48 protein-coding genes, 1 other RNA gene and 1 pseudogene (2 of these 50 cut by a window edge) are annotated in these 57,671 nt (G+C 63.6%); 38 read left to right on the forward strand and 12 right to left on the reverse strand.

Annotated elements, in window-relative coordinates; genetic code table 11:
* Positions 1-286, forward strand: partial view of an acetyl-CoA hydrolase/transferase family protein gene (locus tag GGR23_RS03520; RefSeq protein WP_183364703.1) — the 3' end only. Its footprint begins 1,007 nt before the window's first position; only the last 286 of its 1,293 coding nucleotides appear in the window; its start codon lies beyond the left edge, outside the window; the stop codon is at positions 284-286.
* Here the strand turns inward: GGR23_RS03520 and GGR23_RS03525 are convergent.
* Positions 276-1,249, reverse strand: a pseudogene (locus tag GGR23_RS03525) (DMT family transporter). The gene GGR23_RS03520 and the pseudogene GGR23_RS03525 sit on opposite strands and share 11 nt — an antisense overlap.
* Positions 1,250-1,287: 38 nt before the next feature.
* Positions 1,288-2,214: an alpha/beta fold hydrolase gene (locus GGR23_RS03530; protein WP_183364704.1), complete on the reverse strand. Its 927-nt coding sequence runs from the start codon at positions 2,212-2,214 to the stop codon at positions 1,288-1,290.
* A gap of 207 nt (positions 2,215-2,421) precedes the next feature.
* Between GGR23_RS03530 and ettA the strand changes: the two genes are divergently transcribed.
* From ettA to metF, 4 genes are all read left to right on the forward strand, one after another.
* Positions 2,422-4,071 (forward strand): energy-dependent translational throttle protein EttA, encoded by a 1,650-nt coding sequence (gene ettA, locus GGR23_RS03535; protein ID WP_183364705.1) that lies wholly within the window; start codon positions 2,422-2,424, stop codon positions 4,069-4,071.
* Positions 4,072-4,423: 352 nt separating this feature from the next.
* A complete protein-coding gene (locus GGR23_RS23075; protein ID WP_210296822.1) occupies positions 4,424-4,615 on the forward strand; it encodes a hypothetical protein in 192 nt (63 codons plus the stop codon).
* A gap of 33 nt (positions 4,616-4,648) precedes the next feature.
* Complete coding sequence (locus GGR23_RS03540; RefSeq protein ID WP_183364706.1) at positions 4,649-5,674, forward strand: ArsR/SmtB family transcription factor; 1,026 nt, start codon at positions 4,649-4,651, stop codon at positions 5,672-5,674.
* Position 5,675: 1 nt separating this feature from the next.
* Positions 5,676-6,584 carry a methylenetetrahydrofolate reductase [NAD(P)H] gene (metF, locus tag GGR23_RS03545; protein WP_183364707.1) on the forward strand — a complete coding sequence of 303 codons (909 nt, stop codon included), beginning with the start codon at positions 5,676-5,678 and terminating at the stop codon, positions 6,582-6,584.
* A 462-nt stretch (positions 6,585-7,046) separates the two neighbouring features.
* Here the strand turns inward: metF and GGR23_RS03550 are convergent, their stop codons facing one another.
* The 3 genes from GGR23_RS03550 to GGR23_RS03560 all read right to left on the reverse strand — a co-directional run bounded on the left by GGR23_RS03550 (position 7,047) and on the right by GGR23_RS03560 (position 10,339).
* Entirely contained in the window at positions 7,047-7,985 is a 939-nt protein-coding gene (locus GGR23_RS03550) for a DMT family transporter (protein WP_183364708.1), read from the reverse strand.
* A gap of 228 nt (positions 7,986-8,213) precedes the next feature.
* A complete protein-coding gene (locus GGR23_RS03555; protein ID WP_246364878.1) occupies positions 8,214-9,419 on the reverse strand; it encodes a lytic murein transglycosylase in 1,206 nt (401 codons plus the stop codon).
* Between the two features lie 137 nt (positions 9,420-9,556).
* Positions 9,557-10,339: a glycoside hydrolase family 25 protein gene (locus GGR23_RS03560; RefSeq protein WP_183364710.1), complete on the reverse strand. Its 783-nt coding sequence runs from the start codon at positions 10,337-10,339 to the stop codon at positions 9,557-9,559.
* Positions 10,340-10,661: 322 nt separating this feature from the next.
* On the opposite strand from GGR23_RS03560, the gene GGR23_RS03565 reads away from it, so the two are divergent.
* Both GGR23_RS03565 and GGR23_RS03570 read left to right on the forward strand, forming a co-directional pair.
* A complete protein-coding gene (locus GGR23_RS03565; protein WP_183364711.1) occupies positions 10,662-12,245 on the forward strand; it encodes a putative bifunctional diguanylate cyclase/phosphodiesterase in 1,584 nt (527 codons plus the stop codon).
* 92 nt (positions 12,246-12,337) lie between these two features.
* Complete coding sequence (locus GGR23_RS03570; protein ID WP_210296823.1) at positions 12,338-13,711, forward strand: serine hydrolase domain-containing protein; 1,374 nt, start codon at positions 12,338-12,340, stop codon at positions 13,709-13,711.
* A 59-nt stretch (positions 13,712-13,770) separates the two neighbouring features.
* Here GGR23_RS03570 and GGR23_RS03575 read toward each other — a convergent pair whose 3' ends face one another.
* The 3 genes from GGR23_RS03575 to GGR23_RS03585 form a co-directional block, all read right to left on the reverse strand.
* Positions 13,771-14,898: a lytic transglycosylase domain-containing protein gene (locus GGR23_RS03575; RefSeq protein WP_246364881.1), complete on the reverse strand. Its 1,128-nt coding sequence runs from the start codon at positions 14,896-14,898 to the stop codon at positions 13,771-13,773.
* A 114-nt stretch (positions 14,899-15,012) separates the two neighbouring features.
* Positions 15,013-15,645 carry a hypothetical protein gene (locus GGR23_RS03580; RefSeq protein ID WP_183364713.1) on the reverse strand — a complete coding sequence of 211 codons (633 nt, stop codon included), beginning with the start codon at positions 15,643-15,645 and terminating at the stop codon, positions 15,013-15,015.
* A 75-nt stretch (positions 15,646-15,720) separates the two neighbouring features.
* The gene (locus GGR23_RS03585; RefSeq protein WP_183364714.1) at positions 15,721-16,932 is read right to left on the reverse strand and encodes a pyrophosphate--fructose-6-phosphate 1-phosphotransferase; all 1,212 of its coding nucleotides are present in this window, start codon (positions 16,930-16,932) and stop codon (positions 15,721-15,723) included.
* Positions 16,933-17,322: 390 nt separating this feature from the next.
* On the opposite strand from GGR23_RS03585, the gene GGR23_RS03590 reads away from it, so the two are divergent.
* The 16 genes from GGR23_RS03590 (at position 17,323) to murB (ending at position 34,455) form a co-directional block, all read left to right on the forward strand.
* Entirely contained in the window at positions 17,323-18,033 is a 711-nt protein-coding gene (locus tag GGR23_RS03590) for a J domain-containing protein (protein WP_183364715.1), read from the forward strand.
* On the forward strand, positions 18,030-18,797 hold the full coding sequence (locus GGR23_RS03595; RefSeq protein WP_183364716.1) for an N-acetylmuramoyl-L-alanine amidase: 768 nt from the start codon (positions 18,030-18,032) through the stop codon (positions 18,795-18,797). The genes GGR23_RS03590 and GGR23_RS03595 overlap by 4 nt, the downstream gene beginning before the upstream one ends.
* A 283-nt stretch (positions 18,798-19,080) precedes the next feature.
* Complete coding sequence (locus GGR23_RS03600; protein WP_183364717.1) at positions 19,081-19,635, forward strand: lytic transglycosylase domain-containing protein; 555 nt, start codon at positions 19,081-19,083, stop codon at positions 19,633-19,635.
* A 53-nt stretch (positions 19,636-19,688) separates the two neighbouring features.
* Positions 19,689-20,114, forward strand: an RNA gene (gene rnpB, locus GGR23_RS03605) — RNase P RNA component class A.
* A 422-nt stretch (positions 20,115-20,536) separates the two neighbouring features.
* Positions 20,537-20,977 (forward strand): division/cell wall cluster transcriptional repressor MraZ, encoded by a 441-nt coding sequence (gene mraZ, locus GGR23_RS03610; RefSeq protein ID WP_183364718.1) that lies wholly within the window; start codon positions 20,537-20,539, stop codon positions 20,975-20,977.
* A gap of 14 nt (positions 20,978-20,991) precedes the next feature.
* Positions 20,992-22,017 (forward strand): 16S rRNA (cytosine(1402)-N(4))-methyltransferase RsmH, encoded by a 1,026-nt coding sequence (rsmH, locus tag GGR23_RS03615; protein WP_183364719.1) that lies wholly within the window; start codon positions 20,992-20,994, stop codon positions 22,015-22,017.
* Between the two features lie 2 nt (positions 22,018-22,019).
* The gene (ftsL, locus tag GGR23_RS03620) at positions 22,020-22,562 is read left to right on the forward strand and encodes a cell division protein FtsL (RefSeq protein ID WP_183364720.1); all 543 of its coding nucleotides are present in this window, start codon (positions 22,020-22,022) and stop codon (positions 22,560-22,562) included.
* Positions 22,562-24,295 (forward strand): peptidoglycan D,D-transpeptidase FtsI family protein, encoded by a 1,734-nt coding sequence (locus GGR23_RS03625; protein ID WP_183364721.1) that lies wholly within the window; start codon positions 22,562-22,564, stop codon positions 24,293-24,295. The genes ftsL and GGR23_RS03625 overlap by 1 nt, the downstream gene beginning before the upstream one ends.
* Positions 24,296-24,372: 77 nt before the next feature.
* Positions 24,373-25,833: a UDP-N-acetylmuramoyl-L-alanyl-D-glutamate--2,6-diaminopimelate ligase gene (locus GGR23_RS03630; protein ID WP_183364722.1), complete on the forward strand. Its 1,461-nt coding sequence runs from the start codon at positions 24,373-24,375 to the stop codon at positions 25,831-25,833.
* A complete protein-coding gene (locus GGR23_RS03635; RefSeq protein WP_183364723.1) occupies positions 25,830-27,263 on the forward strand; it encodes a UDP-N-acetylmuramoylalanyl-D-glutamyl-2,6-diaminopimelate--D-alanyl-D-alanine ligase in 1,434 nt (477 codons plus the stop codon). The genes GGR23_RS03630 and GGR23_RS03635 overlap by 4 nt, the downstream gene beginning before the upstream one ends.
* Positions 27,264-27,277: 14 nt before the next feature.
* On the forward strand, positions 27,278-28,378 hold the full coding sequence (gene mraY, locus GGR23_RS03640; RefSeq protein WP_183364724.1) for a phospho-N-acetylmuramoyl-pentapeptide-transferase: 1,101 nt from the start codon (positions 27,278-27,280) through the stop codon (positions 28,376-28,378).
* Positions 28,379-28,382: 4 nt separating this feature from the next.
* On the forward strand, positions 28,383-29,777 hold the full coding sequence (murD, locus tag GGR23_RS03645) for a UDP-N-acetylmuramoyl-L-alanine--D-glutamate ligase (protein ID WP_183364725.1): 1,395 nt from the start codon (positions 28,383-28,385) through the stop codon (positions 29,775-29,777).
* Positions 29,778-29,792: 15 nt separating this feature from the next.
* Positions 29,793-30,947, forward strand: coding sequence for a putative lipid II flippase FtsW (ftsW, locus tag GGR23_RS03650; protein ID WP_183364726.1), 1,155 nt, complete (start codon positions 29,793-29,795; stop codon positions 30,945-30,947).
* Between the two features lie 12 nt (positions 30,948-30,959).
* Positions 30,960-32,084, forward strand: coding sequence for an undecaprenyldiphospho-muramoylpentapeptide beta-N-acetylglucosaminyltransferase (gene murG, locus GGR23_RS03655; RefSeq protein WP_183364727.1), 1,125 nt, complete (start codon positions 30,960-30,962; stop codon positions 32,082-32,084).
* A complete protein-coding gene (gene murC, locus GGR23_RS03660; RefSeq protein WP_183364728.1) occupies positions 32,081-33,496 on the forward strand; it encodes a UDP-N-acetylmuramate--L-alanine ligase in 1,416 nt (471 codons plus the stop codon). The genes murG and murC overlap by 4 nt, the downstream gene beginning before the upstream one ends.
* Complete coding sequence (gene murB, locus GGR23_RS03665; RefSeq protein WP_183364729.1) at positions 33,493-34,455, forward strand: UDP-N-acetylmuramate dehydrogenase; 963 nt, start codon at positions 33,493-33,495, stop codon at positions 34,453-34,455. The genes murC and murB overlap by 4 nt, the downstream gene beginning before the upstream one ends.
* A 204-nt stretch (positions 34,456-34,659) precedes the next feature.
* Here murB and GGR23_RS23390 read toward each other — a convergent pair whose 3' ends face one another.
* Entirely contained in the window at positions 34,660-35,556 is an 897-nt protein-coding gene (locus GGR23_RS23390) for a calcium-binding protein (RefSeq protein WP_183364730.1), read from the reverse strand.
* Between the two features lie 222 nt (positions 35,557-35,778).
* On the opposite strand from GGR23_RS23390, the gene GGR23_RS03675 reads away from it, so the two are divergent.
* The 11 genes from GGR23_RS03675 (at position 35,779) to GGR23_RS03725 (ending at position 50,634) form a co-directional block, all read left to right on the forward strand.
* Positions 35,779-37,428: a M10 family metallopeptidase gene (locus GGR23_RS03675; protein WP_183364731.1), complete on the forward strand. Its 1,650-nt coding sequence runs from the start codon at positions 35,779-35,781 to the stop codon at positions 37,426-37,428.
* Between the two features lie 412 nt (positions 37,429-37,840).
* Positions 37,841-38,767 carry a D-alanine--D-alanine ligase gene (locus GGR23_RS03680; protein WP_183364732.1) on the forward strand — a complete coding sequence of 309 codons (927 nt, stop codon included), beginning with the start codon at positions 37,841-37,843 and terminating at the stop codon, positions 38,765-38,767.
* Entirely contained in the window at positions 38,755-39,693 is a 939-nt protein-coding gene (locus tag GGR23_RS03685; protein WP_183364733.1) for a cell division protein FtsQ/DivIB, read from the forward strand. The genes GGR23_RS03680 and GGR23_RS03685 overlap by 13 nt, the downstream gene beginning before the upstream one ends.
* Positions 39,690-41,021: a cell division protein FtsA gene (gene ftsA / locus GGR23_RS03690; protein ID WP_183364734.1), complete on the forward strand. Its 1,332-nt coding sequence runs from the start codon at positions 39,690-39,692 to the stop codon at positions 41,019-41,021. Before GGR23_RS03685 ends, ftsA begins: the two co-directional genes overlap by 4 nt.
* Before the next feature lie 56 nt (positions 41,022-41,077).
* Positions 41,078-42,892 carry a cell division protein FtsZ gene (ftsZ, locus tag GGR23_RS03695; protein ID WP_183364735.1) on the forward strand — a complete coding sequence of 605 codons (1,815 nt, stop codon included), beginning with the start codon at positions 41,078-41,080 and terminating at the stop codon, positions 42,890-42,892.
* A 281-nt stretch (positions 42,893-43,173) separates the two neighbouring features.
* Positions 43,174-44,130: a UDP-3-O-acyl-N-acetylglucosamine deacetylase gene (lpxC, locus tag GGR23_RS03700; protein WP_183364736.1), complete on the forward strand. Its 957-nt coding sequence runs from the start codon at positions 43,174-43,176 to the stop codon at positions 44,128-44,130.
* 226 nt (positions 44,131-44,356) lie between these two features.
* Positions 44,357-45,202: an outer membrane protein assembly factor BamD gene (locus tag GGR23_RS03705; protein ID WP_183364737.1), complete on the forward strand. Its 846-nt coding sequence runs from the start codon at positions 44,357-44,359 to the stop codon at positions 45,200-45,202.
* Positions 45,203-45,214: 12 nt separating this feature from the next.
* Positions 45,215-46,888 (forward strand): DNA repair protein RecN, encoded by a 1,674-nt coding sequence (gene recN / locus GGR23_RS03710; protein ID WP_183364738.1) that lies wholly within the window; start codon positions 45,215-45,217, stop codon positions 46,886-46,888.
* Between the two features lie 407 nt (positions 46,889-47,295).
* Positions 47,296-49,461 (forward strand): NAD-dependent DNA ligase LigA, encoded by a 2,166-nt coding sequence (ligA, locus tag GGR23_RS03715; RefSeq protein WP_183364739.1) that lies wholly within the window; start codon positions 47,296-47,298, stop codon positions 49,459-49,461.
* 3 nt (positions 49,462-49,464) lie between these two features.
* A complete protein-coding gene (locus GGR23_RS03720; protein ID WP_183364740.1) occupies positions 49,465-50,055 on the forward strand; it encodes a 3'-5' exonuclease in 591 nt (196 codons plus the stop codon).
* A gap of 84 nt (positions 50,056-50,139) precedes the next feature.
* Positions 50,140-50,634, forward strand: a complete 495-nt coding sequence (locus GGR23_RS03725; protein WP_183364742.1) for a CreA family protein — start codon at positions 50,140-50,142, stop codon at positions 50,632-50,634.
* A 362-nt stretch (positions 50,635-50,996) separates the two neighbouring features.
* On the opposite strand, the gene GGR23_RS03730 is transcribed toward GGR23_RS03725, so the two are convergent.
* The 3 genes from GGR23_RS03730 to GGR23_RS03740 form a co-directional block, all read right to left on the reverse strand.
* Positions 50,997-51,461: a chemotaxis protein CheW gene (locus GGR23_RS03730; protein ID WP_183364743.1), complete on the reverse strand. Its 465-nt coding sequence runs from the start codon at positions 51,459-51,461 to the stop codon at positions 50,997-50,999.
* Between the two features lie 2 nt (positions 51,462-51,463).
* Entirely contained in the window at positions 51,464-53,431 is a 1,968-nt protein-coding gene (locus GGR23_RS03735) for a methyl-accepting chemotaxis protein (protein WP_183364744.1), read from the reverse strand.
* 251 nt (positions 53,432-53,682) lie between these two features.
* Positions 53,683-54,477, reverse strand: coding sequence for a DUF2189 domain-containing protein (locus tag GGR23_RS03740; protein WP_183364745.1), 795 nt, complete (start codon positions 54,475-54,477; stop codon positions 53,683-53,685).
* A gap of 145 nt (positions 54,478-54,622) precedes the next feature.
* On the opposite strand from GGR23_RS03740, the gene GGR23_RS03745 reads away from it, so the two are divergent.
* The 4 genes from GGR23_RS03745 to GGR23_RS03760 form a co-directional block, all read left to right on the forward strand.
* Entirely contained in the window at positions 54,623-54,772 is a 150-nt protein-coding gene (locus GGR23_RS03745; protein ID WP_183364746.1) for a hypothetical protein, read from the forward strand.
* A gap of 123 nt (positions 54,773-54,895) precedes the next feature.
* Positions 54,896-55,501, forward strand: a complete 606-nt coding sequence (locus GGR23_RS03750; RefSeq protein WP_183364747.1) for an SCO family protein — start codon at positions 54,896-54,898, stop codon at positions 55,499-55,501.
* Between the two features lie 29 nt (positions 55,502-55,530).
* Positions 55,531-56,415 (forward strand): 50S ribosomal protein L11 methyltransferase, encoded by an 885-nt coding sequence (locus tag GGR23_RS03755; protein WP_183364748.1) that lies wholly within the window; start codon positions 55,531-55,533, stop codon positions 56,413-56,415.
* 445 nt (positions 56,416-56,860) lie between these two features.
* A protein-coding gene (locus GGR23_RS03760; RefSeq protein WP_183364749.1) for an aminopeptidase P family protein crosses the window boundary here: on the forward strand, positions 56,861-57,671 show its start. The gene runs 1,025 nt beyond the window's last position; the window shows 811 of its 1,836 coding nt (coding positions 1-811); it begins with the start codon at positions 56,861-56,863; its stop codon lies beyond the right edge, outside the window.

Here is a 57,671-nt window from a genome sequence, read left to right on the forward strand (position 1 = left end):
CATCTCGGGGACCGGAGGCCAGTTGCAGTTCGTCCGTGGAGCCTATGCGTCTTCGGGCGGGAAGAGCTTCATCTGCCTCTCCTCCACCTACGACAAGAAGGGTCTTCCTTCCGGTGCGGGAGTGCCCGAAGCACTCATCCGCCTTGCCGACATGTGCCGCTCCCATAGCGTCTCGCGCTTCTCCGGCATATGTCAAACGTCAATAAACTCCGCGACTTATCGCCCATCTTTCGATTTTTCCCGCAGCGATTTCAAGCATCGATTCAAGCGCCTTTTCAGGGATTGACAAGCGGTTCCTCGACGGCGCGCCGACGGGCGACCTGTCTTTCGCGCCAGAGAATGAAGAGGCCCGAGGCGATGATGATCGCGATGCCGGTCCAGGTCAGCGCATCGGGGAACTCGCCGAAGATGAACCAGCCGAAGAAGGTCGCGCAGACGATTTCGAAATACTGCAGCGGGGCCAGCGTGGACGCCGGCGCGTCCCGGTAGGCATAGACGGCAAACATTCCCGATACGCTGGCGGCGATGCCGACACCGAGCGTCATCGCAAATCCCCTTGTGTCCGGCCAGACGGGATCGATCAGGTCGGAACCCGTGCCATTGCCGAAGAACAGAAGGATCCCGCAGACCACCGCGCCCCAGAATGCGGTCTGCAACTGCATGGCCCAGGGATCTTCCCGGTGGGCGAGCACCCGCGTCATCAGCGCGAAGACGGCAACGCCGAAGGCGCAGACAACAGGCAGAAGGGCCACGGCGCCCAGATGCTCGAAGCTCGGCCGGATGATCAGCATCGCGCCGGCAAAGCCGACGGCACAGGCCGTGTAGCGCCGCCAGCCGATGGTTTCCTTGAGGAAGATGCCGCCGAGAATCGTCAGGATGATGGTTCCACGAAGAAGATGGCGATGGCATCGGCCAGGGCCATGGCGCGCAGCGCCGTCACGAAGCTGATCATGCTGACGGCGAGAATGATGCCCCGCATCATGTGCATGGCGGTGTTGCGCCAGTTCATCTCGCGCAGCGTACCCCGCCAGAGCACGAGCGGCAGCATCAGCAGCGTCTGGTAGACGAAGCGCAGCGCAGAGACTTCCGCCGGCGGGATGGTCGCGGCAGACAGCTTGGAGAACACGTCGATCAGCGGGGCGATGAATACGGAGATGATCATCAGGATCATTCCCAGACGCACGTTGTCGCTCCGGACCGACCCGCGGCTCTTGGTGGTCAGATGTCTGGCATCGTCGGCAGCGTCCATGGTCCGGCCTCGTTCCTGTTGCCTGCGCCTGCCGGCGGTCAGGTGGTTATCCGTCCGCACCAGGAAATGAAGTTGCGGAGAGCGACCTGTGCGCCGATGTCGTTCAGCGTCTCGTGCCGCGCATCCTGATATATCTCACGGGTGATACGGGAAAACCCCGATTTTTTCAAATGATTTGCAAGCCAGTCTATCGCCTTGCCGCCGTTGGTGGCCGGATCCTGCCCGCCGCCCACGAGATTGAACGGCATGGTGCGGGGCAGCCGGGTGATCCAGCGTTTCTGCGGAGCGCGGAAGGTGAGGGCGAAGATGTCCTGCCACAGGGAGACGCTGGCATCGAAGCCGCAGAGCGGATCGGCCATATAGGCGTCCACTTCCGCGGGGATGTTGCTCAGCCAGTCGAAGAGTGTCCTGTGCCCGGCAATGGCCTTGCCCCAGGCCTGAAAGGTGAGTTTCGGCAAGAGCGCGCTCGGCACGTCCGAGCCCAGCAGCATCTTTTCCGCCGCAAGCACCACCTGCGCGGCGCGGCCCGCCAGCCCGACGTTGAAGTTGCTGTTCCAGACCGCGACGCCCGCGAAGCTCTCCGGATGGGTCACGGCGGTGTTGAGGCTGATCAGCCCGCCCATGGAGTGGCCGAAGAGGATCAGGGGCAGCCCCGGATGCCGTTCCTCCGCCAGGGCGCGCATGGCCATGACGTCCTCGATGACGGCCGTGACACCCTCCTGCCGGGCGAAGCGCCCGAGAGGAGCATCCGGAGCGGTCGTTTCGCCATGGCCGCGATGGTCATGGGCATAGGCATGATAGCCCGCAGCCGAAAGGGCGGCAGCGAAGCGCCGGTAGCGTTTCGAATGTTCGGCAAGTCCGTGACACACCAGAACGATACCTCGCGCGGTGCCTGCCGCCGGCTCGTGGTGATAGGCGAGGCGGGCACCGGTCGGGCTTTTCAGGAAGCGGGTCTCGGCAAACATCTCAGTGGCTCCGGATTGGCTTTGCGGTCAAAGGAAGCGGATTCGCGTGCCGACTGCAATCACCCTTGCCGAAAGCGCCCGGAATGCCGGCTTCCGCACCCGAAAAGCAGCGTATGGACGGGTGCCGCGCCATTGCTCCGGCGGAGCATTTCGCCTACATAGCGCGCAACGTCTTTTCCCTTACATGCGCACGGAGCACATAGGTCTATGGCACGTCAGTTCATTTATCACATGTCCGGCCTCAACAAGGCCTATGGCAACAAGAAGGTGCTGGAGAACATCCACCTGTCCTTCTATCCCGATGCCAAGATCGGCATTCTCGGCCCGAACGGCGCGGGTAAGTCCACCGTGCTGCGCATCATGGCCGGCCTCGACAAGGAGTATACCGGCGAAGCCTGGCTAGCCGAAGGCGCGACCATGGGCTACCTGCCGCAGGAGCCGCAGCTCGACCCGACCAAGAACGTGCTCGAGAACGTCATGGAAGGCGTTGCCGCCAAGCGCGCCATCCTCGACCGCTACAACGAACTGATGATGAACTATTCCGACGAGACCGCGGAAGAGGGCGCCAAGCTTCAGGACATCATCGACAGCCAGAACCTCTGGGATCTCGAAAGCCAGGTGGAGATGGCCATGGACGCGCTGCGCTGCCCGCCGGGCGATGCCAGCGTCGACAATCTCTCGGGCGGTGAAAAGCGCCGCGTGGCGCTCTGCAAGCTTCTGCTTGCCCAGCCCGATCTCCTGCTGCTCGACGAACCGACCAACCATCTGGACGCCGAAACCATCGCCTGGCTCGAAAAGCACCTGCGCGAATATCCCGGCTCCGTGCTGATGATCACCCACGACCGCTACTTCCTCGACAACGTCACAGGCTGGATCCTCGAGCTCGACCGCGGTCGCGGCATTCCCTACGAGGGCAATTATTCCGCCTATCTGCAGGCCAAGGCCAAGCGCATGGAGCAGGAAGGCCGCGAAGAGGCCGCCCGCCAGAAGGCGCTCTCGCGCGAACAGGAGTGGATGGCCTCCAGCCCGAAGGCCCGCCAGGCGAAGTCCAAGGCCCGTATCCGCGCCTATGACGAGCTGGTTCAGGCCGCTGCCGACCGGCGTCCGGGCGATGCCCAGATCGTCATTCCGGTCGGCGAACGCCTTGGCCAGGTGGTCATCGAGGCAGACAACATCTCCAAGTCCTATGGCGACCGGGTTCTGTTCGAGAACCTCACCTTCAAGCTGCCGCCCGGCGGTATCGTCGGCGTCATCGGTCCGAACGGCGCCGGCAAGTCGACGCTCTTCCGCCTGATTACCGGCCAGGAGCAGCCCGACAGCGGCACCATCACCATCGGCGAGACCGTGCATCTCTCCTATGTCGACCAGAGCCGCGATGCGCTCGACGGCAACAAGACCGTCTGGGAGGAAATCTCCGGCGGCAACGACGTGCTCAAGCTCGGCAAGCATGAAGTGAATTCGCGCGCCTATTGCGGCGCCTTCAACTTCAAGGGCGGCGATCAGCAGCAGAAGGTCGGCACGCTCTCCGGCGGCCAGCGCAACCGCGTGCACCTCGCCAAGATGCTGAAGTCCGGCGGCAATGTGCTGCTGCTCGACGAACCGACCAACGACCTCGATACCGAAACGCTGGCCGCGCTGGAAGATGCGCTGGAAAACTTCGCCGGCTGCGCCGTCATCATCTCGCACGACCGCATGTTCCTCGACCGCCTGGCCACCCACATGCTCGCCTTCGAGGGCGACAGCCATGTGGAATGGTTCGAGGGCAACTTCGAGGACTACGAAAAGGACAAGATCCGCCGCCTTGGCGCAGATGCCGTCAACCCGAAGCGCGTCACCTACAAGCGCCTGACGCGCTGACATCCTGCTTTTCTGCTGGAACGGAACACCCGCCGGATCGAGAGGTCCGGCGGGTTTTTTGTGGCTTGCGGGACGTTTGCCGGGCTGCGCGCCTTTTCGACTTCGCTTGGCGTGGAGTTGGCGGATGTGCACCTCCCTCTGTCCTGCACGGGCGTGGAGTTTGCCGTGCTGCACCCCCCTCTGTCCCTGCCGGGACATCTCCCCCTCAAGGGGGGAGATCGGGATGGGGTTTATGATGGCAGTCCCCAGCAGACGTTTCTGCGGATGATACGTTTGTTGTCTGGGGAAATCAAAAACCCCGAAGTCGATCTCCCCCCTTGAGGGGGAGATGTCCCGGCAGGGACAGAGGGGGGTGCAGTACGGCAAACTCGAGGCCGTGCAGGGGCAGAGGGGGGTGCAGCACGGCAAACGCAACGCCGCGCAGGGCAAAAGGCGTTGTCTTGCAGCAAACGCGGCGTTGCCGGGCAAAGTACCAAACGCGACCGCGATCACCGCAAACGCGACATCCGATTTTCCGCTTGCGCCGAAATCCAAAATCACATAAAGATATCTTTATATCTTGATTGGGTGATTGCGCATGGCGGACTTGGTGAAATTCGGGTTGGACGATCTGGTGGACATTCTGAAGGCGGCGGGGGAGCCCACGCGCCTTCGGCTGCTGGCGCTGCTGTCGGCGGGGGATCTCACCGTGACCGATCTAACCGAAATCCTCGGCCAATCCCAGCCCCGCATCAGCCGCCATCTGAAGCTGCTGGGCGAGGTATCCCTGATCGACCGGTACCAGGAAGGGGCATGGGCCTATTTCCGCCTGAAGCAGGAGGGGCGCACTGCGGCGCTGGTGCGGCAGCTGCTCCGTGCGGCTTCGGAGAACGATCCGGTGCTGCTGCGCGACGGTGAGCGGCTGGCGGCGGTGAAGCAGTCGCGGGCGGAGCGGGCGCAGGCCTATTTCAGCCGCAACGCCGCTGCCTGGGACGAGCTGCGCCGCCTGCATGTGTCCGATGCCGCCGTGGAAGCGGCGCTGCAGAAGCTGGTCGGGCCCGACCAGATCGAGGCGCTGCTCGACCTCGGCACCGGCACGGGCCGCATTCTCGAGCTTTTCCAGAACCAGTACCGCCGCGCGATCGGGGTCGATGCAAGCCGGGACATGCTGGCGGTGGCGCGCGCGAACCTCGACCGCGCCGGCGTGCATCATGCGACGGTCCGGCTTGGCGACATCTTCAACCTGCCGCTCGAAGGCCAGGAGTTCGACCTCGTCATCATCCACCAGGTGCTGCACTTCCTCGACCAGCCGGAGCTTGCCATTGCCGAAGCGGCGCGAATGCTGAAGCCCGGCGGCCGCCTCGCCATCGTCGATCTGGCGCCGCACGGGCTCGAATATCTCCGTGACGAACATGCCCATGTGCGTCTCGGCTTTGCCCACCACACCATGGACGACTGGCTCGCCCGCAGCGGGCTGGAGGTCGAGGATACGGTGGACCTGAAATCCGACAGGAAAGACAGCCAGGCGTTGACGGTGACGCTGTGGCTGGCACGCGACACGCGGTCCATTCCGTCCGAGGGGCGGGAAGGGCACACCTCCCACAGCCTTGCCAGGAGCCGATGACATGACCAACGTCACTCTCGACCCAGCCACCCGTGGCCGCCTTCGCTTCTCCTTCGAATTCTTCCCGCCGAAATCCCCCGATGCGGAAGACCAGCTCTGGACCACCGTTTCGGAACTCGCCAGCTGGAACCCGGATTTCGTGTCCGTCACCTACGGTGCCGGCGGCACCACACAGGCGCCGACGCTGTCCACCGTCACCCGCCTGATCGAGGAAACGCCCCTGCGGACCGCGAGCCACCTGACCTGCGTCGGGGCAACGCGGGAAGAGGTGAATGCCGTCGTCGAACGTTTTCGCGTGTCGGGCTGCCGCCGTTTCGTCGCCCTCAGGGGCGATCCGCCCTCCGGCGTCGGCTCGGCCTACCGGCCCCATCCCGGCGGCTACGAGAATGCGGCCGATCTGGTTGCCGGCCTGAAGGCCATCGATCCGGATTTCGACATCTCCGTCTCCGCCTATCCGGAAAAGCATCCCGAAAGCCGCGATCAGGATGCCGATATCGACATGCTGGCGCTGAAGGCGGCCAATGGCGCCGACCGTGCACTGACCCAGTTCTTCTTCGACAACGATCTTTTCTGCCGCTACCTCGATCGTGTGCGTGCCCGGGGCGTTTCCATCCCCGTCGTGCCCGGCATCATGCTGATCCAGAACATCACGCAGCTGAAGCGCTTTGCCGGCCTGTGCGGCGCAAGCGTGCCTGCCTGGCTCGAGGCAAGGTTCGAGGGTACGGAGAACAATCCCGCCCTTCGCGATGCGACGGCCTGCGATCTGGCCGCCCAGCAGATCGCGGAGCTCGCGCGCAGGGGCGTGCAGGAGTTTCACCTCTACACCATGAACAAGGCCAACCTGGTCAACGGCACGCTGGAGCGGCTCGGCTACCGCCGCATCCTGCCCATGCATCTCTGCGCGGCTTGAGGAGAGACCGCTGCGGATGAAGAAGGGGCGCCGGATGATCTCCGGCGCCCCGTTCGTCGTTCTGAAATCTGTGGCCTCTTCAGGTCTGAGGCCGATATAACCTGTCTTCTCCGCAGTAACGGCCTCTTCACACGAAAAGCATGGCGGCAACGAAGACAAACGCAGCACCGACCAGTAGCGCATTCAACGAATTCGCGAGTCCCATCATGGTGGCCTCCCTGGCTGTTGACCGTTAAATGATATGACCGAAATGTGTCGGCCGCAAAGCACTTTCAATGGTGCGCTGCGAAGCGGTACCTGCAAAAAGCCTTTCCGGCGATTGCAACCTTTTGAATCTGTTCGGGGAAAAATTTACCGGAACCGGCCTTTGATTGTGCGGCGCAACAAAACGCCGAAAAGTGTCGGGAATGCGACATCTTGCGAGAGGGCGCCTTCACCAATTGTTAAAGGATATTAATGGGTTCAGCCCGATGCCTGACGCGGCCGCTGCGACAGGAGCTGCCGCCACCGGCCGTCGAGGACGATCAGTCCGGCGGCGATCAGCACCATGCCGAATACCGCATTCGACGTCAGCCTTTCCCCGAGGAAAATCGCGCCGAGGAGGATGGCACTCGGCGGAACGAGGAGCGTGACCACCGATACGTTGGTCGCGCCGGCAATGGCTATGATGCGGAAGAAGAGGATGTAGCCGAAGGCGGTACAGACAAGGGCGAGGCCCAGCACGGCGCCGATGGTGGGTAGCGGCGGTACCGGCAGCGTCCACGGATGGTCCACCGAAAGGGAGACGGGCAGCATGACGAGCGTGGAGGCGGTCAGCTGTCCCGCGGCGGTCACCGGTGAGGGCAGGTGGCGGAAGCGGCGTCCGAAGACTGCGGCGAAACCATAGGATATCGAGGCGCCGATCGGGAACAGAAGGGCCCAGAAGGGAATGTCCGTCCTGGCAAGTGCTGCCGGCCCCAGAAGGACGGCAGTGCCGGCAAGGCCGGTGAGGCATCCGGCAATCTTGCGCCCGGTCAGGCGCTCGTCTGCGGTCATCGCATTGGCGATGAGAACCGTCCAGATCGGCGTCGTTGCATTCAGGATGGAGGCAAGGCCGGCGGAAAGGTGGATCTGTCCGATGAACAGCAGGGAATGGGGCAGGGCGTTGTTGACGATCCCGAGCAGCAGGAAGGGCTTCCAGTTTTCACGCAGCGCCTCATAGATGCCCATGCGCCCGGCGACATAGAGATGAAGCGCGACCGCCGCCAGCGAAAGCCGGAGAAAGACCAGCGTGAAGGGCGGCACGTGCTGGACGGCTATGCGGGCGAAAAAGAAGGATCCGCCCCAGATCAGCCCGAGCAGCAGAAGAAGCGCCCAGGCACGAGGTGTCATTGTCGGCTGCGGCAGCGGGTTCGTGGCCATGGTTCTCCTCCGAAAGCCCTGCCTTATGTCCTCCAAAGGCTGGCCTCCACCCGAAACATGTCCCCGATGACAAGTTTCGTCCCAGACTAGAGGCTGCTGCCTCGCGCTGTAAATCGCGTTTGCCTGATGAGGGGATCAGCCTTTCGAATGGATGCATCCCGCCATGACCGGAAACGAAAACGCCTCCCGGGAGGGGAGGCGTTGCCGGACCGGTATCGCTTTCGTGGATCAGAGCGCATCGAGGAGCGCGCGGGTAGCCCAGCCATCGGCCGGCATGCCGAGGGCCAGCTGCTCCTTCTGGATCGCCACGCGGGTGCCGGAGCCCAGGATGCCGTCGATCTTGCCGACATCGTGGCCCTTGGCCTGCAGCTTTTCCTGCAGCTGCTTCATCTCGTCGTTGGACAGGCCCTGTTCTGGATTCCCCTTCTGGTAGGGTTCTGCCCCCATCAGCCGCGTGGCGAAATAGGCCGCCGAGGTTGTGTAGATGAAGGACTGGTTCCACTCGAGATAGATGCCGAAGTTGGGGTAGGTGATGAAGGCAGGGCCCTTGCGTCCCTGCGGCAGGACGAGGGCCGCCTTGAGGTTGCCGAATCCGGTGTTGCCGTCGCGCGGCGTGACGCCGAGCGCAAACCATTCGGCGGCCGTCATGGTGCCGCCGAGGCCGGATTTTTCCCAGGGCAGGTTTTCGGGAACGCTGACTTCCTGGATCCAGGGCTCGCCGCGCTTGAAGCCGAGGCTCTGGATGAAGCGGGCGGCGGTCATGATCACGTCGGGCGCGCTCTCCTTCAGCCGCACATGTCCGTCGCCATCGCCATCCACGCCATAGGCGATGATATCCTTGGGCAGCATCTGCACCTGGCCGATCTCGCCCGCCCAGGCACCCGTGTTGGTATCGGGATCGAAATCCCCATGTTCCGTCATCTTGATCAGCGCCAGCAGTTCCGGGCGGAAAAGTTCGGGGCGGCGGCAGTCATGGGCGAGGGTGGCCAGGGCATTGCGCGTGTTGAAATTGCCCTGCACCGCGCCGAAATCCGTCTCCATGGCCCAGAAGGCGGTGATCACGCCCGAGGGAACGCCGAATTCCTGCTCCGCCTTGGCGAAGACATCGGCAAACTGCTTCATCTTCTGGCGGCCGATATCGAGGCGCGCCTGGCTGACGGTACGCTTGGAAAATTCCAGGAAGGTCTGCTTGAACACACCCTGGGCGCGATCCATCGAGAGCACCTTCTGGTCGATGCGGGCATTGCCGAGCACCTTCGCAATCGCCGCATCGGACGAGCCTGCGGCCTTTGCCTCCGCGGCCACCCCGTCGAGAAACGCCTTGAAGTCGCCGCCGCATTCGGCTGCCGCTGCCGGCGTCGCGACCATGGCGAGCAGTCCGAGCGTGGCCAATCCACGGGCAAGGCGGGGAAGACGGGGCAAGGCAGCGGTCATCATGGGTTCCTTCGGTCTGATCTCTGGTTGCGACAGCAATATCGCGCTCTGCGGGAGCTTTTCCAGAAGATTTTGACGGAAGAAAGATCGCTTCGCCAGTCGGGAAGGAAGGAGGCGGGGCGATGCCCGCCGCCGGGTCAGTTCTTGTTCATCTGGGCCACCCAGGCCTGCCAGGCCTTGGGGCTTCCTGCGAAGGCATTGATGTCGGTCAGACCCTTGATGCCGGGCACGACCCCGGTCGAGGTATACTGCCAGAAGGCATAGCGGCGCTGATCGTAGGTCTTGCTCGGATGCGCGGCGACGGAGCGCAGCCAGAAATGGTAATGCCGGAAGTGCCCGACGAGGTTGTCGCGGTGGAAATCCACGGATGTGTAGATGATCGGCCGCTTGCCGTAATGGATCTCCAGCCGGTCCATGAAGCGCTGCATTTCGGCACGCACGGTTTCCGGGTCCGGACGGGTACGGCAGGTCTTGGATTCGCCGTTCCACTCCACGTCCAGCACGGGCGGCAGATCCATGGAGGCACGCGGCACGTTGGCAATGAACCAGTCCGCCTGCTGATCCGCCGTGGAGCAGAAATAGTAGAAGTGGTAGGGCGCATGCGGAATGCCAACGGCGTTTGCCTGGCGCCAGTATTCCTGGAAACGGGGGTCGGCGCTGTCCTTGCCCTCGGTTGCCTTGATGAAGGCGAAGGAGACGCCCGATTGTTTCACCTTGGCCCAGTCGATGTCGCCGTTCCACTTGGAGATGTCGATGCCGTGCACGGGGTGCACCTGCGGCTTGAGATCGCCGAAGTCCTGCGGATCGGTATCCTTGAACTTGGGCGAGATCGATGCGGTCTGGACAAAATCATAGGATGCCGACGTGCAACCGCCGATCAGAAGGAACAGTGGCAAAATGCCGGGGATCAGGCGTCGCATGTCCATCCCGTCAAAGACTCGTGAAAACTCGATCCGTACGGGCCAATACATGTGGGGCACGGAAGATACTCACCCGACTTTCATCACATCATCGTAAATATTGGGTTATTGCACAAGCGGTAGTCTTCGCGCCCCCATGGAAAAGCGTTGTTTTTCCAGCGCAATGACGGGTGTAACCTGCGGTGGCATGCCGTGCCCGCCCTCTGTTCCCGCCACCCGTGCAGGGGCTTGCCGCGCCGAATGGCTCGCTGCGCTGTCCCCCACATAAGACAAGTTTAATAAAATTGAGCTTCCCTGTGGCTCGACAGCAGGAGCGATTAACATGACGTTAAAAGCGTTTCTGCCGGGCAGGCCCGCCGGTTATGCGCTGGGATGTTCGGCATTGGCCATGACGGTCCCGGCATTGACCTATGGCAGCGGAATCTTTGGCGAATCTGCACCGGCAGCCTGTGCTCAGGCGCCGATGCTGGCGCTTGGCGTCGTCGCGGCAGCGGCGGGCGGCCTGGGGTTTGCCCTCGGAAAGACGCGGGAACATCTGCAACATGCGCTTCGCCAGATGGAGGCGCGGGAGCAGGCCCTGGTCCACGAGGCGCGGCATGACAGCCTGACGGGCTTGCGCAACCGTCTTGCCCTCAAATCGGATGTGGCGGCCATTCTCGCCTCGTCGCTGCTGCCCCGGCAAGCCCTGCTCCTTCTCGATCTGGATCGCTTCAAGTTCGTCAACGACACGCTCGGCCATGATGCCGGTGACGAGCTGCTGCAGAACCTCACCCGCCGCCTGCAATCGCTGGTCACGCCTGCGGACGGGCTCTACCGTCTGGGCGGCGACGAATTCGTCATCCTCCTCGACGATCCCGACAGCCTTGGCAGCGTCGAGGCCTTCTGCCGCCGCCTGGAGCAGGCGATAGAGGAGCCGCACGACCTCGCCAAGGGGCGGGTGGCAACGGGCGTCAGCATCGGCATTTCCTTCCTGCGCACCACCGATGCGGATCTGTCGGCGGCGCTGAAGCGGGCAGACCTCGCGCTCTACAAGGCAAAGGAGGTGCCGGGTTCGGCCCACGTGTTCTACAACGACGCGCTGGCGGAACAATCCACCCTGCGGGTCGAGCTCGAGCGCGATCTCAGCCGCGCCCTGGCCGATGGCGAGTTCTATCTGGAATACCAGCCCATCGTGGGCGTCGAAACGGGCGCGGTCCGCTCCTTCGAGGCGCTGCTGCGGTGGGACCATCCCGATCGGGGTGTCCTCCCGCCGCCGTTGTTCGTGCCGCTGGCCGAGCGCACGGGGCTTATCGTGCCGCTCGGCCGCTGGGTGATGCGCCAGGCCTGCCTCGAGGCAGCGAAGTGGCCCTCGCCGACCGGTGTTGCGGTCAATGTGGCCGGCGACCAGTTCAAGGATCGCACCTTTGTCAGCCATGTGCTCTCCTGCCTGCGGGAGGCGAGGCTGGCGCCGGGGCGCCTGACGATCGAGATCACCGAATCGATCTTCACCATCGACATCGAAGCGCTTTCCGAAAGTCTTGCCGAACTGCGCTCCTACGGCGTGCGGATCGCCCTCGACGATTTCGGCACCGGCTTTTCCTCGATCAACAATCTCAAGAGTTTTCCGCTCGACCAGCTCAAGATCGACCGATCCTTCGCGCGGGAGATGCTGGCCGACAGCCGCGACGCGGAACTCGTCGAACTCATCCGCAGGCTCGGCGACACGTTCCGGGTCTCTACCACCATCGAAGGGATCGAGACGGAGGGGCAGCTGGAATTCATCCGTGCCCTTGGCGTGGCAGAGGCGCAGGGCTTCCTCATCTCCCGGCCGATCCCTGCCGATCAGGTGGGCGAATTCTGCCAGCAATGGCGGTCCGCCCATGGAGAAACGGGAGAGCCCGTCCGGGCCGAAAGCGCTTCCGGCTGAAATGGTGGATTTTGCAACCGGGTGCCTTCCGCGCGACCCGGTTTCCTGATTGACTTCGCCCCGTCTGGTTCGAACGCGGGGAGAAGGTGCTGATGTTGGGCAAGATGGTGCGCGGGCTTTTCCTGGCGATGCTGGCAGTCTTTGCCGGGCTTCTGGCATGGCTTTACGTGGCGCCGCCGGAGCTGCTCCTCGTCGGTGACAGCTACAGCGCCAAGATCGTCTGCTCGAACCGCTTCATCGCCGGGCGCGATCCGGCCGAGGTGATGGCGGTCGACGTGCAGGCGCCCGGGCATCCGCTCCTCAAGTTCGTTAGCGCCGTCGTGGACGAGGAGCGCAAGACCGTCACGACACGGATTTTTGGCTTCTTCGCGGAATCGAAGGCCGCCTATCGGGACGGGCTCGGCTGCACCAATCTGCCGCGCGGCTATGATCTCAGCGCCCTGTCGGGCCTGCCGCAGGGGCCTCAGGCCCTGCCGAAGCCGTCCGATATCGCCTGGCCCGCCGGCGACGCCCCGCTTGCCGATGGCGATGCCCGGCCCGAGCTTGCCGCACCGCTCGCGGACGGCAAACTGCTTGGTCCCGGGATCCGCGCCGTGGTCGTGATCAAGGACGGCAAGCTGGTCGGCGAGCATTATGCTCCCGGCTTCACCAAGGAAACGCCGCTCCTCGGCTGGTCGATGACGAAATCGGTGAACGCAGCCATCGCCGGGCGCCTGATGGCGGAGGGGCGCCTCTCCTTCGATGATGCCAACCTGCTTCCGGAATGGGCCGGCGACGAGCGGAAGGACATTCGCCTGCGCGATCTGATGGGCATGGAGAGCGGGCTGCGATTCAACGAAGACTATGGCGACGTCAGCGACGTGACCCGGATGCTGTATCTCGAACCGGACATGGCGGGCTTTGCCGCCGGTCAGCCATCGGAAGCGAAGCCCGGCACCACCTTCCGCTATTCGACCGGAACGAGCGTGCTGATCGCGCGGATCTGGATGAACCGGATCGGCGATTTCGGCGAGGCGACGGCCTATCCGCAGAAGGCGCTCTTCGCGCCGCTCGGCATGACCAGCGCCGTCCTCGAAACGGATGTGACCGGAACACTGGTTGGCGGATCCTATCTTTATGCCACGGCAAGAGACTGGGCCCGTTTTGGCCAGTTCCTCCTTCAGGACGGCGTGTGGAACGGCACCCGCCTTCTGTCGGAGGAATACATGCAGGCCGTGCGCACGCCCTCCAGGGCATCCGGCGGGCTCTATTCCGGTGCCCAGACGTGGATCGCCGGCCCGGACGACAAGCCCAGCTCCGCCTATGGACTGCCGGAAGATACCATCTGGCTGCAGGGCCATGACGGGCAGACGGTCGCCATCATCCCCTCGCAGCGGCTTGTCGTGGTGCGCATGGGCCTCACTCCGAGCAAGCTTGGCTGGGTGCCTCAGCCGCTGGTCAAGGCGATCGCCGACGCCCTCGATTGAGGCGCACATGAAAAGGGCCCCGGAAGGGGCCCTTGATGTCATCATGTCGCCGTCGCGGCTTACTGGACCTGTGCCAGCAGCCCCTTGCGCTTGGCGTCGTAGTAGTAGCCGCGGGCATAGAGCCGCACCGCATTGTCGTGATTGTTGTCTGCAACCATGAAAGCGCCGCGCAGATACTTGACCGCGTATTTCAGATTGGTCTCGGCGTCGAAGAGGCCCGAGGGGCTGCCGGTATAGCCGAGCGACTTGGCGGTGTTGTAGCGGATCTGCATCAGACCGTAATTGCCGCGGCTGTAGGCATTGGGATTGTACATGCTCTCGCGGCGTACCACGCGGTGCACGAGGGCTTCGGGAACCTGATAGAGCTCGGCATATTTCTTGATGAGCGCCTGGAGCTTGCCGCTCGGCGCAAGGCCGGTTTCCTTGGCGATCTCCTTCGGCGCGCTGGTGTCGAAGGCGTCGAGAGCCATCATCTCCGGCGTGCTGGCATAGGCTTCGAGGCCCATGGGCTTCATGTCGGGCCGCGGCGTGGGAACCGCGACGCCCGCGAGGAGCGGATTGGGATTGCCGGGTGCAGGATCTGCGCTGGCAAGACGCTGCTGCAGAAGCTCGGCGTCCTTCTGGGCGCTGCTCTGCGGCTGGGTCAGCGGCTGCGTGACCTGCGGATCATCGGGACCGCCTGCGGTCGGGATGGAGTTGGCCGCCGCAATGATATCGGGACGGGGCTGCGGAACAGCCACCACGGTCGGCGTGGCGTAAGCCAGTTCCATGCCCGGGGTCGTCTGTGCCTGAGCCAGGGGATTGGTGCCGGCCGTATCGGCCATCGCGACCTGTTGCAGCTGCGGCTGGCCCGGGAGGACAGCGGCTGCGGCCTGGACCGGCGCCGGCTGCATCAGGGCAGCCATCTGCGGATTGGACGGATTGGGGGTCGGAAGGGGAATGCCTGCGGCCTGTTCGGCGGCAACGACGGTCGGACCTTCGGACAATGTCTGGGTGGAAACGGCGCCCGGCTGGCCGGGGGCGGCATAGGCGGTCTCGGCTGCCTGCGTCGGCATGGGAACCACCTTCTTGGACTTGCCGTCGGCGAGCTTGTTATACTCGACGCTGGCGCAGCCGCTCAAGGTGGCTGAGATTGCGGTCGCGAGCAGAAGAGCGCTCTTCAGACCGGCATATCGGGTCACTGCCATGCAGCTTTTTTCCTCGAATGGGGGCAGTGCCATGCTTAACAGATCGCAATTGCCCGTTTCAAAAGATGCCCTGTGTTAACCGATTTGCGGCATGGCCGCAAGCTGGAAGCCCCCTCAGGCCGCCTTCCGGCGGTAGCTGATGCGGGTCTGGCCGTGCTGATGGAGCGCGCCCATGCTGGTTTTCAGGGCCTTCCGGCGGGCAGGAAGAAGATTGAGAAAGGCATGCGCCCGCGCCGGGAAAAGGCCGAAAAAGACGGCCGAAAGCAGGGTAACGCCTGTAAATACCGCGCCTGCGATCAGGAACTGCGGCATGATCGCGCGGTCGGGGTCGATGAACTGCGGAACGACGGCGGCAACCAGCAGCGCCGTTTTCCAGTCGTAGCCCCGGAATGCGGATTCGACCGCGATGCGCAGGGCGCCGCGCACGGGCAGATTGTCGTTAGCGGCCATGGGCCGGTAGGCGAGGGAGGGCGCGAGCGCCCCGGCGGTGGCCAGCCAGAACAGCACCGCCAGCCCGCCCCAGCGCCACAGGATGATCAGTCCCGGCGAAACGTTCATGATGCCGAAGGCGGCTGCGAGCGGCAGTGCCGCGAGCGCAATGCTGGAGGCGATCCAGCCGAACAGGGCGGCTGCGGCGGTGCCCAGATCGGTTCTGGCGAATTCCGTCAGCTGCCGTGCCCTTTCGCTCGGCCAGCCGAGGACGAGAAGCGCAAAGAGGGAAAGCATCAGTCCGGTTGCAGCGGTCATTATGTCCTTTCTCCTCCTTGCATCGCCTGTCATGGCGGGTGGCCGTGCCTATGGAGACATCGGCCAGCCGTTTCGTCAACCGGCCTTGAAGGCCTGTCCGACATGATCCATCAGCTCCCCGAACCACCGCGTCGACAGATCGAAGTGCTTGCCGCCCTTGATCCGCGGGAACTCGATGGTCCGAAGCTTGCCGTTCTGTGCTTCGTCGTGACCGGTCACGCCGGAAACCTTGTTGAGGGCGCTTTCGACCGCAAGGTCCACCATGCTCTGGATCAGCCTGAGGTCGTCGGCATTCGCCGGCGCAGAACGGGCATAATAGCCCGATTTCTGGACCATTGCACGCTCGGCGCCGATCAGGGTGCCAAACTGCTTCGAGAACCAGTTGCCGACATTGATGGTATCGATCTTCACGTGGCCGAAGGCATCGCGCTTGATGGTTTCGCCGGCGGCTTCGCGCTCGGCCACGATGGCGTCCAGGCAGGCGCCTTCCGAGACGAAGACGGTCACGAAACCGGCGTCGTCCATGATCTTCTTCAGGCGCTCGGACTCTTCCTGCAGGTTGAAGGCCATCTCCGGCAGGTAGATGCCGTCGATGTTCTTCATCTGGGTGTTCATCATCAGGCCGTCGATATACTCGTTGTGGCGGGTTCGCTCGACATAGGCCCTTGCGGTCGCGGCGGTGAGCCAGCCGCAATGGCGGCCCATGACCTCATGCACGACGAGCGTGCGCGGCGCGGCGCTCTGCTCGTTGCTGACGTGATCGAAGAAACCGGCGCCGACTTCGGCTGCCGTCCATGCGCCGAGCGACTGGCGGATCGGAACCACGTCGTTGTCGACGGTCTTCGGCAGGCCCACCACGGTGAGGTCATAGCCATTGGCGCCGAGATAGGCCGCAAGGTCCGCAGCCGTCGTGTTGGTGTCGTCTCCGCCGATGGTGTGCAGGATGGTGATGCCATCGGCAGCGAGCTGTTCGGCGGCGGCCTTCAGCGGGTTGACGCCTTCCTTGACGAGGCCGCGCTTGGCGCAATCGGCGGCATTCGTCAGCTTGACGCGGCTGTTGCCGATCGGCGAGCCGCCATAGCGGTGCAACAGATGCGCCTTTTCCCGCATGTCCTTCGTGATTTCGATGCGGTCGCCGAGCAGAAGACCCTGATAACCGGAGCGGTAGGCTACCAGCTCGATCTCGGGAGCCACATCGCTGTAGCGCTCGATCAGTCCGCCAACGGCGGAGGAAAGGCAGGGAGCAAGCCCCCCGGCGGTCAGCATTGCGACTTTCTGTTTGGCCATTCGTCCTCCTTCACGCCGTCATGCCTCAGGCGGCGCCTTCATCAAATTCGTGCCCGATGGATGCGTCACCCTGCCGGAACTGTAAAGGGCGTATCGCGTTCCGTGCAGCCTTTTCGACTGGTCTTTCCCGGTCTGCAAGAAGGGTTTTGGATATAATCGGTTGAAACTCCCCGGCGGCCCGGATGCGTGTGGATAAGCGCCGGTCGCGGCCGGGGTTGCAGGTTGGCTTCGGCTGAACCGTCTATCAGCAAAATACGATGGCGCAGGATAGCGGGCGTCTGTTAAGGAGAACATGAAACTTCAGCAGGGGGTGCGACGTCATTTTACTTGCCAATGTGCGGGTAAATCGGTCAACCTTGAACAGAGATGTCTTCGGGAACGAAAGCGCATATGACCTTCTGGGAAAAATTGCTGGGCGCCGTCGCTGATACTGCCAGCAATGCCTTGTCAGCCGTGGTGGAAGCCATACGCACCGTTTTCGAGGGCGATCCGGAAACGCGCCGGAAGGTTGCGTTTTCCGTCGCCATCATCGCGCTTTCCGCCAAGATGGCAAAGGCAGATGGCATCGTGTCGGAAGCGGAGGTTGCCGCCTTCCGTCGGATTTTCGAGTTTCCGCCCGAAGAGGCGAAGAACGTGGCCCGCCTCTACAACCTCGCCCGTCAGGACGTGGCGGGATTCGAGGCCTATGCGGAGCGCCTTGCCGGCCTTTGCGCCACCTGCGAAAGCAATTGCCCGGTGCTGGAGGACGTCATCGACGGACTGTTCCACATCGCCAAGGCGGACGGGCTGATCCACGAATCGGAATATGCCTTCCTGACCCGCGTTGCCGAGATTTTCGGCATCGGCGACGAGCATTTCGCGCGCATCACGGCCCGCCATGTCTATGTCGAAGGGAAGGATCCCTACCGCGTTCTGGGCGTGTCGCCGAGCGACGATTTTGCCTCCATCCGCAAGCATTATCGCGGCCTTGTCTCCGAACATCATCCCGACCGGCTGATCGCGCGGGGCGTGCCCGCCGAATTCCATGCCATTGCCAACGACCGGATGGCGCAGCTGAATGCGGCCTATCGCGCCATCGAGCGGGAACGCCGCGCCGCATGAGCCATTTTTCTCCCGATTACGCCCATGCGACGGTTTGCCCGTCGCCCAATCACGGTCCGCGCGTCGGCAAGGGCGAGGCCGGCCCCGACATGATCATCCTGCATTATACCGGCATGCCGAGCGAGGACGGCGCCATCGACTGGCTTTGCCGCCCGGAGAGCGAGGTTTCGAGCCATTACGTCGTCCGCGAGAATGGCGAGGTGTTGCAGCTTGTGCCCGAGGCGCGGCGTGCCTGGCATGCGGGCAGGAGCTTCTGGGCCGGCGAAACGGACATCAATTCCCGCTCGATCGGCATCGAAATCGCCAATGCCGGGCATCCGGGAGGGCTTCCGCCATTCCCGGACGTGCAGATCGCGGCGTTGATCGAACTCTGTCGGGATTGTGTCCGTCGTTGGGCAATAGCGCCGGAAAGGGTGCTTGCCCATTCGGATGTTGCCCCGGTGCGCAAGGTCGATCCGGGCGAGCGGTTTCCCTGGGGCACGCTCCATGCGGCCGGCATCGGTCACTGGGTGGAGCCGGCTGAAATCAGCGGCGGTCGGTTCTTCCAGCGGGGCGATTGCGGTCCCCCGGTCGAGGCGCTCCAGTCCATGCTGTCGCTCTATGGTTACAGAACTGAAATAACGGGCGAATTCTCCGATGCGACGGCGGGCGACGTCGAGGCTTTCCAGCGGCATTTCCGGCAGGAAAGGGTGGATGGCGTGGCCGATGCCTCGACCATCCAGACGCTGCATCGGCTGTTCAGCACACTGCCGCGCTATGCCTGATCTTCGGTGCGCCTGAGGGCGGCCACCCATCGGCGGGTTCCATCAAAATCGCCTCTGCCACGGTCTTTCCCTATTCTCTCCCCATTGGGCTGCTTTAACTCCAGACGTCAGCGGCGGCCCGGCCCGATCCCGGATGCGGAAGGCGGGCTGCCACAACGTCAACACGCGTGAACGGATACGCTTCTGCCGGCCGGTAGCCTTGCCGCCGGGTGAAAGCGCAGGGATGGGCCCGAGCGACTGTGCCGCCCGCCACCGTTCGCCCGCATGGAGAATACATAACCCAATGATCAGACGGTCCCTCGCTGCCGCGGCAAGCATCGCCCTTCTTTTGTCCGGAAATTCGATTGCCCATGCCGGCGCCATCGACAGGATGGAAACCGGTTCCATCGCGCCGCCGGCCCGCTCCGGAAAGACCTCCGTTCCCGGCGTCAAGGCCGGCCTGCCAGGCGTGAAAACGGAAACCGGCAAACCCTATGGTGCCATCATCGATCGCTATGCGGCGCTCAATGGCGTCGACGAGGATCTTGCCCACGCCGTCGTGCGCGTCGAAAGCAACTACAATCCGAAGCTTCGTGGTTCTGCGGGAGAGGTGGGCCTGATGCAGATCAAGCCGGCCACGGCGCGCATGATGGGCTACCGCGGCACCGTGAAGGGCCTCTACGATCCCGAGACCAACATCCGTTACGGCATGAAATATCTCGCCATGGCCCAGACGCTCGGCGGCGGCGAAACCTGCAACACCATCCTCAAATATAATGCCGGCCACGGCGCGAAGCGCATGAACCCCGTATCCAGGCGCTATTGCGGCAAGGTCACGATGCTGCTCGCCGAAAGCTGAGGCCGGCCGTTTTCTTCTGGCCAAGCCGCGCAATCCCCGCTAAGGACCCTTTGCCAGTCGGCCGGGCAGCCGCGCTTCATCAATGCCGAAAGGCGATGGGGTGAGGAAAGTCCGGGCTCCACGGAAAAACGGTGCCGGATAACGTCCGGCGGGGGCGACCCCAGGGAAAGTGCCACAGAAAACAGACCGCCCCGCCACCTGTCCGCTTCCCCGGGAGCGGAGAGGCGGCGGGGCAAGGGTGAAAAGGTGGGGTAAGAGCCCACCGCGAACCTGGCAACAGGGACGGCATGGTAAACCCCACCGGGAGCAAGACCGAATAGGGATGACACGCGGCCGCGCAAGCGGCCCAGCCTTTTTTCCGGGGCCGTCATCCGGGTGGGTTGCGCGAGGCCGTGCGCGAGCACGGTCCCAGATGAATGGCTGCCACGTTCCGCGCAAGCGGAGCCATACAGAACCCGGCTTACAGGCCGACTGGCAACTTCCTTTTCCGGCGACACGGGCCAAAATTCGCCCGGCTCCGGAAATCGGAACTAAATCTTTGATATCCAATCAGAAAAATTTCGTCTCTCCGCCCTTTCGAAAGCGCGGAAAAAGCGCCGTGCTGCGCTCTAAAACCCTGATTTCCTAACCTTTCGTTAATCTTAACGGCTTATGAATATACGATGCGTCCGGGGTCCCTCCACGGCTCGCTCCCATTGACGCCCATGTGGTCCCATGGTATCCCAAATGCACACACACCGAGGGCTTGTAGCGGCCCATCCATCGTCCAAGCGGTACGGCTCCCCGAAAGGGGCAACCGTCGGCCATGCGGCCAGCGGACGGCGGACGCGTGTGAAAGTGTTAGTGGCGCTGGAAGTCGGCTCGGGCCGTCTTCCGCCAGGGGAAACGGCTGTAACGCGTCATGAACCGCTTCCTGTCTCATGCAACCAACCGGGTCGATGCGAAGGGGCGGGTCTCCGTTCCGGCGCCGTTCCGGTCCGTTCTTCAGGAGCGGCAGATACAGGAGCTCTACGGTTTTCAGGATTTCGTGTTTCCGGCGATCAGCATCGGGGGACCCGAGCTGATGGAGCGGTTCGAGCGCCAGCTGGGCCAGCTCGATGCCTTCAGTCCGGAAGCGCACCAGATGTCGCTCCTCGTTCACGGGGGTGGCGTCTTCATGAAGCTCGACCCGGAAGGGCGGCTGATGGTGACGGATTTCATCCGCGCCTTCACCGGCATCACGACGGAAGTCACCTTCGTCGGGCGGGCGGACTATTTTCAGTTGTGGCAGCCTCGGGCATTTCAGGATGCCCAGCAGGCAGCCCGGCTGGCGCACCAGCGGCGGAGCGCGCCAGCCACATAATACGAGGGTACGCGATGGCGTCGAAAACGGACGGGGAGCATTCCCGGCCCGGGGAGGAGGCTGCGCGCCACATCCCCGTCATGCTGGCGGAAGTTCTGGAGGCGCTCGAGCCCTCCGAAGGTAAGGTGATCCTGGACGGCACCTTCGGGGCGGGCGGCTATGCGCGGGCCATCCTGGACCGCGGCGCGACCGTCATTGCACTCGACAGGGACCCCACGGCAATCGCCGGCGGACAGGCGCTCGTCACCGAGCGCGCGGGACGGCTTTCCCTTGTCCAGTCCGAGTTTTCCCGCCTCGCGGAGCACGCTCCCGAGGGTGGGCTTGACGGCGTTGTGCTCGATATCGGCATCTCCTCGATGCAGATCGACGAGGCCGAGCGCGGCTTCTCCTTTCAGAAGAACGGTCCCCTCGACATGCGGATGTCCGGCAACGGTCTCTCGGCTGCCGATGTCGTCAACCGCGCCAAGGTTTCGGATCTCATCCGCATCTTCAGCTTTCTCGGCGAGGAAAAGCAGGCAGGCCGCATTGCCCGGGCCATCGAGAAGCGCCGCGAGCGCGAACCCTTCGCCACCACGCGCGACCTCGCAAACCTCATCGAACTGGTCAATCCGCGCAAGGCCAAGGACAAGATCCATCCGGCCACGCGCGTCTTCCAGGCGCTGCGCGTCTATGTGAACGACGAGCTCGGCGAGCTCGGCCGCGCGCTTCTGGCCGCCGAGGCTGCCCTGAAGCCGGGCGGCCGTCTTGTTGTCGTGACCTTCCATTCCCTGGAAGACCGCATGGTCAAGAAGTTCTTCGCCGACCGTTCCGGCAAGGCGCAGGGTTCCCGTCACATGCCGATGATCGAGGATCGTCCGCCGGTTTTCACCCCCGTCGGCAAGGGGCTGGTGATCGCATCGGAAGACGAGGCCGAACGCAACCCGCGCGCCCGGTCGGCAAAGCTGCGGGCCGGCATTCGCACCGAGGTGGCGGCCGGCAAGGCCGACCTTTCCATCTTTGACCTGCCGTCGCTGACGGCGCTCGAGAAGCTTGGAGGCTGATGATGCTCAGGACTGCCGACATCGTCATGGTCGTCGTCATGACCGCAGCCGCGACGGTGACCTATTCGATCAAGCACCGTGCGGAGCTCAAGCTCGAGGAAGTCCGCAAGATCGAGGCCGAGATCCGCCTCGAACGCGACACCATCGATCTCCTGAAGGCCGATTGGGCGCTTCTGTCCCAGCCGAACCGGCTCCAGCGTCTGATCGACGCCTATCAGGCGGATCTGGCCCTTGTGCCGACGGCCTCGACCCAGCTTGCCCAGCCGTCCGAACTTCCCATGCTGAAGGCAGACGTGCCGCCGCCGCCCGAAGATACGAAAAAGGACGGCAAGGCGAAGGGCAAGGACAAGGACAAGGACAAGGACAAGACCAAGGAGCCTGCTGCCGGGCTGCCCGTTGCATCCGCGCCCGCAAAGCCTGTGGTCGACGACGTGGCGGCCATCATTTCGGGCGGCCAACAGCCCGCTTCGCCTGATCAGGCTCCGGCAAACTCCGGGGCCGAATATGAAACGGACGATATGTCAACCGGATCGGTGGAACAGTAATGTCTTTTCTCTCCCGCATCATGGTGGTCAAGAGCAAGGCGCATTTCTCGGCGGGCGGCAACCGCGCGCCGGGTGCCTTCGAGGGAACGCGCAAGAAGAAGCAGAGCCAGACGAAAAGCCGTCTGGTCATCATGATGAGCGCCTTCGTGATGGCCTACGGCGTCATTGGCGGCCGGCTCGTCCAGTTCGGTGTCACCTCGCCGGAGGAGGTATCGAGCATTCCGCCCGCAGACCGCCTGATGGCCTCGCGCCCCGACATCCTCGACCGTAACGGCGAGGTGCTGGCGACCGACGTCCGCACGGTGTCGCTCTACGCCGAACCGCACAAGATCGTCGACGTGGACGAGGCCGTCGAGCTTCTGAACTCGGTGCTGCCCGATCTGGACGTGAAGGGCACCTACAAGAAGCTGTCGTCGAAATCCCATTTCCAGTGGCTGCGCCGTCAGCTGACCCCCAAGCAGCAGAACCAGATCCTGGCGCTCGGGATTCCCGGTATCGGCTTCCGTCCGGAAAAGCGGCGCTTCTACCCGGGCGGACCGACGGCTTCCCATATCATCGGCCATGTCAACATCGACAACCGCGGCATCGCGGGCATGGAGAAGTATATCGACGGGCAGGGGCTTGCCGATCTCGCTGCCGTCGGCATGACCAGCAATGCCCCGCTCGAACCCGTCCGCCTGTCGATCGACCTTCGCGTCCAGAACATCCTGCGCGAGGAGCTGGTCGCGGCGAAGGACCGCTATCACGCCCTTGCAGCCGGTGGCGTCGTCCTCAACATCCATACCGGCGAAGTGCTCGCCATGGCGTCCATTCCCGATTACGACCCGAACAACCCGGTTCAGGCGCTCGAGAAGGACAACATGAACCGCATGTCCGCCGGCACCTTCGAGATGGGCTCGACCTTCAAGACCTTCACGACGGCCATGGCGCTCGACAGCGGCAAGGTCAAGCTCTCCGACAGCTTCGACGCCCGCAACTCGATCACCATCGGCGGATTCACCATCCACGATTTCCATGCCAAGCACCGCATCCTGTCGGTGCCGGAAATCTTCATCTACTCCTCGAACGTGGGGACCGCCCGGATGGCCGACCTCGTCGGCATCGAGGCGCACAAGCACTTCCTCACCCGGATGGGTCTCCTCAGCCGGATGCAGACCGAGCTTCCCGAGGTCGCAACCCCGACCCAGCCGAAGGTCTGGAAGAAGATCAACTCCATCACGATTTCCTTCGGCCACGGTGTTTCCACGACCCCGCTGCAGACGGCGGTGGCCGCGGCTGCGCTGATGAATGGCGGCAAGCTCATCCCGCCGACATTCCTGCCGCGAACGGAGGAGCAGGCCGACCAGGTAGCCGAGCAGGTCGTGAAGCCGAGCACCGTCGAAGACATGAAGACGCTGTTCCGCATGAACGTGACGAACGGCTCCGGCAAGTCGGCAGAGGTGCCCGGCTTCGTCGTGGGCGGCAAGACGGGCACGGCCGAAAAGGTGGTGAACGGGCGCTACAGCTCCGACCAGCGCTTCAATGCCTTCCTTTCCGCCTTCCCGATCGACAAGCCGGAGTACATCGTGCTCGTTGTCGTCGATAACCCGCAGCCGGAAAAGCCCGGCATGGGGGCAACCGCCGGCAGCAACGCTGCCCCGACGGTCGGCAAGGTGATCAGCCGCACGGCAGCGCTTCTCGGTGTCAAGCCCAAGTTCGGGCCGGATGGAAATGCCTTGCTGATGTCTTATTGAACCGTAGACAATCCCGGAGATCGATTCGGGCCAGAAGGACCTGCCTGACGGCCCCCAGCAGAGAAAAGTGCATTCTGATGAAACTGAAAGACCTGTCCGGGGATCTGTTTCCCGAGCTTCAGCCGCTTCTGTCCGGTCCTGCCGGAGACATCGACGTCACGGGCCTCAGCGCCGACAGCCGTCAGATCAAGCCGGGCATGGTCTTCGTCGCGCTCGCGGGCGTGAAGGCCGATGGAGCGCGGTTCGTGGATGCGGCGGTCGCCAGCGGTGCGGTTGCGGTGGTGGCCGGCCACGATGTGCAGGCCGCCGTTCCGGTGCTGCGCGTTGCCAATCCCCGCCGCTATCTCGCCCATGCCGCCGCCCGTTTCCATGGGCGCCAGCCAGGCTGCATGGTCGCTGTCACGGGAACCGCCGGCAAGACGTCGGTTGCCTCCTTCACCCGTCAGATCTGGGCCCATGCGGGGCACCAGGCGGCGCAGATCGGCACCACCGGCGTCATTTCGCCCAGGCGCAACGATTACGGTTCGCTGACCACCCCCGATCCGGTTTCGCTGCACCAGCTGCTCGCCGAGCTCGCGGACGAGGGCGTCACCCATGCGGCGATGGAAGCCTCCAGCCACGGCCTCGATCAGAGCCGCCTCGACGGCGTAAGGCTGGCTGCGGGCGCCTTCACCAATCTCGGCCGCGATCACATGGACTACCACCCCGACATGGACGACTACATGCGGGCGAAGATGCGGCTTTTCACCGACCTGCTCCCCAAGGGTGCGCCTGCGGTCATCTTTGCGGACGACGCCTGGTCCGAGAAGGCCATCGCGGCTGCACGCGCTGCCGGTTGCGATATCAGGACCGTGGGCCGCCACGGTGATTTCATCGCGCTGAAGCGTGTCGAGCACTTCCGCCACAAGCAGGTGGCCGAGGTGCATGTGGGCGAAGAGATCTTCGAGGTCCACATTCCCCTTGCCGGCGATTTCCAGATTGCCAATGCGCTGGTTGCGGCCGGCCTTGCCATGTCCACCGGCGTTCCCGCCGCCACAGCCATGAAGGCGCTCGAGAAGCTCGAAGGAGCATCGGGGCGTCTCGAGCTGGTCGGCAAGACGAAGGACGGGGCGCTGGCCTATGTGGACTATGCCCACAAGCCGGAAGCGCTTGCGAACGTGCTTTCCTCCGTCCGTCCCTTCACCACCGGCCGCGTCATCGTTGTCTTCGGCTGCGGGGGAGACCGCGACAAGGGCAAGCGCCCGATCATGGGCGAGATCGCCACGCGTCTCGCCGACATAGCGATCGTGACGGATGACAACCCGCGGACCGAGGTGCCGGAGACGATCCGCGCCGAGATCATGGCCGGAGCCAAAGGCGCGCGCGAAATCGGCGACCGGGCCGAGGCTATCCGCGAGGCGGTCGCCATGCTCCGCTCGGGCGATACGCTGATCGTGGCCGGCAAGGGCCACGAGGAAGGCCAGACCATCGGGACGGAAACCTTCCCCTTCTCCGATCATGCGGAACTGCGCAAGGCACTGGAGGGCCATGACCATTGACCTATCTCTGGACCTGCGATGACATGATCAAGGCCATGCATGGCCGCCCCGTCGGGGTTCTGCCGGCGGGCATCACCGGCATCTCCATCGACAGCCGGACGATCGCTCCCGGGGAAGCCTTCTTTGCGATCAAGGGCGACCGGGTCGACGGGCACAATTTCGCATCCATCGCCGTTGCCAATGGCGCAGCCATGCTTGTCGTCAGCGAGGCGAAGCTGCCGGCGCTCGGACGCCTCACGGTGCCCATGATCGTCGTCGACGACGTGCTCGCGGCGCTCGGCCGGCTCGGCATGGCAGCGCGCGATCGCATCCCCGGCAAGGTCATCGCCGTCACCGGTTCGGTCGGCAAGACCACCACGAAGGAGATGCTGCGCCACGTGCTTGCGCCCTCGGGTCAGGTGCATGCGTCGGTCGCCTCCTTCAACAATCACTGGGGCGTGCCGCTGACGCTCGCCCGCATGCCGCGGGATACGGATTACGGCATCTTCGAGATCGGGATGAACCATTTCGACGAGATCCGCCCGCTGGTGAAGCTCGTCCGGCCTGATATCGCCGTCATCACCAATATCGGCGCGGCCCATCTCGGCAATTTCTCGAGCCTCGAGGACATTGCCGTCGCGAAGTCTGAGATATTCGAAGGCGTCGTCCCCGGCGGGGCGGTTCTGATCAATCGGGACAGCGCCCAGTTCGACATCATGGATCGGGCGGCCCATGCGGCAGGCGTGGCCCATGTCTATACCTTCGGCGCGAACGCGCGGGCCGATTTCCGCCTCGCGGAATTCGACGGCTCGCCCAGCGGGTCCACCGTCTGGCTGCAGGCGGGCGGTGCCACCCATGAAGTCTCCATCGGCGCTCCGGGCCGTCACATCGCGGAAAATGCGGTTGCGGTGCTGGCTGTTGCCGAACTCGCCGGTGCCGATGTCGAGAGGGCCAAGGGGGCGCTTGCGACGCTGAAGCCGGAAAAGGGCAGGGGTGCCCAGCACCGGCTGGCGATTCCCGGCGGCGTGATCACCCTGATCGACGAAAGCTACAACGCCAATCCCTCGTCCATGCGCGCGGCCATCGCGCTTCTTGCCGGCACTGCGCCCTCGGGCGAGGGGCGGCGCGTGGCCGTGCTCGGCGACATGCTGGAGATGGGCGAGTTCTCGCCCGAGCTTCATGCCGAGCTCGCCGAACCGCTGAGGGAAGGCGGCATCCATACGGTCTGGCTCGCCGGTCCCGACATGGCCTACCTTGCCGAGGCCCTTTCCGGCACGACCGAAATCGAATACCGCAAGACGGTCGACGATCTCATCCCCTTCGTGCTGACCTCCGTTCGCCCCGGCGACGTCCTGATGGTCAAGTCGTCCAAGGGCACCGGTTGCGGCCGGATCGTCGATGCACTCATTCAACAATATCCCGCCGTGCCGTCGCCGGGCGCAACCGCTTAAGAGGAAGGGCAAGAATGCTCATCTGGCTCGTGGAACTGGAGGCCTATCTACAGGCCTTCAACCTGTTCAAATACATCACCTTCCGGACGGGCGGAGCGCTGTTCACCTCCGCCCTCGTCGTATTCCTCTTCGGCCCGCGCATCATCGATTCGCTCCGCATCCGTCAGGGCAAGGGCCAGCCGATCCGGGCCGACGGCCCGCAGACGCACTTCAAGAAGGCCGGGACACCGACCATGGGCGGCCTGATGATCCTCGCCGGCATCGTGGTCTCGGCGCTGCTCTGGGCAGACCTGTCGAATGTCTATGTCGTCGCCACCCTGCTCGTCACGCTCGGCTTCGGTGCCATCGGCTTCTATGACGACTACCTGAAGGTGACGAAGCAGAGCCATCTCGGCCTGTCCGGCAAGGCGCGACTGGCGATCGAGTTCCTGATCGCCGGCATCGCGGTCTATTTCATGATGCGCTCTGCCTATTATTCCGGCCCGCGCGGCCCGGAATTCGCGACGGCGGTGGCCTTCCCCTTCTTCAAGGATCTGTTCCTGCACCTCGGTCTCTTCTTCGTCGTCTTCGGCGGTTTCGTGGTGGTGGCGGCGGGCAACGCCGTCAACCTCACCGACGGTCTCGACGGACTTGCCATCGTGCCGGTCATGATCGCCGCCGCCTGCTTCGGCGTGATTGCCTATCTTTCCGGCAATGCGGTCTTTGCGAACTACCTGCAGATCAATTTCGTCCCCGGAACCGGAGAGCTCTCCGTCATCCTCGGCGCGGTGATCGGCGCCGGTCTCGGCTTCCTCTGGTTCAATGCCCCGCCGGCCGCCATCTTCATGGGCGACACGGGCTCGCTCGCGCTCGGTGGCCTCATCGGTTCGGTGGCCGTAGCGACGAAGCACGAGGTGGTCATGGTCATCATCGGCGGCCTCTTCGTCATGGAAACCCTTTCGGTGATCATCCAGGTGGGCTTCTTCAAGATGACCGGACGCCGCGTCTTCCTCATGGCACCGATCCATCACCATTTCGAGAAGCTCGGCTGGACGGAAAGCCAGGTGGTCGTCCGCTTCTGGATCATCGCGGTCGTGCTGGGCATGATCGGTCTTGCCACGCTCAAGCTGCGGTAAGGCCATGATCCCGATCTCCACATTCAGCGGCAGGAAGGTTGCTCTGTTCGGTCTCGGCGGCTCGGGTCTGGCGACCGCGAAGGCGCTCGTTGCAGGCGGGGCGGAGGTGCTGGCCTGGGACGACAATCCCGACAGCGTGGCGAAGGCCGGCGAAGCCGGAATTGCCACGGCCGATCTTCGCGGCATCGACTGGCCGGCGCAGGCCGCCTTCGTGCTGTCGCCCGGCGTGCCGCTCACCCATCCGAAACCGCACTGGACCGTCGACCTCGCCCGTGCGGCGGGCGTGGAGGTCATCGGGGACGTGGAGCTCTTCGTGCGCGAGCGCCGTGCGCTCCAGCCGGGTTGCCCGATGATCGCCATTACCGGCACCAACGGCAAGTCCACCACGACGGCGCTGATTGCCCATATCCTCAAGGCGTCGGGACGGGACACCCAGCTTGGCGGCAACATCGGGACGGCCATCCTGACCCTCGATCCGCCGGCGGCCGATCGCTACTACGTGATCGAGTGTTCCTCCTACCAGATCGATCTGGCGCCGACGCTCGACCCGACGGCGGGGATTCTCCTCAACCTGACGCCCGATCATCTGGACCGGCACGGCACCATGCAGCATTACGCTGAGGTGAAGGAGCGTCTTGTCGCGGGAAGCGATGTTGCCATCGTCGGGGTCGACGACAGCTATTGTTCCCTCATTGCCGACCGCATCGAGAAGAGCGGACGCAAGGTGATGCGCATCTCGAGGCGGCAGGCGCTGGAAAACGGGCTTCATGCGGAAGGCAGCGCCATCGTCCGCAGCACCGGCGGATCGAGCGAAACCATTGCCGATCTTGCCGGAATCCAGACGCTCCGCGGCAGCCACAATGCCCAGAACGCCGCCGCGGCCATCGCCGCGTGCCTGGCCGTCGGGCTGAGCCGCGACGAGATACAGGCCGGCCTGACGTCGTTCCCGGGACTGAAGCACCGCATGCAGCCGGTCGGCCGGATCGGCCATACGGTCTTCGTCAACGACAGCAAGGCCACGAATGCGGATGCGGCGGCGCCCGCCCTTTCGAGCTACGAGCGGATCTACTGGATCGCCGGCGGACTTCCGAAATCGGGCGGCATCACCAGCCTCGCGCCTTTCTTTCCGCGCATAGCCAAGGCCTACCTGATCGGCGAGGCTGCGCCGGAATTTGCCGCGACGCTGGGCGAGGCCGTGCCTTACGAGATTTCGGGCACGCTGGAGCGGGCCGTGGCCCATGCCGCAGCCGATGCGGCCGCAGACGGCGCGCCCAATGCGGTGATGCTGTCCCCGGCTTGCGCAAGCTTCGACCAGTACAAGAATTTCGAGGTCAGGGGCGATGCTTTCGTTGCCCATGTGGCGGCGCTTTCCGGCGTCACCATGCTGATCGCTTCCTGAACGGGGGACTGAGATATGGTTAGCCGCGCGGAACGGGGACCGATAGCCGACTGGTTCTGGACCATCGACCGGTTTTTCCTCGCCACATTCATCCTGCTGATGGGCATCGGTTTCATGCTGTCCTTCGCGGCCTCGCCCGCCGTTGCGCAGCGCATCAACCTCGAGCCCTTCTTCTTCGTGAAGCGCCATGCCGCCTTCCTGCTGCCGGGGCTAGCGCTGATGGTGGGTCTCTCCTTCCAGACCCCGCGACAGGTGCGGCGCACCGCGATCATCCTGCTTCTGGTCTCGCTGGCCATGATGCTGCTGGCGCTCTTCTTCGGGCAGGAGGTAAAGGGCGCGCGGCGCTGGATCACGCTTGCGGGCATCTCCATCCAGCCTTCGGAATTCATGAAACCCGCCTTCGTGGTGGTCTGCGCATGGCTGTTTTCCGAACATGCCCGCCAGCCCGAAATTCCCGGCAATCTCTTTGCGATCATTCTCTTCGGCATCGTCGGCGCGCTGCTCGTGGCGCAGCCTGACCTTGGCCAGACGATCCTGACCAGCGCCGTGTGGGGCGGCATGTTCTTCATGGCCGGCATGCCGTGGCTGTGGATCATCCTTCTCGGCTCGCTCGGCGCCGGCGGTTTCGTCGCCGCCTACTATGTCTTCCCGCACGTGGCGGGCCGCGTCGACCGCTTCCTGACGGGCGAAGGCGACACCTTCCAGGTGGACACCGCGCGCGAGGCGATCATCCGCGGCAACTGGTACGGCCAGGGACCGGGCGAGGGCGTCGTCAAGCGCATCATCCCCGATGCCCATACGGACTTCATCTTCTCGGTCGCGGCGGAAGAGTTCGGCATCCTGTTCTGCATGGCGCTGGTGGCGATCTTTGCCTTCATCGTGCTCAGGGGCCTGCGCCACGCCTTCCGCGAGCAGAACGACTTCAACCGCTTCGCCGTCGCCGGCCTCGTCCTGCAGTTCGGCATCCAGTCGATGATCAACATCGGCGTCAACCTGCAGCTCCTGCCGGCAAAGGGCATGACCCTGCCCCTGATCTCCTATGGCGGCTCTTCCATGCTGGCCATCTGCGTCACGGCGGGCTTCATCCTCGCGCTCACCCGCCACCGGCCCGAAAAACGCGCGCTCGAGCGCAGCCTCTTCCGGGTCGCCCAGGGCGTTCCGGCCGAATAAGGACCGCGGCAAATGGCTCAACCCCTGATCCTTCTTGCCGCCGGCGGTACCGGCGGCCATCTCTTCCCTGCCGAGGCGCTGGCCCATGCGCTGAAGGCGGAGGGATATGCGGTGCATCTCGTGACAGACAGCCGCGCCGAGCGCTTTGCCGGAAAGTTCCCGGCAGACGAAATTCATGTCGTGCCTTCGGCCACCATCGGCTCGAAGAACCCGATCGCGGTGGCGAAAGCCTTCTGGCGCCTGTGGACGGGCTATCGCCAGGCGCGGGCTCTGATCCGGCGCCTGAAACCGCGCGCTGTCGTTGGCTTCGGCGGATACCCGACGGTGCCGCCGCTGATGGCGGCAAGCGGCCTCGGCATTCCCACCGTCATCCATGAGCAGAATGCGGTGATGGGCCGCGCCAACCGCCTGCTGGCCAAGCGGGTGAATGCCATTGCCGGCGGCTTCCTTCCGGAAACCTCGGGCGAGTTTGCGGCAAAGACCGTGACGACGGGCAATCCCGTGCGGCCTGCGGTGCTTGCTGCGGCCGACGTGGCCTACGAGCCCTCTGCCGGCGACGCACCCTTCAATCTCGTGGTGTTCGGCGGCAGCCAGGGTGCGCAGTACTTTTCGGAGGCCGTCCCGCAGGCAATCGCGCTGCTCGACGAGGGCCAGCGCCGGCGCCTCCGCCTGACGCAGCAGGCCCGCCCGGAGGATCTGCAAGCGGTGAAGGAGCGGTACCAGGAGCTCGGCATTGCGGCAGACGTCTCGCCGTTCTTCGGCGACATGGCCGAACGCATCGCGCGCGCCCATTTCCTGATTACCCGGTCTGGCGCATCCACCGTTTCGGAGATCTCGGTCATCGGAAGGCCGGCGATCCTCGTGCCCTATCCGCATGCGCTCGATCACGATCAGGCCGCAAACGCCGCGACCCTTGCCCAGAAGGGCGGCGCCAAGGTCATCGCCCAGGCGCAGCTGACGCCGGAGAAACTGTCGGCGCTCATCCACGGCGCCATGACCGATCCCGACCGCATGTCCGCGATGGCGGCTGCGGCCAAGGCTTCGGGCAAACCTGATGCTACCCGCTTGCTTGCCCGGCTCACCGGGTTTATTGCGGCAGGAAAGACCATGACGGAATTCAAGAGGACCAGATCATGAAGATGCCGAAGGCCATCGGCCTTGTCCATTTCATCGGTATCGGCGGTATCGGCATGAGCGGCATTGCCGAAGTGCTGCACAATCTCGGACACAAGGTGCAGGGCTCCGACCAGGCCGACAGCGCCAACGTCCAGCGCCTGCGCGACAAGGGTATTCCCGTGCATATCGGCCACAAGGCGGAAAATCTTGGCGAGGCCGAGGTGGTGGTCGTGTCCACCGCGATCCGCAAGGATAACCCGGAACTGGTCGCGGCGCGCGAAAAGCTGCTGCCGGTCGTTCGCCGGGCGGAAATGCTGGCGGAACTCATGCGTTTCCGCAATGCGATTGCGATCGGCGGAACGCATGGCAAGACAACGACCACCTCGATGATCGCGACGCTGCTCGAGGCGGGCGGACTGGATCCGACGGTCATCAATGGCGGCATCATCAACGCTTACGGCACCAATGCCCGCATGGGCGAGGGTGAGTGGATGGTGGTCGAAGCGGACGAAAGCGACGGCACCTTCCTGAAGCTGCCTGCGGATGTCGCGGTGGTCACCAACATCGACCCCGAGCATCTCGACCATTACGGCAGCTTCGATGCCGTGCGCGCCGCTTTCCGGCAGTTTGTCGAGAATGTGCCGTTCTACGGCTTCGGCGTCATGTGCCTCGATCATCCGGAAGTGCAGTCGCTGGTTGCCAAGATCGAAGACCGCAAGGTCATCACCTACGGCGAGAACCCGCAGGCCGATGTGCGCTTCATGAACGTGCGCTACGAGGGAACGCGGTCGGTCTTCGACGTGGAAATCCGCCGTCGCCGGACCGGCCAGACCTTCCTTCTGAAGCAGCTGGCGCTGCCCATGCCGGGGCGCCATAACGTGTCGAATGCCACCGCAGCCGTCGCCGTCGCCAACCGGCTCGGCATTTCCGATGCGGATATCCGCAAGGGTCTTGCGAGCTTCGGCGGCGTCAAGCGGCGCTTCACGCTGACCGGCGAGTGGAACGGCATCCAGGTCTTCGACGATTACGGGCATCATCCGGTGGAAATTCGCGCCGTGCTGAAGGCGGCGCGGGAAGCCTGCAAGGGCCGGATCATCGCCGTTCATCAGCCGCACCGCTATACGCGCCTGTCATCGCTGATGGAGGAGTTCTCCGGCTGCTTCAACGATGCCGACAGCATCATGATCGCGCCGGTCTATTCCGCGGGCGAGGATCCCATCGAGGATGCGAACTCGGAAATCCTGGTATCCCGCATCAAGGCCGGCGGCCATCGCGACGCCCGCTATCTGCCGTCCCCGGACGGGCTGGCGGATATCGTGGCGCAGATCGCATCCCCCGGCGATTTCGTGGTCCTGCTCGGCGCAGGAAACATCACCGCCTGGGCGGCGGCGCTGCCGAAGGAACTGGCGGCAAAGGCAGGACAAAAGGCATGAGACAGGTGAATGGCGAAGAACTTCTGGCGCGGCTCGGTTCCGGCGTGGAAACGCTGCGCGGCCGCCTGACCCCGGATGCGCCGATGGATCGGATGACGTGGTTCCAGGCCGGCGGGCCGGCGGAGCTGCTCTTCCAGCCGCAGGATGTGGAAGACCTGCAGGCCTTCCTCAAGCTGCTGCCGGAAGATGTGCCCCTTACGGTCGTGGGCGTCGGCTCGAACCTGCTCGTGCGTGACGGCGGCATCAAGGGCGTGGTCGTGAGGCTCTCGGCCAAGGGCTTCGGCAATGTCGAGGAGGCTGGCGAAAACCGCATCCGCGCGGGCGCCATCTGCCCCGACAAGAATGTTGCGGCCTTTGCCATGGATCGCGGGCTCGGCGGCTTCCATTTCTACTACGGCATCCCCGGCTCCATCGGCGGCGCCTTGCGCATGAATGCCGGGGCCAACGGCGCCGAAACCCGGGAGCGCGTGATCGAGGTCGAGGCGCTCGACCGGCAGGGCAACCGCCATGTGCTCTCCAATGCCGACATGGGCTACAGCTATCGCCATTCCTCCGCACCGGCGGAACTCATCTTCACCCATGTGACCTTCGAGGGGTATCCGGAAGACAAGGCGAAGATCCGCGCCGACATGGATGCCGTGCGCCATCACCGCGAAACGGTGCAGCCTGTGCGGGAAAAGACCGGCGGTTCGACCTTCAAGAATCCCGAGGGCCATTCAGCCTGGCGTCTGATCGACGATGCCGGTTGCCGGGGCCTGATGATCGGCGGGGCGCAGATGTCCTCGCTTCACTGCAATTTCATGATCAATACGGGGCAGGCGACCGCCTACGACCTCGAATATCTCGGCGAGACCGTGCGCCAGCGCGTCTACGAGAATTCCGGCGTGCTGCTGGAATGGGAAATCAAGCGTCTCGGCAAGTTCATTCCGGGACGCGAGGTGATCCCGTTCCAGGCCTGACGCCTTCCGGGTTGGCCGCCTCGCGGCCGGCCCTTCTCTGCTCAACCGGCTCCGGTATCGCGGCGACGTTGACCAACAAGCCTGGGATAACGGCCGCGGACTTCTGGGTCATCTGAGGTCAGGGCAGAAGCAGCCCATCCGGCGCCCGACATGAAAAAACCCGCCTGACGAGGCGGGTTTCTTGCATGTGCGGTGGCAGGAGGTTCAGATCACGATGAAGTCCGCATAGGTGATGATCGCCTTGTTCGACAGGGTCGCGATCAGCACCGGTGCCCCGCGGCCGGAGCCATCGGCATCGTAGAACAGCTTTCCGGTGTCTGATTCGTAGACGATATAGTCGTTGGCGTCCCTGGCCACGCCTGCCGTGTTGCTGGTGAAGAAGGCGCTGCTCATGGTGCCGGCGGCGCCCAGCTTCGTGAAAATGGCGTTTTCCAGCAGCATGCTGTCATCCACCCGATAGAAATCCGTGATGATGTCCCGGTTGGTCGTGGCATTCGGGGCCGTGGCGAAGATGAAGCTGTCAGCGCCGCTTCCTCCGACGAGCGTGTCTATGCCGATGCCGCCCGAAAGGCGATCCGCGCCGATGCCGCCGTACAGTGTGTCGTTGCCGCTTTCGCCGAAAATCTGGTCATTGCCGGCGTCGCCCAGAAGCACGTCGTTGCCGCCCCGTCCGTACATGACGTCATTGCCGGCATAGGCGCGCGCCACGTCGGCGCCGTTGGACAGGATAAAGGTGTCGGCTCCACCGAGGATGGAGGCAAAGATGGCAAAGTCGTCCGACGTGCCGATTGTCTTTGCGGCATTCCACATCGAAAGGGCGCTGTAGCTGAAGTTCTGCACGGCGAAGAGGGGCGTTACGCCCGACATGCCGAGATAGCCGGTGATCGTGCCGCCAGTAACGCCATACGCATTGTAGGTCAGGCCGCGGCCACCGAACACATCGGCATAGCCAGAACCGTAGCTGAAAACGGCCACGTCTTCATAGGTGACGTTGCCGTACTTCCGATAGACGTTATTGTAGAACGAATAGTACGAGGACATGATGTCGTTCAGGTTCAGATTGTTCATGTTCAGCGCGTAAGTGGCGGTAATCGTAGCCATGCGTGTTCTCCCCGATTAACGGGGGAGGCATAGTATCTTCCTTGCCCGTGCACAACCTCTGGAATTGTTCAGCTTTGGGTGCATGCACAATTGAAGCGGGAGGATGTTTTTGCTGTTTGTGAAAACAGACATTATATAAAATGATAATGTATTACCTAAATCCGATTTAGGGTTTCGTGCCTACAACCGATCCACGAAAGACAACGGTGGGTTTGGTGTGACATGGCGACCAATGTGCTTAGCGATACACAGTTCAGCGGCTATGTGAACTTTCTCGCCACCGATCTGGCAGGCGGGCAGCTGGCGCTTGGCAAGACCACCATTTCCGTCAACCTCGACGGGCTGAAGGACAATGCGGCGCAGCTCGATTCGGCCCTGAAGGCCCTTTCCCTCTGGAGCTCCGCCACGGGCCTCAGCTTCGTGACCGTCACGGGGGCAACCCGGGCAGACATCACCTTCAACAATGACGGTTCCGGCGACGCCTACACGAGCTGGGGCGGCACCGGTGCGCAGATCCAGGTGTCGCAGGACTGGATGGCGGGCTGGCCGGTGAACATGCAGTGGGGCATCGGCTCCTACGGGCTGCAGACCTTCGTGCACGAGATCGGCCACGCCCTCGGGCTTGCCCATGGCGGGCATTACAACGGCACCGGCGACTACGCGACCGACCGCCTGTTCGACATCGATACCTGGCAATACTCGGTCATGTCCTATTACGAGCAGTCGAACTATACGGCCAACGGGGCGACGAACTTGTTCATCAACGGACCGATGATCGCCGACATCGCCGCCATCCAGCAGATGTATGGCGTCCTTGCTGTCAATGGCGGCGATACCGCCTATGGCGCGGCATCGACGGTGATGCTCGGCGTGACGGATTTCGGCCGGTTCGCCCGTTCCTCCTTCACCATCCACGATACGTCGGGCTACGACACCATCAACCTGTCGAACGCGGCGATGGGCAGCCTGCTGGATCTGCGGCCCGGCTCCTTCTCCAACGTCAACGGTTCCGTCGGCAATGTTGCGATCGCGACCGACACCGTGATCGAGCAGGCGATCGGAAGCGGTTTCAACGATACCCTGATCGGCAATACGGCAGCCAACAAGCTGACGGGACTTGCCGGCGCAGACACGCTTTGCGGTCTTTCGGGCAACGATACGCTCGATGGCGGGCTCGGCAATGATGTGATCGTCGGCGGGGCGGGCAACGACACCCTGATCGGCGGCAACGGCAGCGATACCCTGCGGGGCGGGGCCGGTGACGACCGCTACTATGTCGACGTCGCCACCGACATCGTGGACGAGCTTTCCGATGGCGGTGCGGGTGTCGACATGGTGGTTTCCAGCATCAGCTTCGCGCTCGGCGCCTCCCAGATCCTGGGCACGGTCGAAAATCTCGTCCTCTCCGGTTCGGCGGCGATCAATGGCACCGGCAACGGGCTCGCGAACGCCATCACCGGAAACGGTGCCTCCAACATCATCAACGGTGCAGGGGGCAACGACGTGCTCTATGGCGGTGCCGGCAACGATTTCCTGACCGGCGGTACGGGCCGGGACATCTTCGTGTTCAACACGTCGCCGAACAGTCTGTCCAACTCCGACAAGATCATCGACTTCAATGTGGTCGATGACGTGATTTACCTGGAGAATGCGGTCTTTACGGCGCTTTCCACCGCAGGCGCGCTGGCGGCAGCAGCCTTCGCGAAGAATTCCACCGGGCGGGCGGGCGATTCCAGCGACCGCGTGATCTACAACAGCCTCGACGGCAATCTCTATTACGACCTCGATGGGACAGGTGCTTCGGCAGGGGTGAAATTTGCCACCCTGACGAAGGGGCTGGCCCTGACAGCGAGCGACTTTTACGTCATCTGACGCGGGCCGCAGAACCCCGTTGAGAAGGGAAATCCTCCTGTCCGCAAGGGCGGGAGGATTTTCGTTTCTGCAGCCATTCCCGTTCCCCGCATGACGGCCTTTTTGCTTGTGCAGCTCCCAACTCTCTGATTCTAAGACAGGAATCGGTGGAATCCTGATTCGTCTCCGGTGCCTGCTTCCCCGGGCCTCGGCCATGGCGCGCGGGAGCGTCGAGAACTGCGGCATGGCGCCATGAGGCGTTGCGGGCGACCAAAAAAATTCGCCTTACAACCGCGCCGGTTAACGAAAGTAAACACTTCATTAACCTTAATGGGGCTTTAGTAGGTGTGAGAAAACGCCGACCGGTGCGAGTGAAACAGGCTGGCGCAAGAGCAGGGATCTAAACCGTTGATCCGGTTTTGAGGAGTTTTGGATGAGTGCGACGCATGTGGCTGTCCTGATGGGCGGATTTTCGTCGGAAAGGCCCGTCAGCCTTTCCTCCGGAAACGCCTGTGCGGACGCGCTGGAGGCCGAGGGCTTCCGCGTGACCCGCGTGGACGTGGACCGCGACGTTGCGACGGTGCTCAAGAATCTGAAGCCCGATGCGGTCTTCAACGCGCTGCATGGCCCCTTCGGCGAAGATGGCACCATTCAGGGCATCCTCGAATATCTGCAGATTCCCTACACCCATTCCGGCGTGCTGGCGTCTGCCCTTGCCATGAACAAGCAGCAGGCGAAATTCGTTGCGGCGGCGGCGGGCGTGCCTGTCGCCGAAGCGATCGTCACGGATCGCCGCGAGATCGTCAGCGAACATCCGATGAAGCCGCCTTACGTGGTGAAGCCGGTCAACGAGGGATCTTCCTTCGGCGTCGTGATCGTCAAGGAAGACCAGTCCCACCCGCCACAGGTACTCTCCTCTGCGGAATGGCGCTATGGCGACCGCGTGATGGTGGAGCGCTACGTCTATGGCCGCGAGCTGACCTGCGGTGTCATGGGCGGCCGCGCGCTCGGCGTGACGGAAATCATTCCGCTCGGGCATAATTTCTACGATTACGATGCCAAATATGCCGCGGGCGGTTCGCGCCACGTCATCCCGGCAGACATTCCTGCTGCACTGTATGCCCGTATCCAGGAGCTTGCGGTCCGCGCGCACGAGGCTATCGGCTGCCGCGGCGTGACCCGTTCCGACTTCCGCTTCGACGATCGCTTCGGCGGTGATGGCGAACTCATCTGGCTGGAGATCAACACCCAGCCCGGAATGACCCCGACATCGCTGGTTCCGGAGATGGCGGCGCATGAGGGCATGACCTTCGGCGCCTTCCTGCGCTGGATGGTGGAGGATGCATCATGCATGCGCTGAAGGGTCGGGCTCATCGCATTGCGGCAGACGGTGAGGTCTACGGCCAGCACCCGGCGCGGGAGCGCGAGCTCTTCGTCGTGCCGCGGCCCTTCCGCCGCGTGGTCCGTTTCCTCGTCAACCTCGCGTCCGGCCGCATCCACATCCCCAATCATGCGGGCACGGTTTCGGCGCTTGCGCTCTTTGCGGCGACCGGCCTTTACGGCATGTCGCTCGGCGGTCACTCGCAGACCGTCGCACAGGCCACGACGACGGCCGCCGGCTTTGCCATCGAGGACGTGAAGGTTTCCGGAAACAGCGAAACCTCCGAGATCGACATCCTTGAAAAGCTCGGGCTCGACGGCGAAACCTCGCTGGTCGCCCTCGACATCAACGCAGCCCGTTCACGCCTGGCCGAACTGCCGTGGGTCGAGGAAGTGGAGCTGCGCAAGGTCTATCCGAAGACGGTAGAGGTCAACCTCAAGGAGCGGAAAGCCTATGCCATCTGGCAGCACGGGCAGGACCTCTCGCTGATCGAAAAGAACGGCAGCGTCATCGAGCCGCTGCGCGACAACAAGTTCGCCAACCTGCCGCTCTTCGTCGGTCGCGATGCCGAAACCGCCGCCGCCAAGTTCGAGAAGGACTTCTCCAAGTGGCCGCAGGTGCGCGAGCTCGTGAAGGCCTATGTGCGGATCGCCGGGCGCCGCTGGGATCTTCATCTCAAGAACGGGATCGTCGTCAAGCTGCCGGAAGAGGGGATCGACCAGGCGCTGACCCTGCTCACGCGGATGGACCAGGAGCAGCGTCTCCTGGAGCGTGACATCGTCGGTGTCGACCTGCGCCTTCCCGATCGCACCGCTATCCGTCTTTCTCCGGGCGCCGTCGAGCGCCGCCAGGCCGCTCTCGATGCCCGCACCAAGGCGCTCAAGAAACTAGGAAACCCGACATGAGCATCTTCGGCTCCTCTCATTTTGGTCTTCCGCGCCTCAAGCCGCTGTCCAACAGGCGGTCTCACATCGTTTCGGTGCTCGATATCGGGTCCACCAAGACCGTCTGCATGATCGGGCGGCTGACCCCGCGCGAGGAGAGCGAGATCCTTCCCGGGCGGACCCATCATGTCGAGGTGATCGGTATCGGCCATCAGCGCTCGCGCGGGATCAAGGCCGGTGTCATCGCCGACCTGGAAACCGCGGAAAGCGTCGTGCGCCTGGCGGTCGATGCAGCCGAGCGCATGGCCGGCCTCACCGTCGACAGCCTCATCGTGAACGTCACTGCGGGCCGGCTGGGCTCCGATGTCTACACCGCCACCATCGACCTCGGCGGGCAGGAAGTGGAATCGAGCGATCTGCGCAAGGTTCTGTCCGCCGCCTGCCAGCAGTCGCTGCAGAACGACCGTGCGGTGCTCCATTCCATCCCGACCGGCTATTCGCTGGACGGCGAACGCGGCATCCGCGATCCGCTGTCCATGTTCGGCGAGGCACTGGGCGTCGACATGCATGTGGTGACGGCCGAACGCACCGCGCTCAAGAACCTCGAGCTTTGCGTCAACCGGGCGCACCTGTCTGTCGAGGGCATGGTCGCCACGCCCTATGCCAGCGGGCTTGCCGCTCTTGTCGATGACGAGGTCGAGCTCGGTTGCGCTGCCATCGACATGGGCGGCGGCACCACCACCATTTCCGTCTTTGCCGAGGGCCGTCTCGTGCATACCGATGCCATCAGCCTCGGCGGCCATCACGTCACGACCGATCTTGCGCGCGGCCTGTCCACGCGCATCGAGGACGCGGAACGGCTCAAGGTCGTTCATGCCTCCGCATTGCCGAACGCCGGCGACGAGCGCGACCTCATCTCCATCCCGCCGATCGGCGAGGACGACCGCGACCAGCCTTCGCAGGTGCCGCGCGCCCTCGTTTCGCGTATTGTCTGCGCCCGAATCGAGGAAACCCTCGAGCTGATCCGCGATCGCATCCAGCGGTCCGGCTTCAGCCCCATCGTCGGCAAGCGCGTGGTTCTGACCGGTGGCGCAAGCCAGCTCACGGGACTTCCGGAAGCAGCGCGCCGCATCCTGGCCCGCAACGTTCGGATCGGCCGTCCGATGGGCGTCTCCGGCCTTCCGGCCGCCGCCAAGGGACCTGCCTTCTCCACGGCTGTCGGACTGATGATCTATCCGCAGGTCGCGGACATCGAAACACATGCGTCGCAGGGCGGTCTGCTCACGGCGCTTGGGGGAAACAACAGCCGCATCGCCCGCATGGGCCAATGGCTGAAGGAAAGCTTTTGAGATTGCATGAATTGGCCGGCATGGCGATGCGGCCATAAAGAGAAGGAATGGGTACGATGACCATAAAGCTGCAGAAGCCAGACATCACGGAGCTGAAGCCCCGCATCACCGTATTCGGTGTGGGCGGCGGCGGCGGCAACGCCGTGAACAACATGATCACCGCCGGCCTCCAGGGCGTCGACTTCGTCGTCGCCAACACGGATGCCCAGGCCTTGACCATGACCAAGGCCGAACGCATCATCCAGCTCGGCGTGAACGTCACCGAAGGTCTCGGCGCCGGCTCGCAGCCGGAAGTCGGCCGCGCTGCCGCTGAAGAGTGCATCGACGAGATCGTCGACCACCTGAACGGCACGCACATGTGCTTCGTCACCGCCGGCATGGGCGGCGGCACGGGCACCGGTGCAGCTCCGGTCGTTGCCCAGGCTGCCCGCAACAAGGGCATCCTGACGGTCGGCGTGGTCACCAAGCCCTTCCATTTCGAAGGCGGCCGCCGCATGCGCCTCGCCGAGCAGGGCATCCAGGAGCTTCAGAAGTCGGTCGATACCCTGATCGTCATTCCGAACCAGAACCTCTTCCGCATCGCCAATGACAAGACGACCTTCGCCGACGCCTTCGCGATGGCCGACCAGGTTCTCTATTCCGGCGTTGCCTGCATCACCGACCTGATGGTGAAGGAAGGTCTCATCAACCTCGACTTCGCCGACGTCCGCTCGGTCATGCGCGAAATGGGCCGCGCGATGATGGGTACGGGCGAGGCATCCGGTTCCGGCCGCGCCATGCAGGCCGCCGAAGCCGCCATCGCAAACCCGCTGCTCGACGAAACCTCGATGAAGGGCGCCCAGGGCCTGCTGATCTCGATCACCGGCGGCCGTGACCTGACCCTCTTCGAAGTCGACGAAGCCGCAACCCGCATCCGCGAGGAAGTGGATCCGGATGCGAACATCATCCTCGGCGCCACCTTCGACGAAGCGCTGGAAGGCATCATCCGCGTGTCCGTCGTTGCCACCGGCATCGACCGCGTCATGGGCGAACAGCCGCACCAGACCTTTGACCCGCGCATGGCGCAGAAGACGATTATTCGTCCCTCCGCGGCCGTTGCATCCGCATCGGCCGCAGTTCAGCCTGCGCATGTCATGCAGGCACCCAAGACCGTCGTCGACCCGATCGCGCACACCATCCGTCAGGCAGAAGCCGAGATGGAGCGCGAGCTGGACATCGCCATCCGCCAGGCTCCGGCCGCCCCGCAACAGCCCGTCCAGCAGCATGACGACGGCTTCCGTCCGCAGAGCCGCCTCTTCAGCGGTGCTGCTCCCCTGGATGCGCCCGTCGCCGTTCCGGTCAGCCCGGCTCCGGTGATGCATGCGCAGCCGGCTCCGGCTCCCGTCGCTGCCGCGCCCGCCGTGCAGCCCGCTCCGGTTGCCGCTCCGCAGGCTGCTCCGGTCATGAGCCAGCCGCAGCCGATGGCACAGCCGGTCATGCGTCAGGCTCCGGCCGCTCCGGAAATCCGGACCGTTGCCGAACCGACCCGCATGCCGCGCGTGGAGGACTTCCCGCCGGTCGTGAAGGCGGAAATCGACCATCGTGCACAGCCGCAGGTGCAGCACCACGAGGATCGCGGTCCGATGGGCCTCCTCAAGCGCATCACCAACTCTCTCGGCCGTCGCGACGAGGAAGACCATGTCAACGCCGACATGACCTCCTCGGCTCCGAGCGCCGCTTCCCAGCAGCGCCGCACGCTGTCGCCGGAAGCCAGCCTCTATGCACCGCGCCGCGGCAACCTCGACGATCACGGTCGTCCGGTTCCGCAGTCCCGGTCGAGCGAGGATGATCAGCTGGAAATCCCGGCCTTCCTGCGCCGCCAGTCCAACTGATCCGCGCGATGTATCAAAATGAAAAGCCCGGGCCGCTCTCGCGACCCGGGTTTTTGCGTAGGTGGCAGCTGCAAATTCATTGATAAATATCAATATGTTGCGAACGTAACAATTGGATAGAAACAGTGATTTGTTGTGCCCATAGGCTTTCCGGTAAGTAAAGGTCATGGGAGTCGGCGGCAGATGCGCACGGGGGCGCGCGGTCTGCATCGAGACATCAAACGGACCGCAGGGTCGCGCAGCTTGCGCGCGAGGCGGCAAGGACTGAAAAGGCATTCTTCATGGCCGTAGGGCTGCTTGGATTTCAAACAACCGTGGCAGAGCGCATCACGCTCTCCGGCATTGGCGTTCATTCGGGATCGCCGGTTTCCATCACGTTTCATCCGGCAGAGGCCGGTACCGGCATCGTGTTCCAGCGCTTCGACGGGGAAGAGCTGCTGGGCGAATATCGGGCCGTTTCTTCCGAAGTCGGCAACACCGATCTGTGCACCGTGCTGGGCACCAATCCGGCCCGCATGGTCGCGACCGTGGAACATGTGATGGCGGCCTTCTATGCTGCCGGCATCGACAACGTGGTGGTCGAGGTTCACGGCGCCGAAATGCCGATCATGGACGGCAGCTCGGCCGCCTTCGTGGAAGCGATCGAGCAGGTGGGCATCCGCCAGCTGGGCGCCAAGCGCCGCTACATTCGCGTGGTGAAGCCGGTGCGGATCGAATCGGGCCAGTCCTGGGCGGAGTTCCTGCCCTATGAAGGCACCCGCTTTGACGTCGAGATCGATTTCGAGACGCCCCTCATCGGTCGTCAGCGCTGGGAGGGCGATCTCACGCTTTCCACCTTCCGTGACGAGCTCTCGCGGGCGCGCACCTTCGGTTTCATGCGTGATGTCGAACGGCTCTGGGCTGCCGGCTTCGCGCTCGGCTCCTCGCTCGAGAACTCCGTCGTGATTTCCGACGACGACACGGTGATCAACATCGAGGGCCTTCGCTACGGCCACGACGAATTCGTTCGACACAAGACCCTGGATGCCGTGGGCGATCTTGCCATGGCCGGAGCCCAGTTCATCGGCTGCTACCGGTCCTATCGGGGCGGGCACAAGCTGAACGCGAACGCCCTGAAGGCGCTCCTGAACGACCGTTCTGCCTATGAGGTTGTGGAAAGCGCCTCGGCCCGGCCGCGTGCGGGTGCCCGCGATTTCATCGCCATCAATGCTCCGGAATTTGCGCCCTGGTCGGCCTGACCGGAGCGGACTTGACGAAAAGGGAAAAGGCCGCTCATCTGCAGCGGCCTTTTGCGTGTGCGGGCGGCACAAGCGGGTTTTGTTCTGCCTGCCACAAAAATGCGTTAAAGAATCGACAATGCGTTGTTATCGAGCGCCCTTTGCTCTAGAAACGCCAGTCAGGTCCGTCGGCAGAGGGGCCTAGTTTTGAAATTCGGTCCGATAGGTAGTGCAAGGTTTGTCCAACATGAATAAAACTGCGCGTGTGCTGCTGGTGTCTCTTCTTCTCGCCGGCACGGGCACTTTCGTTGCGAGCTGCCAGTCGGACCAGGATATCGACATTTCCAAGATCGGTATGGAAACCGATCCGCCGGAAGTGCTCTACAACCAAGGGCTTGCAAACTTCAAGGCAGGCAACACCACCGAGGCGCAGCGCAAGTTCGATGCGATCGACCGCCAGCACCCCTTCACCGACTGGGCCCGCAAGGCTCTCGTCATGAGCACCTTCCTCAAGTACCGCACCGGCGACTACGACGCGGCGATCACCACCGGTTCGCGCTACATGAATCAGTATGCCAATACCGACGATGCGGCTTACGTCCAGTACCTCATCGGCCTGTCCTATTCGAAGCAGATCCCCGACGTGACGCAGGATCAGCGCGCAGCCGCGCAGACCATCGACGCCATGCAGAAGGTGGTCGATAACTACCCGCAGTCCGAATATGTGGACGATGCGCAGACCAAGATCCGCTTTGCCCGCGACAACCTCGCCGGCAAGGAAATGCAGGTCGGCCGCTACTATCTGGAGCGCAAGGAATATCTCGCCGCCATCCAGCGCTTCCGCATCGTCGTCGAGAAGTACCCGAACACCAACCAGGTCGAAGAAGCGCTTGCCCGTCTGGTCGAGGCCTATTTCGGTCTCGGCATCGTGCAGGAAGCCCAGGCTGCGGCGGCGGTGCTCGGTCGCAACTATCCTGACAGCCAGTGGTATGCCGACAGCTACAAGCTGCTGCAGACGGGTGGTCTGGAGCCGCGCGAGAATGCCGGGTCCTGGATCACGCGTGCAGCGAGCAAGATCGTCCTCGGGGGCTAAGACCGGAACGCCATGCTCGTCCAGCTTTCGATCCGCGATATCGTCTTGATCGAACGCCTGGACCTTGGCTTCGATCGGGGTCTTTCGGTGCTGACCGGTGAAACCGGTGCCGGCAAATCGATTCTGCTTGACAGCCTTTCTCTCGCGCTCGGTGGGCGCGGGGATGGCGGGCTTGTGCGTCACGGCGAGGAGAAGGGGCAGGTCACGGCCGTCTTCGACGTGGCGATGGACCATGGCGCGCGCCGTCTGCTCCGCGAAAACGGCATTGATGACGACGGCGACCTGATCTTCCGGCGGGTCCAGTCCGCCGACGGACGGACCAAGGCCTATGTGAACGATCAGCCCATCAGCGTGCAGCTGATGCGCCAGGCCGGGCAGATGCTGGTGGAAATCCACGGCCAGCACGATGACCGCGCGCTGGTGGACACCGATGCTCACCGCAACCTGCTCGATGCCTTCGGGGGTCTGGCCGATGAAGCCGGTGCCGTTGGCGCCGTCTATCGCGCCTGGAAGGATGCCGAGCGGCAGCTGAAGAAGCACCGCGAAAAGGTGGAAGCCGCCGCGCGCGAGGCGGATTTCCTGCGCTCTGCCGTGGAAGAGCTGACGCGCCTTTCCCCACAGGATGGCGAGGAGGACGACCTCGCCGAGCGGCGGAGCCAGATGCAGAAATCCGAACGCATCGCCGGCGATATTGCCGAGGCTTCGGAATTCCTCAACGGCAACAGCTCTCCGGTTCCTCACATCGCCTCGCTGGTCCGCCGCCTGGAACGCAAGGCGCAGGAGGCGCCGGGATTGCTCGAGGAGACGGTATCGCTTCTGGACCAGGCGCTCGACAGTCTCTCCAATGCCCAGATGGAGGTCGAGGCGGCGCTGCGCCGCACCGAATTCGACCCCAAGGAGCTGGAGAGGGTGGAGGAACGGCTCTTTGCGCTGCGCGCTGCGTCCCGGAAATATTCGGTGCCCGTATCCGATCTCCCGGCACTCGCCGTTCGCATGACCGCGGATCTTGCGGATCTGGATGCCGGCGAGGAAAGGCTGAAGCAGCTGGAGAAGGCGCTTTCCGAGGCGGAAGCCAGCTATTTCAATGCGGCGGACAGCCTTTCGGCAAAGCGGCGCAAGGCGGCGGATGCCCTGGCCGAGGCGGTGATGGCGGAGTTGCCGGCGCTCAAGCTCGAACGCGCCCGCTTCATGGTGGAGCTGAATTCCCGCCCGGAGAATGCCGGCGCCGGGGGCATCGACATTGCCGAATTCCATGTGCAGACGAACCCCGGCACCCGTCCGGGCTCGATCATGAAGGTCGCGTCGGGCGGGGAACTCTCCCGCTTCCTGCTGGCCCTCAAGGTCGCGCTCGCTGACCGCGGGTCTGCCCCCACACTGGTTTTCGACGAGATCGATACGGGCGTCGGCGGGGCGGTGGCGGATGCGATCGGCCAGCGGCTGAAGCGCCTGTCGGATCGCGTACAGGTGCTCTCCGTTACCCATGCACCGCAGGTGGCGGCCCGCGCGGCCACCCACTTCCTGATCTCGAAGGGACCATCTGCCGCCGATGCGGCAAAGATCGCAACCCGGGTTGCCGTCATGGAACCTGGCGATCGCGCAGAGGAAATCGCCCGCATGCTGTCCGGTGCCTCCGTGACGGACGAGGCGCGCGCTGCCGCTGCCCGCCTGATCGCCGGCAATGGCTAGGATGCTTGGCTTGCGTTTCTTTCGGACCTTCTTATAATGTAGATCCCGGCGGATGCTGGAACACCCGCCGGAAGCTGGAACACCCGCCGGGAGTTTTACTGGTCTTTCTTTTAGTCAACCCGCACGGTCATTGACCAGGTCGTGCGGGTTTTCCGTATGATCAGCGCGATGGAAACCGGAAAGATCCGCATTTCGAACACCTCCACATGTCCGGCAAGGCCGTTGCCTCGGTCGGGTCAGCCCATCTACCCGATCGGCACCACCTGGCGGGTGCCTGCTGCTTTTGCAGAGCATTCGGATATGCTAAGATGCGTGTGGACGGTTGCAAGGCTCCCGGGCTTTCGGAGCTTTCAAGCGGGGCCGGTCTCCTCTAAAACCGGTTGAAGAGATTCCCGACGAGGCTTTCCATGCAGATCCAGTTCGACAAACCGGTTGAAGCCCTGAGCGAAGAGGAGGCAAGGGCGGAACTTGCCCGTCTGGCCGCGGAAATCGCCCGTCACGACGCGCTTTACCATGCCAAGGACGCGCCGGAGATTTCGGATGCCGATTACGACGCACTGAAGCGGCGCAACGATGCCATCGAACGGCTCTATCCGGCGCTGGTGCGCGCAGACAGCCCCTCCCGCCGGGTGGGCTTCACGCCGCTTCCCACCTTTGCGCCGATCACCCATGCGCGCCCGATGCTGTCCCTCGACAACACGTTCTCGGACGAGGACGTCCGGGATTTTGTCGCCAGCGTCTATCGCTATCTCGGCATGCTGCCGGATGACTCCATTGCCTTTACCGCGGAGCCGAAGATCGATGGTCTCTCCATGTCGATCCGCTACGAGAACGGCCGGCTGGTGAACGCGGCGACGCGCGGCGATGGCACGACGGGCGAGAACGTCACCGCCAATATCCTCACCATTGCCGAGATTCCCCGCACCCTCCCGACGGGCGTTCCTGCGGTGGTGGAAGTGCGCGGCGAAGTCTACATGGCCAAGAGCGACTTCCAGGCGCTGAATGCGCAGATGGAGGCGGAAGGCAAGCAGACCTATGTGAACCCGCGCAACACCGCCTCCGGTTCATTGCGGCAGCTCGATCCCAAGGTCACGGCCGCGCGAAAGCTTCGCTTCTTCGCCTATGCCTGGGGCGAGATGTCGGACATGCCGTCGGACACGCAGTTCGGCATGGTGGAGACGTTCCGCGCCTGGGGTTTTCCGGTCAATCCGTTGATGAAGCGCTTGAGCCGGCTGGAGGATATCCTCGGCCATTACCGGGAAATCGGTCTGAAGCGGCCGGACCTCGACTATGACATCGATGGCGTCGTCTACAAGGTGGACCGCCTCGACCTGCAGGAGCGGCTCGGTTTCCGGTCCCGGAGCCCGCGCTGGGCGACCGCGCACAAGTTTCCGGCGGAGCAGGCGGTGACCCGCCTGACCGGGATCGACATCCAGGTCGGCCGCACGGGGGCACTGACGCCGGTGGCGCGCCTCGAGCCGGTGACGGTGGGCGGTGTGGTCGTCACGAATGCGACGCTGCATAACGAGGATTACATCCGCGGTCTCGGCAATTCCGGCGAAGCGATCCGGGACGGGCGGGACATCCGGGTCGGCGACATGGTCATCGTGCAGCGGGCAGGGGACGTCATTCCGCAGATCGTGGACATCGTGCCGGAGAAGCGGCCACAAGGCAGCGTGCCTTACGAGTTTCCCAGGACCTGCCCGGTCTGCGGCAGCCATGCGGTGCGCGAGGTCAACGAGAAGACCGGCAAGGTGGATGCCGTGCGCCGCTGTACGGGCGGTTTCGTCTGCCGTGCCCAGGCGGTGGAGCATCTCAAGCACTTCGTCTCCCGCAATGCCTTCGACATCGAGGGGCTCGGCACCAAGCAGGTGGACTTCTTCTTCGAGAGCGACGATCCCGCGATCCAGATCCGGACGGCTCCCGACATCTTCACGCTGGAGCGCCGGCAGCAGACGGCACTTGCGAAGCTCGAGAACAGGGAAGGTTTCGGCCGTACCAGCGTGCGAAAGCTCTTCGACGCCATCAACAGCCGCCGACGCATCGCGCTCCATCGTCTGATCTTCGCCCTGGGCATCCGGCATGTGGGGGAAACGACCGCCAAGCTCCTGGCCCGCGCCTATGGCACATACGAGGCCTTTGCCGAGGCCATGGAGGCGGCGGCGCCGATGCATGGGGACGCCTGGAACGAACTGAACGCCATTGAGGGAATCGGCGAGGTGGTCGCCACGTCGATCGTCGAATTCTACAAGGAACCGCGCAACCGCGACGTGATCGACAGGCTGCTTCAGGAAGTTTCGCCCGAGGAGGCGGAAAAGCCGCAAACCACGGGAAGCCCGGTTGCCGGCAAGACGGTGGTCTTCACCGGTTCGCTCGAGCGGATGACGCGCGACGAGGCAAAGGCGAGGGCGGAAAGCCTCGGCGCAAAGGTTGCCGGTTCGGTTTCCAAGAAGACCGATATCGTCGTCGCAGGTCCGGGCGCGGGGTCCAAACTCGACAAGGCGCGCGAACTCGGCATCCAGACGATGGACGAGGACGAATGGCTGGCCTTCATCGGCGCTGCCGCGGGCTGAGCGATGCGTGCACTGGCGATCGATTTCGAAACTGCAAGCGAGGAGCGGGGCAGTGCCTGCTCCGTGGGTCTGGCATGGGTGATGGACGGGGTGGTGACGCGGGTCGAGGAACGGCTCATTCGTCCGCGCAGCATGCGATTCTCCGCCATGAGCATCGCCATCCATGGCATTCGCCCGGAGCATGTGGAAGATGCGCCCGAATTTCCGGAGGTGATGGACGAATTCGCCGAGGATATCGCCACGCTGCCGATGATCGCCCATAATGCGGCATTCGATTTCTCGGTCTGGCGCGGAGCGCTCGACCAGTACCGGATGGCCTATCCCGACGTGACCTACTTCTGCACGCTCAAGATGGTGCAGAAGGTCTGGCCGCATCTTCCCTCCCACAGGCTGAACGTGGTGGCGGATCACCTGCGGCTTGCTTTCCGGCACCATACCGCCGGAGAGGATGCCGCGGTTGCCGCCCAGGCCGCCATCGGTGTGGCGGGCACGCTGGGTGCCATCGACCTCCACGACATTGCCGACCGGATCCGGATGACGCCCGGCCGGCTCCATGCCAGAGGCTACGAGCCCTGTTCGTGCCGAAAGCGTTAGCGATCTCCGCTTGCGCAGAATCAAAGGCTACCTATCTCTGGTGTTGTAACGATCTGTTGATCGGCCAGACGAAAGGACATCATCATGCGCTTGCCGGGTATTCGCATTCTTGCCGGTGCAGCTTTTCTCTCCGTGGCGACCAGCCTTCCCGCGCAGGCGGATGTGGTGGGCAAGATTGGCGTCGACTGGATCGGCAACGACATCATCGTCGAAGCGCTTGCCGATCCGGATGTCGAAGGCGTTACCTGCCACATTACCTATTTCGACCGAAGCGTGATCGACCGCCTGCAGAAGGGCAACTGGTTCGAGGATCCGTCGAACAACTCCATCGCCTGCCGGCAGACGGGGCCGATCACCATCGGCGACATCGATCTTTCCAAGGAGGGCGAGGAGGTCTTCAAGCAGGGCATGTCCCTGATCTGGAAGAAGATGGTGGTGAACCGCATCTATGACCGGGCGAACGATACGCTGGTCTATGTGGTCCATACCCGCCAGGTGACCGACGGCTCGGCCAAGATGGCGATTTCCACGGTGCCGCTCTATGGCCAGACGGTGACCTGGAAAAACGGCAAACCCTGAGCCCGTTCGATGAAACGTTTTCGGTGAGATGCACCCAAAAAAAATCGTTCAGTTTTGACGTGCAGGTAAGCCGGCCCGCGGTTTTCCCCTTCCGTTCTCCGATTTCTTGTGCATACCTTGCGTTGTACAAAGAAAGCACGCCTTTTGCTGGCAATCGGCGTGAACTTCTCCTGTATGCGCCCGGATCGGTTCCTGCGGAGCTTACCCCAACCGTTTGAACCCCCAAGAAAAGCCTCGAACCACCCAAGGTTCGGGGCTTTTTCTTTTTGCTACGCAGCGTGGCAAATGTCGGGAAAGCACCGGCCATGAAAAAGGCCGCGTTCTGAAGAAACGCGGCCTTCGAAAAATTCAACTTTAAGGCTTCAGGCTGCCTGTGCCAGCTCGTCGGCGATGACCGTGTCGAGGTTCAGGAAGCAGACCATGGATTTCTCCAGAGCCACGATGCCGCGGCAGAAGGCGCGCTGGGCTTCCGGAATGATCTCCGGCGGCGGCTGCAGGTCTTCGCTGCGGATGGTCATCATGTCGGATACCTGCTCGACCAGCAGGCCGACCAGCTTGCCGGCGATGTCCGTGACGATGATCGCGGAGCGTTCGGACGGCTCGGTGTGGTTCATGCCCAGCCGGCAAGCCATGTCGATGACCGGGATCACAGCGCCGCGCAGGTTGATGAGACCGAGCACGTAGGGCGGGGTGTGCGGCATCGGGGTCACCGGTGCCCAGCCGCGGATTTCGCGGATGGCCATGATGTCGATGCAGAATTCCTGATCGGCGAGGTGGAAGGATACGATTTCCAGGTATGCGCCGGATTGCTTGATGGCGTTCGACATGATCAGAACTCTTCCCAGTTATCGCTGGCGCGGACAGGCTCGGCCTGGGCGACTGCGGCGTTTCTGTTGAATGCACCGGCAACCTTGCTCACCAGTGCCCGGGCAGGGGAGGCTTGCGGTCGCGGTGTCTCCCTTACGGTCTGTGGACCAGAGTAGGCGACATTTCTTTCCCGGAGCTTAAAGCGGCTGATGGCCTGGATCAGCTTGTCGGCATCCTGGGCAAGCGTGTGGCTGGCGGCGCTCGTCTGCTCCACCATCGCGGCGTTCTGCTGGGTCACCTGATCCATCTGCAGCACGGCGGCATTGATCTCGGACAGACCCGTATTCTGCTCGTGGGTGTCCGAGACGATCGAGATGACGTGGTCGCTGATCCGCACCACATCCTCGCCGATATGTTGCAGCACTTCCCCGGTGGCGGTGACGAGGCTCACGCCGTTCTTCACTTCCTCGCTCGACTTGTTGACGAGCGTCTTGATGTCCTTGGCAGCGCCGGCAGCCCGTCCCGCGAGCTCGCGCACCTCCTGGGCCACCACTGCGAAGCCCTTGCCGGCCTCGCCGGCCCTTGCGGCCTCGACACCCGCGTTGAGCGCCAGAAGGTTCGTCTGGAAGGCGATTTCGTCGATCACGTTGATGATCTTGCCGATCTCCCGCGACGCATCCTCGATTCGCTCCATGGCGGCCATGGCATCGGAGACAACCTTGCCCGACCGCTCCGAGGTCTGCCTTGTCGCATCCACCATCTTGCCGGCCTCGTTGGCCTTGTCGGAGGAGTTCCGAACGCGGGTGGTGATCTGATCGAGGGCGGCTGCGGTTTCCTCGAGCGACGCAGCCTGCTGCTCGGTACGCTTGGCGAGATCCTCTGCCGCAGACCGCATCTGCTGGCTGTAGGACTGGATCGAAACCGAGTTCATCCTGATGTCGCCGACGACCGATTGCAGTTCCACGATCGTCTTGTTGAAGTCGTTGCGGAGCCTTTCCAGATCGTCCCGGAAGGGCGTGTCGATGGTCGCGGTGATATCGCCTGCGGCGAGGCGGCCAAGTCCCGTGGCAAGCGCTTCCACTGCAAAGCGGATCGCTTCTGCGTCCGCGCGCTGGGCGGCCTCCGAGCTGCGGCGTTCCTGTTCCCGGGCGAGGCGTGCATCTTCCGACTGGCTTTCCAGCGCCAGCTTTTCTTCGGCCGCCTGGCGGAACTGTTCGGTCGCCCGCGCCATTTCGCCGATCTCGTCGCCCCGGTCGGTCATTTCCACCGGCGTGCGGATGTCGCCCTCCAGGATGCGGCCCATGCTGCGGCGGACGGCCAGAATGCCCCGGCGCAGATTGTTGCCGTGGTGCATCTGCATCAGGATGACGCCTGCGAGAGCCACGACGCCGGCTGCAAGCTGGATGTAGAGCGAGGCATTGGAGGCTTCGTCGGCAAGCTGCAACCGCTCGCGCACGGCGGTACCGCCACGGGCCGCCATATCGCTCAACAGATTGCCGAGGCCTTCTCCGGCCCCGTCGATGGTATCGTCGATGGCGCCATAGGCCTCCTCGCTGGCACCCTGTTCCACGAGCGCCTTCAGATCCACCGCAATCGCCTTTTCCAGCGCAGTCAGGTCGCGGTCGAAATTGGCGACGGCATCGGGCATGCCGAGCGCCTCGGCCAGCTCGAACAGCGCCTTCTCTCCGCTGCGGAGTGTCTTGACGGAACTGGCGACGATTTCCTGCCGCTCGGGCTTGACCTGTTTCTCCGCCTTGTCCACCAGCGTGTCCATGGCGGCGAGAACCATCGTCGTATTGGCGTGGCGCATGGAAACCACCGTTTCCACTTCCTGGCGGATCGCTTCCGCCTGGGCGAGTTCGGCAGAGATCACGCGGCTTTCATAGACGCCGACGGCAATCATGGCCGAGACGCCTGCAGCCGCGCCGAGACCGAGGGTCCACAGGCGCTGGCTGACTGAAAAGGTGCTCTTCTTGCTGTGCACAGACATGAAATCTCCATCATCATTCGCTGCGTGGCGGAGCGCAGGCGAAACGGGAAGGTCCATGCACAGGCCTGCCTGCGGCAGGGGCGGATGATCCGCCAATGAAACATCGGTAACGGTCCGCGCCAATCGCCGTGTGCGCGGCGCGCGCGGAACAGACCGGTCATTTGACACCGTTGCCGAATTTACGGGCCAAAGTTTAAGTAATGGATAATTATATTTGATGCCGAAACGCTAACCATCGCGGTTGATCCGGATCAGGAGATCTCGATCACTGCCCGGTAGAGGTGCCAGGTGGCATGCCCGAGCACCGGCAGCACCACCAGAAGGCCGAGAAACAGCGGAACCAGAGCAAGGATCGCCGACGCCCCGACGATCACGCCGAAGCCGAGCATGGCCACGGGGTTCTCTGTCACGGCCCGGATGCTGGTGATCATGGCGGTCACGAAGTCCACGTCGTGATCCAGCAGCAGCGGCATGGCCACCACCGTGACCGAAAAGAGAATGGTGGCAATGACCGCGCCGACGATGGTGCCGACGCCAAGGAAGCTGAGGCCCTGCGACGTGGTGAGGATCACGTGGACGAGCGCATCCAGTTCCGCCGGGGCCTTGTAGCCCAGGAAGAGCGCGAAGAGCAGGCGCACCTGATAGATCCAGACCCAGAAGATGAACAGCACGACGAAAGCCATCCAGGAGAGCTGTCTCTCCCTCTGGCGGAAGACTTCCGCAAGAATGGCGCTCCAGGTGATGGGCAGGCCCTTCTCCCGTCTCCGGCTCACCTCATAGAGCCCCACGGCAATGAAGGGCCCGATCAGCGGGAAGCCGATGGCGACCGGGATGATGAGCCACGGCATGTGGTAGATGCTGAGGGCTGCCACGATGAACATTCCGCCCGCGGCATAGATCGCGCCGAAGAAAAGGCCGTAGGGGAGGTGGGCGAGGTAGTCCGAGAACCCCCGCCGAAGGGCCGTGCCGATCTCCGCTCCCGTGATGCGCCTGATCCGTATCCGGCGCGCCTGCGTTTCTCCCGTTGCCGTTTCCAGGCTGTCCATCCGTCATCCTCCCCGAAGACTGCGACTGAGCGCGAGTGTTTCCCGGAAAGGAAGATCCGTCCTTGAGTTTTGTCAAGAAAATCGGATGCCGGGTGCAAAAAGGGCTCCGTTTGCACTCGGGCGGCCTTTGGTCTAGGATGGTTTCATGCCCAGCGACACCAGAACATGGCCGATTGCAGCCGTCGCAGCAGCGCTTGCCGCGCTGGTGCTTTCCGTGGGATTCGCGGGCTGGATCCGGCATGCGGGCGAGCTCATGCTTTCGCTTGGCCAGGCCGGCTTGTCCTGGTGCCTCTAGCATGGCTGCAGCGCTTGCGTCATAGCGTCCTTCCGCGCCTTCGGGCGGATTTGCCGGTTTGCATCGGCGCCGCTGCCGGGCTATCAGCAGCAACCGACGAATTTTCCGTGGAAGGAAGGATGCATGCGCTCCGTTCGTATCATGCTCTGGGCTGCAACCCTTGTGCTCGCCATCATCGTGGCGCTGCTCGGCTATAGCTACACCCGGTCCAGCGGCGAGCTGGCGGAAGGGCCGTTTGGCGTCCCGTTCCAGCTTGTGAAGCAGGACGGCCAGCCGATCACCGACAAGGACCTTCAGGGCAAGCCGACGGCGCTGTTCTTCGGCTTCACCCACTGCCCGGATGTTTGCCCCACAACCCTCTTCGAAATGGACAACTGGCTGAAGACGGTGGACCCGGACGGAACCAGGCTTCAGGCGCTGTTCGTGACCGTCGATCCCGAACGCGACACGCCCGCGGTGATGAAGGACTACGTCACCAATGTTTCCTCCCGCATCACCGGTGTTTCCGGCGATCCCGCCAAGGTGATGGAGATGGTGAAGGGCTTCCGCGTCTATGCCAAGAAAGTGCCGACCGATCCGGCGAAGCCCGATGGGGACTATGTCATGGATCACACCGCATCGGTCTTCCTTCTGGACGACAAGGGCCGCTTTGCCGGAACCATCGCCTACCAGGAGGATCCGAAGGTCGCCGAGACCAAGCTGAAGAACCTCATCACCCGCAATCTCTGACCGACCAGACGCTCCCGAAGGACCTGACCGTGAGTGAAATCCGCCTGTATGTTTCCACGACCGAGGCCCGTGCAGAGCGCATCCTCGAAGCGCTGACCGATTTCTTCGGCGAAGAGGATTTCGCCATCGGCACCACGGAGATCGACGAGAAGAACGATATCTGGGAAGCGTCGATCTACATGATGCGCAATGAGGAGGAGGCGCTGCTTCCGCGTCTGCGCGAATGCCTTTCCGGCGAGTTCGGCAATGACACGATCCTGCGTGAAGAACTGCCCGACGTCGATTGGGTGGCAAAATCGCTCGAGGGGCTGAAGCCCGTGCGTGCCGGGCGCTTCCTCGTCCATGGCTCCCACGACCGGGACAAGGTGCGGATGGGCGACATTGCCATCGAGATCGATGCGGGCCAGGCCTTCGGTACGGGCCATCACGGCACGACGGCCGGTTGCCTGGAGATGATCGAGCATGTCATGCGCGCCCGCAGGCCCCGCAATGCGCTCGACCTCGGCACCGGCAGCGGCGTTCTTGCAATCGCTGCCCGCAAGCTTGCCCATATCCCTGTTCTGGCGACGGACATCGATCCGGTTGCAACCCGCGTTGCGGCCGAGAATGTCCGACGCAACGGCATCGCTTCGGGCATCGCGCTCGAGACCGCCCCGGGTTTCCACTCCACCGCCTTCTCGCGCCACGGTCCATTCGATCTGATCATCGCGAACATTCTTGCACGCCCGCTGATGCGCATGGCACCCGATCTGGTCCGCAACCTCGCGCCGGGCGGCTCCGTCATCCTGTCCGGCATTCTCGCCGGCCAGCGCTGGAAGGTCCTCTCGGCCTATAACGGGGTGAAACTCCGCCATGTCCGTACGCTCTGGCGCAACGGCTGGGTTACGATCCATCTCGACAGCCCGCTGGCCTGAGGCCGGCGGGGCGCCCCTTCTTCGTCATCCATGGTCCGAAAAGCAAAAAGGCGGTGCACAAGGCACCGCCTGCCGATCAGTCTGACCTGATCTGCCCGCAAGCCTGGGAGGAGGAGGTGGCTCAAGCGGGCTCCGGATGCCTTGGCTTTCCGTCGAAGGGAGGGAGGAGGAGATCGACGGGAGCGGCTCGGCACCGGGTTCTGTTTTGCTTCAAAACACGTCGTCTGCGACGTGCTTCGATGGCCGGGGTTCTACCAGTTTTTACCGGATGGAAAACAGGTAATACGGCATAGCCGCTATGCACTCCGCGCATGGAATAAAAGCGGAGCCAGCTGTTTTTGTATATGCTGGGATAGTGGGGTACCCGGTGGAAATCGCCATGTTTGCCTGCTGGCAAATAGCGTCTAAGGTCTCCCCAACGGAATCGGACAGGCGGATTATCTCCATGTTTCAAAGTTTCGACGTCACCGCGACCCCTCAGTTCGGCAAGGAGCGCGTGGACGCCCTGCGTGCCCGTTTCGATGCGGACGGGGTGGATGCGGTGCTGATCCCCCGCGCGGACGATTATCAGGGCGAATATGTGCCGGCATCGGCCGAGCGGCTTGCCTATGTGACCGGCTTCACCGGTTCGGCCGGGATCCTCATGGTGACGCGGGACAGGGCGGTGGTCTTTGTCGACGGGCGTTACGTCACCCAGTTGCAGGAACAGGTGGACCGCGAGGTCTTCACCGGCGGCGATCTCGTGAACGAGCCGCCGCACCTTTACATCCTGCGCAAGGGTCTGAAGGGCCTGCGCCTCGGTCTCGATCCGTGGATGCACACCGGCGCCGAAATCCGCCGGCTGGAAAAGACGCTGGCCGAGGTCGGCGGCTCCCTCGTCTTCCTTGCCGAAAATCCCGTCGACCGGATCTGGACCGACCGTCCGGCAGAGCCGATGGGGCAGGTGTCCATCCAGGATCTCCCTCAGTCCGGCCAGCTTGCCGCCGAGAAGATCGAGGCGATCCGCAAGGAGCTTTCGGAGAAGGGGCAGGATGCGGTTCTCATCACCGATCCGTCGTCCCTTGCGTGGATCTTCAACATCCGCGGTCTCGATGTCCCCCGCACGCCGCATCCGCTGGGGCGGGCGATCGTCCATGCGAAGGGCAAGCCCGACCTGTTCCTCGATCGCCGCAAGACCGGGATCGAGGCGGAGGCCTATCTCGGGCAACTGGCACACCAGAAAGCCCCCGGTGAACTGCCCGCGGTCCTGAAGGCCC

This window comes from Gellertiella hungarica (assembly GCF_014197145.1).
GTDB lineage: Bacteria > Pseudomonadota > Alphaproteobacteria > Rhizobiales > Rhizobiaceae > Gellertiella > Gellertiella hungarica.

Bases quoted from the DNA above. Each gene is read 5' to 3' on its own strand.
- GGR23_RS03530 (WP_183364704.1), bottom strand. From the start codon at position 2,214: ATGTTTGCCGAGACCCGCTTCCTGAAAAGCCCGACCGGTGCCCGCCTC.
- ettA (WP_183364705.1), top strand. From the start codon at position 2,422: ATGGCACGTCAGTTCATTTATCACATGTCCGGCCTCAACAAGGCCTAT.
- GGR23_RS03540 (WP_183364706.1), top strand. From the start codon at position 4,649: ATGGCGGACTTGGTGAAATTCGGGTTGGACGATCTGGTGGACATTCTG.
- metF (WP_183364707.1), top strand. From the start codon at position 5,676: ATGACCAACGTCACTCTCGACCCAGCCACCCGTGGCCGCCTTCGCTTC.
- GGR23_RS03550 (WP_183364708.1), bottom strand. From the start codon at position 7,985: ATGGCCACGAACCCGCTGCCGCAGCCGACAATGACACCTCGTGCCTGG.
- GGR23_RS03555 (WP_246364878.1), bottom strand. From the start codon at position 9,419: ATGACCGCTGCCTTGCCCCGTCTTCCCCGCCTTGCCCGTGGATTGGCC.
- GGR23_RS03560 (WP_183364710.1), bottom strand. From the start codon at position 10,339: ATGCGACGCCTGATCCCCGGCATTTTGCCACTGTTCCTTCTGATCGGC.
- GGR23_RS03565 (WP_183364711.1), top strand. From the start codon at position 10,662: ATGACGTTAAAAGCGTTTCTGCCGGGCAGGCCCGCCGGTTATGCGCTG.
- GGR23_RS03570 (WP_210296823.1), top strand. From the start codon at position 12,338: ATGTTGGGCAAGATGGTGCGCGGGCTTTTCCTGGCGATGCTGGCAGTC.
- GGR23_RS03575 (WP_246364881.1), bottom strand. From the start codon at position 14,898: ATGGCAGTGACCCGATATGCCGGTCTGAAGAGCGCTCTTCTGCTCGCG.
- GGR23_RS03580 (WP_183364713.1), bottom strand. From the start codon at position 15,645: ATGACCGCTGCAACCGGACTGATGCTTTCCCTCTTTGCGCTTCTCGTC.
- GGR23_RS03585 (WP_183364714.1), bottom strand. From the start codon at position 16,932: ATGGCCAAACAGAAAGTCGCAATGCTGACCGCCGGGGGGCTTGCTCCC.
- GGR23_RS03590 (WP_183364715.1), top strand. From the start codon at position 17,323: ATGACCTTCTGGGAAAAATTGCTGGGCGCCGTCGCTGATACTGCCAGC.
- GGR23_RS03595 (WP_183364716.1), top strand. From the start codon at position 18,030: ATGAGCCATTTTTCTCCCGATTACGCCCATGCGACGGTTTGCCCGTCG.
- GGR23_RS03600 (WP_183364717.1), top strand. From the start codon at position 19,081: ATGATCAGACGGTCCCTCGCTGCCGCGGCAAGCATCGCCCTTCTTTTG.
- mraZ (WP_183364718.1), top strand. From the start codon at position 20,537: ATGAACCGCTTCCTGTCTCATGCAACCAACCGGGTCGATGCGAAGGGG.
- rsmH (WP_183364719.1), top strand. From the start codon at position 20,992: ATGGCGTCGAAAACGGACGGGGAGCATTCCCGGCCCGGGGAGGAGGCT.
- ftsL (WP_183364720.1), top strand. From the start codon at position 22,020: ATGCTCAGGACTGCCGACATCGTCATGGTCGTCGTCATGACCGCAGCC.
- GGR23_RS03625 (WP_183364721.1), top strand. From the start codon at position 22,562: ATGTCTTTTCTCTCCCGCATCATGGTGGTCAAGAGCAAGGCGCATTTC.
- GGR23_RS03630 (WP_183364722.1), top strand. From the start codon at position 24,373: ATGAAACTGAAAGACCTGTCCGGGGATCTGTTTCCCGAGCTTCAGCCG.
- mraY (WP_183364724.1), top strand. From the start codon at position 27,278: ATGCTCATCTGGCTCGTGGAACTGGAGGCCTATCTACAGGCCTTCAAC.
- murD (WP_183364725.1), top strand. From the start codon at position 28,383: ATGATCCCGATCTCCACATTCAGCGGCAGGAAGGTTGCTCTGTTCGGT.
- ftsW (WP_183364726.1), top strand. From the start codon at position 29,793: ATGGTTAGCCGCGCGGAACGGGGACCGATAGCCGACTGGTTCTGGACC.
- murG (WP_183364727.1), top strand. From the start codon at position 30,960: ATGGCTCAACCCCTGATCCTTCTTGCCGCCGGCGGTACCGGCGGCCAT.
- murC (WP_183364728.1), top strand. From the start codon at position 32,081: ATGAAGATGCCGAAGGCCATCGGCCTTGTCCATTTCATCGGTATCGGC.
- murB (WP_183364729.1), top strand. From the start codon at position 33,493: ATGAGACAGGTGAATGGCGAAGAACTTCTGGCGCGGCTCGGTTCCGGC.
- GGR23_RS23390 (WP_183364730.1), bottom strand. From the start codon at position 35,556: ATGGCTACGATTACCGCCACTTACGCGCTGAACATGAACAATCTGAAC.
- GGR23_RS03675 (WP_183364731.1), top strand. From the start codon at position 35,779: ATGGCGACCAATGTGCTTAGCGATACACAGTTCAGCGGCTATGTGAAC.
- GGR23_RS03680 (WP_183364732.1), top strand. From the start codon at position 37,841: ATGAGTGCGACGCATGTGGCTGTCCTGATGGGCGGATTTTCGTCGGAA.
- GGR23_RS03685 (WP_183364733.1), top strand. From the start codon at position 38,755: ATGCATGCGCTGAAGGGTCGGGCTCATCGCATTGCGGCAGACGGTGAG.
- ftsA (WP_183364734.1), top strand. From the start codon at position 39,690: ATGAGCATCTTCGGCTCCTCTCATTTTGGTCTTCCGCGCCTCAAGCCG.
- ftsZ (WP_183364735.1), top strand. From the start codon at position 41,078: ATGACCATAAAGCTGCAGAAGCCAGACATCACGGAGCTGAAGCCCCGC.
- lpxC (WP_183364736.1), top strand. From the start codon at position 43,174: ATGGCCGTAGGGCTGCTTGGATTTCAAACAACCGTGGCAGAGCGCATC.
- GGR23_RS03705 (WP_183364737.1), top strand. From the start codon at position 44,357: ATGAATAAAACTGCGCGTGTGCTGCTGGTGTCTCTTCTTCTCGCCGGC.
- recN (WP_183364738.1), top strand. From the start codon at position 45,215: ATGCTCGTCCAGCTTTCGATCCGCGATATCGTCTTGATCGAACGCCTG.
- ligA (WP_183364739.1), top strand. From the start codon at position 47,296: ATGCAGATCCAGTTCGACAAACCGGTTGAAGCCCTGAGCGAAGAGGAG.
- GGR23_RS03720 (WP_183364740.1), top strand. From the start codon at position 49,465: ATGCGTGCACTGGCGATCGATTTCGAAACTGCAAGCGAGGAGCGGGGC.
- GGR23_RS03725 (WP_183364742.1), top strand. From the start codon at position 50,140: ATGCGCTTGCCGGGTATTCGCATTCTTGCCGGTGCAGCTTTTCTCTCC.
- GGR23_RS03730 (WP_183364743.1), bottom strand. From the start codon at position 51,461: ATGTCGAACGCCATCAAGCAATCCGGCGCATACCTGGAAATCGTATCC.
- GGR23_RS03735 (WP_183364744.1), bottom strand. From the start codon at position 53,431: ATGTCTGTGCACAGCAAGAAGAGCACCTTTTCAGTCAGCCAGCGCCTG.
- GGR23_RS03740 (WP_183364745.1), bottom strand. From the start codon at position 54,477: ATGGACAGCCTGGAAACGGCAACGGGAGAAACGCAGGCGCGCCGGATA.
- GGR23_RS03745 (WP_183364746.1), top strand. From the start codon at position 54,623: ATGCCCAGCGACACCAGAACATGGCCGATTGCAGCCGTCGCAGCAGCG.
- GGR23_RS03750 (WP_183364747.1), top strand. From the start codon at position 54,896: ATGCGCTCCGTTCGTATCATGCTCTGGGCTGCAACCCTTGTGCTCGCC.